Genomic DNA, 54,065 nt, shown 5'->3' with positions numbered 1-54,065 from the left:
GCGACAGGATGTCCCGCCGTACGTCGTCCGGCAGCAGCGGCCGGTTCATCCGCAACACCCGCGGCCCGGGCGGTCGTTCGACCGTCGCCAGCTGGTCCGACCAGGCCCGCCAGTAGTCGGCGTCGTCCGTCTCGCCGAGCATCAGGTGGTGCAGGTGCAGGCAGTAGGCGGCCGTCCCGCTGCCCGAGCCCGCCGCGAAGCGCCACCAGAACTCGGCGCCCTCCTCCTTGCCGGTGGCGTACAGCAGTGCGCCGAACACCTCGGCCCCCTCCGGCTCGATCCGGCGCGCGTTCACCAGCAGGTCGAGTCCGCGCGAGGCGTCCGGAGTACCCAGCACCAGGGCCACCACCAGGCCGAGTTCGAACGCCGCCTGCTCGTGCTCCGACGGCAGGTGGGCGGGCGCGGCGGTGAGCCTGGCCCGGCGCAGCGCAGCGATCCGCTCCGCGTGGGCGCGTTCGGGCCGGGGAACGCGGAAAACCGTCCGGCCGCCGTTCGCCGGTTCCGCGCCGGCTGGGGCGCTCTCCTCCGGTCTCCCCGTCACAGCTCGCCCTCGTCGTCCGGGAGTTCGCCCACCCCGAGCCGGCGGGCCAGCCGTTCCCGGGCGTGCCGGAGGTTGGAGTGCACCGTCGCCACCGGCCGCCCCAGGTACGCCGCGATCACCTTGACGTGCAGGCCGAGCAGGTACCGCAGGATCACCACGTCCCTTTGCCGGTCCGGCAGTTCGAGGATCGCCGCGTACAGCCGCACCTCGTCGGCCTCGCTGTGCAGCAGCCCCTTCGCCACCTGCTTGAAGGCCCCGATCACCGCCGCGAAGGTGACCGCCTCCACGTCCACCGGCTCCTCGGCGGCCACCCAGTCCGAGACGTGCCGGTTGGCCAACCGCCAGGCGTAGGCGGCCGGTTCCTCGAACCGCAGGACCTGCGGCCAGCAGCGGGCCAGGTCGGACTTCACCGCCCCGACGACCAGCTCCGCGTCGGACCGATTGCCTATCCGGGTCAACGCGAGCGCGTGCCAGGCGGGTTCGTGCGTCTCGCAGAAGGCGGCGTAGGCGAGGCCCAGGCGGAGTTCGGGGTCGGACCGGGGAGCGCGGTCGGAGCCGGCCGCCGGCGCCGTCTCCGCTCCGTGAATATGCGCCACGGCCGTTCCGCCCCGGAACCTGCGCGCCGGGGCACCCCTGTCGATCGTCATCGAGCCTGCTTTCCGTGGCCGTCGGCTGCTCACCCGGCCACCCGAGGGTCGGGCTGTCGGTGCCCATCCTCATTCCATCAGGCCCGTCACTCCAGGATGCAATCCGAATACAGATGGTCATCTCATGGGCGCCGTCGGTTGGTTGGAATGCTCCGAAGCTGTTCTGAACGCGACCGGTCCCGCCTATCGTGGTCAGGGGCATCGGTCGGGAATGATCGGTCGGGAGCAGAACCGGGGGAGAGCGCGATGGGTCTCTACGACGGGGTGGACCTGCGGCTGAACGTGCCGCACTCGGCCCGGATGTACGACTACTTCCTCGGCGGCTTCACCAACTTCGCCGCCGACCGCGAGGCCGCCGGGCAGGCGCTCGCCGTCGCGCCGTGGCTGCGCGCTGCCGCCCGGGTCAACCGCGCCTTCATGCAGCGCTCGACCCGGGCGCTCGCCGAGGCCGGCTTCGACCAGTTCATCGACATCGGCACCGGCATCCCCACCTCGCCCAACCTGCACGAGGTCGCCCAGAGCATCCGGCCGAACGCCCGCGTGGTCTACGCCGACAACGATCCGATCGTGCTCTCGCATGCCCAGGCCCTGCTCACCGGCACCCCCGAGGGCCGCACCGCGTACGTCGAGGCGGACGTCACCGACCCGCTCGGACTGCTCGCCGCCCCGGGCCTGCGGGAGGCCCTCGACCTGTCCCGCCCGGTCGCGCTCTCCCTCAACGCCCTGCTCCACTTCGTCCCCGACACCCACGGCGCGTACGAGCTGGTCGAGTGCCTCAAATCCGCCCTCGTCCCCGGCAGCGCCCTGGTGCTGACCCACGTCAGCCCCGAGTTCGCGCCCGAGGACATCGCCCGGCTGACCCGGATCTACGAGGCCGCCGGTACCGCCGCCCAGGCCCGCACCTGGTCGGAGATCGTCCGCTTCTTCGACGGCTGGACGCTCCTCGACCCGGGGCTCGTCCCCATCGCGCAGTGGCGGCCCGCGCCGGACGAGACGCCCGGGGCCGCCGAGGAGGTCTCGCTGTACGCCGCGGTGGCCGTCCGGCCGTGAACCACCGGACGAATGACGCTCCTGCGCCCGGCCCGGCCCCTGGTGGCCCGCGTCCGTCGGTGCGGGCCATCAGGTCCGTGGAGTCCTCCCGGTGCTGCCGCTCGCTTCCTTCGTCCCACCCGTGCGCCCCCGTTCCCCCGGGCACAGACTGGTGGGGGACCGAATGCTGCCCCGCGAGGCAGGGAGAGGCATGCTGCTGGGACTCACCACCGCGTTGGCCGCGACCGTCTGCTTCGGCTTCGGGGCGGTCTTCCAGGCGCGCGGCGCGCGGTCGGCCCCGCGCGCCGACCGGGTGCGGGCGGGCCTGCTGGCCGCGCTGGTGCGGTCCTGGCAGTTCGTCCTCGGCACGCTGCTGGACATCGTCGGTTTCGTGCTGAGCATCGTCGCCCTGCGCACCCTCCCGCTCTTCCTTGTCCAGGCCGTCACCAACGCCAGCCTGGCCGTCACCGCCCTGGCGGCGGTCCGGCTGCTGGGCGCCCGGCTGCGCCGGGGCGATCTCGCGGGCATCCTCGCGGTGGTCCTCGGCCTGACCCTGCTGGCGCTCGGCTCCGGACAGGAGGGCCGCGACCACGCCGCGACCGCCTTCCACTGGGCGCTGCTCGCCACCACCGCCGCCATGGTGCTCGCCACCGTTCTCCTGGTGCGCCGGGAGGGCAACGCGGCCGCGGCCGGCCTGGGCCTGCTGGCCGGGGTCGGCTTCGGCGTGACCAGCCTGGCCGTGCGGGTCCTGGACGTCTCCGGCCCGGTCGCGGTCCTCACCGATCCCGCCGCCTACGCCCTCGCCGTCGGTGGCCTCGGCGGCTACCTCGCCTACGCCCTGGCGCTGCAGCGCGGGACGGTGACGGCCGCGACCGCCGCCGGGACGGTGACCGAGACCTTCGGTCCGGCGCTGATCGGCGTGACGGTGCTCGGGGACGCAGCCCGGCCCGGCTTCGAGTGGTGCGCGCTGACCGGCTTCGTGGTCGCGGTGGGCGGCACCTTCGTGCTCTCCCGCTTCGGTGAGCTGGAGGGCGAGTCCGCCGAACTGGTGGCTCCGCACCGGGGCACCGAGGCGGAGCCCGCCGCCCCGCCCCGGTAGCCCGGACGGCTCCGCCATGCGAAGGTGACTTGCCGGACAAATCGGACGGCGACACGGCCACAGAGCGGACGGTGCCCGATGGCGGAGGAGTCCCACTTCCGACCCCGGCGGTCAGGCCCGAAGGCCCGCACGGACCCCTCGGACCCGGAGGCCCCGGAGGGCCGGACCGCCCCGGCCGACCGCCCGGTCGCGCTGATCACCGGCGCCTCCTCCGGGATCGGCCGCGCCACCGCCACCCGGCTGGCCGACGCCGGCTGGCACACCCTGCTCTCCGGCACCGACCGCGCCCGCCTCGACGAACTCGCCGACCGCACCGGCGGCCGCGCCCTGCCCGAGGACCTGAGCAAGCCGGACGGCCCGGCCCGCCTCGCGGAGGCCGCCCTGGCCGCGGCCGGCCGGGTGGACGCCCTGATCGCGAGCGCCGGCCTTGGCTGGCGCGGCCCGTACGCGCAGACGCCCTCCGACACCCTGGACCGGATGATCGAGGTCAATCTCGCCGCCCCGCTGCGCCTGGTCCGCCTGCTGCTGCCCGGCATGCTGGAACGCCGCCGCGGCCGGATCGTGCTGCTCGGCTCGATGGCCGGCCAGGTCGGCGTGCGGGACGAGTCGGGGTACGCCGCCACCAAGGGCGGGCTGACGATGTTCGCGGAGAGCCTCTGGTACGAGCTGCGCGGCACCGGGGTGGGGGTGCGCCTGGTGCTCCCGGGGGCCGTGGACACGCCGTTCTTCGACCGGCGCGGCACGCCGTACCAGCGCGAGCGCCCGCGCCCGGTCCCGGCGGAGCGGGTCGCGGACGTCGTGGTCGCGACCATCACCACCGAGCGCGACCGGCTCTACGTCCCGCACTGGCTCGGCTTCCCGGCCCGCGTCCACGGGGTGGCCCCGGGCGTGTTCCGCCGGATGGCCTCCCGCTTCGGGTGAGCGCCGCCGCCCGGCGCCCGGGGGCGCTCACCGCCGGGGCCCTCGCCGTCGCCGCCGGGGCCGAGTTCCTGCACCTCGCCCCGGCCGCCGTCCGGCTGTCGCCGCTGCGCCGCACCCTGGCACGCCGCACCGCCGGCCACGGCACCGCGCCCGGCCACGTCGCCCTGACCTTCGACGACGGTCCCGATCCGCGCAGCACCCCGTACGTCCTCGACGCGCTGGACGAACTCGGTGCGCGCGCCACCTTCTTCCTGCTCGGCGCGATGCTGGAGCGGGCCCCCGCGCTCGGCCGGGAGCTGGTGCTGCGCGGCCACGAGGTGGCCGTCCACGGCTGGCACCACCGGCGGCAGTGGTACCCGGCCCCCGTCCGCGACCTGCGCGAACTGCGCCGCGCCGCCGAGGCGGTGACCGGACTCTGCGGCGCCCGTCCGCTCTGGTACCGCCCGCCGTACGGCGTCCTGACCGCAGGCCCGGCCCTGGCCGCCCGCCGCCTCGGCCTGCGCAGCGTGCTGTGGACCGCCTGGGGTCGCGACTGGACGGCCGAGGCCACCGGCGCGTCCGTCTACGCGACCGCCCGCCCGGGCCTCACCGGCGGTGCCACCCTCCTGCTGCACGACTCCGACTGCACCTCCGCCCCCGGCTCCTGGCGCGCCACCCTCGCCGCCCTCCCCCTGATCGCCGCGCACTGCCGCACCCGCCGCCTCACCCTCGGCCCCCTCCGCGACCACCGGGTGCCGCCGCCCGCCGGCCGGAACCGCCCGGTGTGACCGACGCGCCGGCCGACCCCCGTTCCCGCCCCGGCGGCTACCCCAGCCCCATCCGCCGCAGCGCCGCCCCGAACCCCGCCTGCCACGCCTCCGGTGTGGCGCCGGCGGACGGCTCGGGCTCGGGGCGGCGGAGCGCGGCCAGGGCGTTGCGGACCACCTCGGCCGGGTGGGCGGTGGCGACGTCGGCGTGGCCGAGTTCCAGCTCGTGCTGGAGGTTGTCGCGCCCGTGCCCCTGCACCACGTCGAGGAGCAGCAGCCGCCGGCCCAGCGCCCGGGCCTCGCTGCAGGTGTCGCCCGAGCTGGTGACCACCAGGTCGGCGGCGGCCATCAGCGCGGGGACGCGGTCGGTGTAGCCGAAGGGGTGCAGCCGGGGCTCCCGGCGCGCGGCGGCCCGCAGCCGGCGCTCCAGTTCCCGGTTGCGCCCGGCCACCGCGAGGACGTGCGGCCCGGCGGCGGCCAGCGAGGCGGCGGTGCGGGCGAGCGGACCGAGCCCCCAGGAGCCGGACATCAGCAGGACGCACGCGGCGCCCGCCGGCACGCCCAGCTCCGCCCGCGCCCCGGCCCGTCGCGGCGGCCGGTAGAACGGCCGGCGCAACGGCGCCGGCACGACGGCGATGTCGGCATCCGGCCGGTACCGCCGGACCGCGCACGCGGCGACCTCGGAGGTGACCAGGAACAGGTCCGTCCCCTCCTGCACCCAGAGCCGGTGCGGCGTCACGTCGGTGCAGAACACGAAGTGCCGGAACTCCCGCTCCGGCGCCTGCCGCAGCAGCCGGTTGACGGCCGAGGTCGCGGTGGCGAACACCGAGACCACCAGTTGCGGCCGCTGCGCCTCGATCAGCTCCCGCAGCGCCGGGACCAGCCGGCCGCGGGCCGCCGCGTCGGCGAGCAGGGCGATCCGGGCGCCGGGCCGCAGCGCCGAGAAGTGGAAGGCGTCGTACACCCCGGGCAGGTCGAGCAGCCGGCGGAACACCGCCTCCCCGGCCGCGCCCGAGCGCGGCCCGAGCAGGGCCATGGCGTCGACGGTGCGGGTGGTCCAGCCGCGTTCCCGCAGGGTGTCGGCGCAGGCCTGGGCCATCACGTCGTGGCCCTGTCCGAGCGAGCCGGAGACCAGCAGGGCGTGCGGCATCGGGCGGCCCCGTCAGGTGCCGGCGGCGGTGCCGACGGTGGCCCGGTACCAGTCCGCGTACCGCCGCACGCCGTCGGTGAAGTTGGTGCTCGGCGACCAGCCCAGCAGCCGCTTGGCCTGCGCCGAGGAGATCCGCCGCCCCGCGTAGTCGGCCTTCCGCCCGTCGATGTGCTCGATGGTGACGGGTCCCAGCAGGCCGTCCACCGTGTCGGCGATGTCCCGCACCGAGACGGCCGTCGAGCCCTCCAGCGCGAAGGTCTGGTCCTCGGCGGCGGGGGACAGGGCCCGGACGTGGGCGTCGGCGAGGTCCTCGACGTAGACGAAGTTGCGGCTCTGCCGGCCGTCCCCGGCGATGGTGATCGGCCGGCCGGCCAGCGCGGCCTGGACGAACCGGGCGACGACCAGCTCGTCCCGCATCCGGGGGCCGTACGGGATGCCGTAGCGCAGGATGGTGAAGTGCTGCCCGTAGAGCTCGCGGTAGCTGTGCACCAGCATTTCGGCGGCTAGCTTGGTGGCCACGTACAGATGGCCGCTGTGCTCCAGCTCGATCGGTACGTGCTCGTCCAACTCCTGCTCGCTGCTGTCGAGTTGCTCGTCGGTGAGGGCGGCGCCGTAGACCCAGACGGTGCTTGCCAGCACCGTGCGGCTCAGGCCGCTGCGCCGGGCGGCCTCCAGGACGGCCTCGGTGCCGTCGATGTTGGTCCGCACCGCGCGGACCGGGTCGGCGCTGACCTGCTCGACGTCGGCCATGGCGGCCAGGTGGTAGACCACCTCGCTGCCGGCCAGCGCCGCGGTGAGGGCCTTGAGGTCGAGGACGTCGAGCCGCGCGTGCTCGGCGTCCGGGTTGAGGTACTTGTCGGTGGTGTCCACCGCGAGGACGTCGTGGCCGGCCGCGATCAGGTGGTCCACGACGTGTGAGCCGATGAACCCGCAGCCCCCGGTGACGGCTATCCGCACGATCTTGCTCCCTTCGCTCCGGCTACCCGGCCAGTCGCCGGTACACCGCGGAGACGGCGTCGACCACCTGCTCCGTCTCGTCCTCGGTCATGTCGGAGTGCACCGGCAGGCAGACCTGCCGGGCGCAGACGTCCTCGGCCACCGGCAGCGGCCCGCGCCGGTAGGGGGCGAACACCGGCTGGAGGTGCAGCGGCAGGTCGTAGACCTCGCCGGACAGCCGCACCGCGTGCTCCTCGGCCACCGCCCGCTTGAACCCGGCGCGGTCGACCCCGGCCGGCAGCAGCGCCACGTACTTGTAGTAGTTGCCGCGGCAGCCGGGAGGTTCGGGCACCGGGTCGAGCCCGTCCAGCCCGGCGAGCGCCATGTCGTAGCGGCGGGCGACGGCCCTGCGGGTCTCGATGAACTCCTTCAGCCGGCGCAGGTGCACCGCGCCGATCGCGGCGTGCGGCTCGCTCATCCGCCAGGAGTAGCCGGGCTTCACGTGGTGGTTGGTGGTGAAGGAGCCCTTGCCCTGGTCGCGGTAGATCCGGGCCCCGTCGCGCAGCTCGGGCGACTCGGTGAGGATCATCCCGCCCTCGCCGCTGGTGGTGACCTTGGTCGGGTAGAAGGAGAAGGCCCCGGCCAGGCCGAAGGTGCCGGCGGCGCGCCCGTTGAAGCTGCTGCCGTGGGCGTGGGCGGCGTCCTCGACCAGCGGGACGCCGCGCCGGTCGCACAGCGCCCGCAGGGCGCCGACCTGCGGGCCGACCAGCCCGCCGATGTGCACCAGGACGACGGCGGCGGTGTCCGGGGTGAGCGCCGCCTCCAGGGTCTCGGGGGAGAGCGCGAGGGTGGCCGGATCGACGTCGGCGAAGACCGGCCGCCCGCCCGCGTGCACCACCGCCCCGGCGGTCGCGTAGAACGTGACGGCGGGGACGACCACGTCGCGGCCCCGGACGCCGACGCTGCGCAGGATCACCTCCAGCGCCGCCGTGCCGCTGCTCACCGCGACGGCGTGCGAGGCGCCGTGCTCGGCGGCGAAGGCCTGCTCGAAGCGCTCGGTCCACGGGCCGAGGGTCAGCGCGCCGGTGGTGAGCATCTCGGTCACCGCTTCGGCGACGGCCGCGCGGTCGCTCTCGTCGAACACGATGCGGGCGGCTGGAACGCCCATGGGCACCTCCGGCGGCGGGCTGCCGAAGCAGCACCGATCGGGTCGAATCCTCCCGAACCGCACGTCAGCGGACGGGTCAGGCACATCACGCTACTTCGCCCACCGGTCCCCGGCCCGCCGTCGCCGACCGCACGGGTGACCGGATCTGCTGCCGTCGCAGGTCCGGGGGCTGCTTCCGGCGCAGGGCGTGCGCTCCTCCGTGCGGGGGACGGCACTACTGCGTCCGCAGTACGCAAACGGCCTGCACAGGGACGACGACGGAGCAGGGGTCGGCGATCAAGGATGGGTCATGCTGCGGGGGACCGCGTCCACCAGGACGTCCGGTCGGCCGCGGTGCTTCCTGTTCCCGAGAACCGCATCCGAAGGAGTCCGCTCTCCCGTGGCCACGTTCCTGTACCGCCTGGGCCGATGGACCTTCGTCCGGCGCCGGCTGGTGACCTTCCTCTGGGTCGCCGTGCTGGCCGCCGTCGGAGTCCTGGCGGCCAAGGCGCCCGCCGCACCCGACGACGGCTTCGCGATGCCCGGCACGGAAGCGCAGAAGGCGTTCGACCTGATGAACGAGCGCTTCCCCGGCGGCCACGCCGACGGGGCCTCGGCGCGCCTGGTGTTCGTCGCCCCCTCCGGCCAGAAGATCACCGCCGGGCCCAACCAGCAGGCGGTCGAGCGGACGGTCGGCGAGCTCGCCGGCTCCGAGCAGGTCACCGGCGCGGTGAGCCCGTTCAAGATGCCGGGCGCCGTCTCCTCGGACGGCACCACCGCCTACGCGACGGTGAGCTACTCCGCCAAGGCCGGCGAGGTGTCCAAAACCGCCACCGACACCCTGGAGCGGGCCGCCCAGCACGGCCGGGACGCCGGGCTCAAGGTCGAGATCGGCGGCACCGCGCTGATGGCCAAGGCCGACGCGGGGGGCAGCAGCGAGGCGATCGGCATGGCGCTGTCCGCCGTCGTGCTGGTGATCACCTTCGGCTCGCTGGTCGCGGCCGGCCTGCCGCTGCTCACCGCGGTCGTCGGCGTGGGCCTCGGCATGGCGCTGATCACCGCGCTCGGCAGCACGCTCGGGCTCTCCACCACCACCGGCACCCTCGCCATGATGCTCGGCCTCGCGGTCGGCATCGACTACGCGGTGTTCATCGTCTCCCGCTACCGCGCCGAGCTCGCCGAGGGCCGCGCGCCCCAGGAGGCGGCGGGCCGGGCGGTCGGCACCGCCGGGTCCGCGGTGGTCTTCGCGGGCCTCACCGTGGTGATCGCGCTCGCCGGCCTCTCCGTGGTCGGCATCCCGATCCTGGCCAAGATGGGCATGGCCGCCGCCGGGACGGTCGTCATCGCCGTGCTGGTCGCCCTCACCCTGGTGCCCGCCCTGCTCGGCTTCCTCGGCCGCAAGGTGCTGCCGCGCAAGGCCCGCAAGGCCCGCGGCGGGGCGGCCCCGGCCGCGAAGGAGAACGGCGGAGCCCGCTGGGCCCGCTTCATCCTGCGCCGCCCGCTCGCGGTGCTGCTCGGCGGTGTGATCGGCCTCGGCGTCCTCGCCGCCCCCGCGCTCGACCTGCGGCTCGGCCTGCCGGGTGACGAGTCGAAGCCCACCTCCACCACCCAGCGACGCGCGTACGACCTGCTCTCCGAGGGCTTCGGCCCCGGCTTCAACGGCCCGCTGACGGTCATGGTGGACGTCAAGGGCGTCGCCGACCCGAAGGCCGCCGCGAACGAGGTCGCCAAGAAGGTCTCCGGGCTGCCGGGGGTCGTCGCGGTGACGCCGCCGATGTTCAACCAGGCGGGCGACACGGCGCTGCTCAACGCCGTCCCTGCGACCGGTCCGAGCGAGGCCGAGACCAAGGACATCGTGCACGCCATCCGCCACGACGCGGCCGGCCTGAAGACGGCCACCGGGGCGACGGTCCTGGTCAGCGGCACCACGGCGATGAACATCGACGTCTCGCAGAAGATGTCCGACGCGCTGCTGCCCTACCTCGCCGTGGTCGTCGGCCTCGCCGTCGTCCTGCTGATGGTGGTCTTCCGCTCGATCCTCGTGCCGCTGAAGGCGGCCCTCGGCTTCCTGCTGTCGGTGGTCGCCGCGCTCGGCGCCGTGGTCGCGGTCTTCCAGTGGGGCTGGCTGGCCGATCTGATCGGCGTGGAACAGACCGGCCCGGTGATGAGCATGATGCCGATCTTCATGATCGGTGTGGTCTTCGGCCTCGCCATGGACTACGAGGTGTTCCTGGTCACCCGCATCCGCGAGGGCTACGTCCACGGTGAGGAGCCCGGCGAGGCGATCGTCACCGGCTTCCGGCACAACGCCCGGGTGGTCACCGCCGCCGCGTTCATCATGATCGCCGTCTTCGCCGGCTTCATCGGGATGAGCGAGTCGATGATCAAGATGATGGGTCTGGGCCTCGCCGCCGCCGTCGCCTTCGACGCCTTCATCGTCCGGATGACCGTCGTCCCGGCCGTCCTCGCCCTGCTCGGCCGCCGCGCCTGGTGGCTGCCGCGCTGGCTCGACCGCCTGATACCCGACGTGGACGTCGAGGGCAGCAAGCTGGAGACCCCCGCCCCCGAGCAGGCCCCGGCCCGGGAGTCGGTCACCGTCTAGGGCCCTGCCGCCCGGCCCCGCCCCGACACCGTACGGGGCCGGCCCGGCGCCCAACCGCTCGGACACCGGTTCGAGCTCAACCGTTACCGTTGCTGTCGGGGGCCACCGCGCGTGCGGAGGCCCCCGCCGCAGCCCGCCGCGCCCCCGATCGGGATCGGCGCGGCTCGAACCCAGGCTGCCCGGTCGCGGGCGTGGCCAGCGTCCCCCGACCGGAGAGCACGAGCATGAGCGACTTCTGGCAGCGCCTGCGCCGCGACCATCCGCGGCTGCTCGACGTCGCCGGTGGGACGGCCATGATCACGGTCACCGCCCTCGGCGCCACCATCGACCAGACCGGCGGCCACTTCACCCCGTTCGCCGCGCCCACCTTCGTCATCGCCCTGGTCTCCGCCGTCACCGTGCTCGCCCACCGCCGCCACCCGCGTGCGGTGGTCGCCGTCACGCTGCTCTGCACGATGCTGCTCGCCATGGTCAGCCCCCGGCTCACCCCGACCCTGGCCACCCCGCTGCTGCTCGCGCTCTACTTCCTCGCCATCCGCACCGACCGCGCCACCGCGCTGCGCGCCTCGGTCGCCGCCGCCGTCCTGCTCACCGGGATCGCTCTGCTGTTCGGCCCCGGCGGGCCGGTCAGCGAACGGCTCGGCGTGCTCGCCTGGGCCCTGCTGCCCGGCGCCCTCGGCGACTCGATCCGCAATCGCCGCGCCCACCTCGCCGCCATCGAGGAGCGCGCCGAACGCGCCGAGCGCACCCGCGAGGAGGAGGCCCGTCGGCGGGTCGCGGACGAGCGGATCAGGATCGCCCGCGACCTCCACGACGTCGTCGCCCACCACATCGCCCTCGCCAACGCCCAGGCCGCCATCGCCGTCCACCTCATGGACAACCACCCCGTCCAGGCCCGGGAGGTGCTCAGCCACATCACCGACGCCACCGGCTCGGCCCTCCAGGAACTGCGCGCCACCGTCGGCCTGCTGCGCCGCGCCGAGGACCGCGCCCCGCTCGAACCCGCCCCCGGCCTCGACCGGCTGCCCGAACTGATCACCACCTTCGAGCGGGCCGGCCTGCCGATCCGGCTCTCCGTCGAGGGCGAGGCCCGCCCGCTGTCGCCCGGCGTGGACCTCACCGCCTTCCGGATCGTCCAGGAGTCGCTGACCAACGTGGCCAAGCACGCCCACGGCGCCGACGCCGAGATCACCCTCGCCTACAGCGGCAGCCGGGTCGCGGTCAGTGTCGCCAACGGCCGACCGACCGCGACCGGCCGCCGTCGCGCGGTGTCGCTGCCCCAGCACCCGCCCAGCGAGGGCGGCTTCGGCCTGATCGGCATGCGCGAGCGGGCCGGGGCGGTCGGCGGCCGGCTCAGTGCCGACCGGCGGCCCGACGGGGGCTTCCTGGTCACCGCCGAACTGCCGCTGCGCACCGGCGCCCGCGACGACGGCCCCGAGTCCGCGGGCGCCTTCACCGCCGCCGACGTCGCCCGGGCCGCCCGGGCCGCGCGCACCACCCGTACCGATCGCCCGACACCGGCCGAACGACAGGAGCACGCCGCCCGAGCGGACGGCGCGCTCCGAGAGGACAGGGACAACGCATGACCATCCGGGTACTGCTCGCCGACGACCAGGCCCTGCTGCGCGGTGCCTTCCGCCTGCTGATCGAGGCGGAGGAGGACATGGAGGTGGTCGGCGAGGCCGCCGACGGCCGGGAGGCCGTCGCGCTCGCCCGGGCCACCAAGCCCGACATCGTGCTGATGGACATCCGGATGCCCGGCGTCGACGGTCTCGGTGCCACCGCCGAGATCTGCGGCGACGAGGAGCTGTCCGGCACCCGGGTGCTCATCCTCACCACCTTCGAGATCGACGAGTACGTGGCCCAGGCGCTGCGCGCGGGCGCCGGTGGATTCCTCGGCAAGGGCGCCGACCCCAAGGAACTGCTCGCCGCCGTGCGCACCGTCGCAGCGGGCGAGGCGCTGCTCTCGCCCGCCGCCACCCGGGCCGTGATCGACCAGTTCCTGGCCCAGCCCGAGCCGGCGTCCGCCACCCCCGCGAGCGAGCGGCTGGCCGTCCTCACCGCCCGTGAGCGGGAGGTGATGTCGATGGCCGCCACCGGCCTCACCAACGAGGAGATCGCCGAGCGGATGTTCGTCAGCCCGTTCACCGTCCGCACCCACGTCCACCGGGCGATGTCCAAGCTCGACGCCCGGGACCGGGCCCAGCTCGTCGCCATCGCCTACCAGACCGGCCTGGTCCCGCCCGGCCGTCCGGTCTGAGTGCTCGGTGGGCGCGGCCGGGTCCCGCCGGGCACTGGACCGAATTCCCGGACCGGCCGAGATCCCCGTCGACCTGGTGCGCCGGGCCGTCAAGGAGTTCCGGCTCCCGGGCGGCCGTCGCCCGACCCGCGTGACCCGGAAGGACCGGTACCCCGAGGAGTGACGGCCGACCGGCCCGGGCCTCAGGGCTTGCGGGCCACCGCGCCGTACATGCTGACGCGGTCGGCGCCGGGCTCGGGGGCGGTGTCGGGGCGCCAGAGGGGGACGGTGGTGACGCCGGGTTCGAGGAGGTCGAGCCCCTCGAAGAAGGTCCGGACCTCCTCGCGGGAGCGACCGACGAGTGGAGCGGTGGCCCTGTCGTAGACGCCGGTGACCCGGTCGCGCGTCGTGGACGGGATGAAGTCGGCGGTGCCGTGCGACAGGACCAGGTGGCTGCCGGAGGGCAGGGTGTCCAGCAGCGCTGCGAGCACCCGGTGCGGCTGGTCCTCGTCCCGCAGGAAGTGGAGGACCGCGGCGAGGACGAGCCCGACCGGGCGGGAGAAGTCGAGCAGCTCCGCCGCCCGGACAGCGTCCAGCAGATCGCCGGGCTCGCGCAGGTCGGCCTGGATGACGGTGGTGCGGCCGGCGCCCGAGCCGGCCATCAGGGCCCGGGCGTGGCTGAGCACGATCGGGTCGTTGTCCACGTAGACGACCCGGGCGCCGGGCCTGGCCGTCCGGGCGATCTCGTGGGTGTTGCCGGCCGTGGGGATGCCGGTGCCGATGTCGAGGAACTGGTCGATGCCGAGGTCGGCGACGCACCGCACCGCGCGGGTGAGGAAGGCGCGGTTGGCGCGGGCGGTGGAGCGGAACTCCGGGTTGGCGGCGAGCGCCTTCTCGGCGGCGGCGCGGTCGGCGGGGAAGTTGTCCTTGCCGCCGAGGTAGTAGTCGTACATCCGGGCCGGATGCGGCACGTCGGGCCGCAGGTCGGCCGCGATCCCGGCCCCGCCGGACTCCCACATGTTCTCGTACCCCACGGCTGCCGCCCCCTTCGCCCGGACACCACTGACACCACTGACGATCCACTCGCGGTCCTGCTGCCGGACAGCCTAAAGCCCAGGTCACGGCCCCCGTGGCGGTTGGCCGGGTCACCCCCGTATGTCCCTTTTCGTCGGGTCGGGGGCCGGTGGCCCCGCCGCGCGTCCCGGCCGCTCCCGGCGCAGGATGGGAGACCGGGGCGGGGGAACAGTCGGGGACGGAGGTCGGACCGTGGGCATCGCGATGGCGGACATCCGCGAGTGGCGCGGCCACGCCGTGGTCGACGAGAAGAGCCACCGCATCGGTTCGCTGGAGTCGGTCTACGTGGAGACGGCCAGCGACGAGCCGTTCTTCGCCACCGTCACGGTCGGGTTCGCCGGTCGGCGCCGCCTGGTGTTCGTCCCGCTGGAGGGTGCGGTGGCCGGCCCGGACTACCTCCGGGTGGCGTACCCGCGCAACCTCGTCAAGCAGGCGCCGGCGATCGGCACCGACGACGTGCTGCCCGCCGAGGACGAGCCCGCCGTGTTCGCGCACTACGAGCTTCCGTACGCGACCGGCACGGGCGGGGAACGCCGCCTGTCGCGCCGCTGAGCCGCGCCCCGGCCAGCCGCCGGCCCGTGCCCGCCCCCGCCGCAGGCCCTCCGCCGGCCCGTGCCCGCCCCCGCCGCCGACCCGGTTCCGGGACGGGCGGGTCGGGTACGACGTCCGCCACCCGGGAATGAATACCCCGCCGGGTACACTTGTCCATCGACAGTCGATGTGAAAGGCGGCCCGACATGCAGGTGGACGAGGAGGCGGTCGGCGCGGTCCTGAACCGGCTGCGTCGCGCGCAGGGCCAGTTGGCCGGGGTGATCGCGATGATCGAGGCGGGCCGGGACTGCAAGGACGTGGTCACCCAGCTCGCCGCCGTCTCGCGCGCGCTCGACCGGGCCGGGTTCAAGATCGTCGCGAGCGGCATGCGCCAGTGCATGGCCGCCGCGGACGAGGATGCCGCGCCGATGAGCGAGGCCGAGCTGGAGAAGCTCTTCCTCGCCCTGGCCTGACCGGCGCTCCGCGCCTCAGGAGCACGGCCCGACGGGGGCCGCGGTGGACCGGTCCACCGCGGCCCCCGTCGCATGTCCGCAGGTGCGCCCACCGAAGTTCCCGCACCGCCCGACGCCCCGTCATGCTTCGTTCATGCGCCGGTCGCCGGCCTTCGGGTGAATGAGGCCGCCCGCAGTTGTACAGCCAACTGTGCGAGCTCCCTTCTCCCAGCCTCCGTGACCAGCCGTACCCGGCCCCGGCGAACCGTCCCCCGGCGGGCCCGGTCCCGGACGGCGGACAGGACAACCGTGGCCGCAGGCAGCGCCCTGACGCTCAGTTCCTCCACCAACCCCACCGAAGGCGACCGGCTCACCTTCCACTGGACCACCGACGCCCCCGACGCCAAGAACTGGGTCGGCATCTACGACGGCGGCCGCCAGCCCGGCAACGGCAGCTCGCTGCTGTGGAAGTACACCCCGGGCACCGCGGGCGACGTCCAGCTCGACACCTCCGCGCTGACCGGCGGCCCGTACACCGCCTACCTGCTCGCCAAGGACGGCTACGGTATCCTCGCCAGGACCGAGCCGTTCTCCTTGCGCCCCAAGCCCGCCGTCGTGCGCCCGCACGCCGCCGTGGACGCGTTCACCGCCACGCCCGTCGCCCCGGGCGCCGCCGTGACGGTCCGGCTCGGCGGCCTCTGGTCCCGCCCGGCGGGCAACCCGGCCGGCTCCGCCACCTACCGCAAGGTCGGCGGCCCGGCCTGGGCCTCCGTCAGCGCCGACGGCACGCTCACCGGCACCGCCCCCGCGGCCGCAGGCAAGAACCCCGAGCCGGTGGTCGTCGGCGTCAAGGACAGCACTGGTGCCACCGACACCGTCACCGTCCTCGTCCCGGTGGCGGACCCGGCCGCACCGCTGCGCCTCAAGGCCGCCAGCTGGAACCTGCACGACGCGGGCTCGGCCCACACCGACGCGCTGGAGAAGCAGTTGCGCGTGGTCCTCGCCCAGGGCCTGGACGTGCTCGCCCTGCAGGAGACCGCGGGGGAGCGGGCCAGGACCCTGGCCGACGCCCTCGGCTGGTACGCCTACCAGAGCCCGGGCAGCGTCGGCATCCTCAGCCGCCACCCGCTCACCGACATCACCGCCCCGACCGCCGAACTGCCCGCCGCCGCGGCCACCCTGCGACTGCCCGGCGGCCGCAGCGTCCGCTTCTGGGCCGCCCACCTGGACGAGGCGGGCTACGGCCCGTACGCCGTCCAGGACGGGCGGAGCGCCGCCGAGGTGGAGGCCGCCGAGAACGGCTCGCTGCGGCTGCGGCAGGCCCGGGCGCTGGCCGCCGCCGTCCGCACCGACATCGCCCGGCGCACCCCGGTGGTGCTGGCCGGCGCGCTCTCCTCGCCCTCGCACCGCGACTGGACGGCCGCCACCGCCGCCGCCCACCAGGGCGTCGGCGCGCTCGCCTGGCCGGTCACCGTGGCCCTCCAGGGGGCCGGACTGACCGACACCTTCCGCGAGGAGTGCCCCGATCCGGTCAAGGCCCCCGGCAACACCTGGTCGCCCACCCGCAAGCGGCGCGGCGACCGTCCGGAGCCGCAGGACCGCGTCGACTACGTGCAGTACGCGGGCCCGTTGAAGCTGGTCGAGGCGCACACCCTGGTCGCCGACTGGCCGCAGCCCGAGCCCGGCACCGCCGCCAACGAGTGGCCCTCCGACACCGCCGCCGCGGTCGCCACCTTCCGGCTCTGAGCTCCCCGGCTCCCCATCCCCCAGCTCCGAGAGGCCAGTTCGTCATGCCCGAGCTCTCCCGCCGCACCTTCGTCGGCGCCACCGCGGCCGCCGGCGCCACTGCCCTGACCGGTCTGGCGGCCGCCCAGGCCGTCGCCGCCCCGGCCCCGGCCCCCGCCGCCGGTGCCAAGCCCGCCGCCCCGCTCACCGGGACCATCAAGGACGTCAGGCACGTCGTCGTCCTGATGCAGGAGAACCGTTCCTTCGACCACTACTTCGGCACCCTGGCCGGCGTCCGCGGCTTCGGCGACAAGCAGGCGCTCCAGTTCCCGGACGGCACCGACGTCTTCCGCCAGCCCGACAGCCGGCGCAGCGACGGCGGCGCGATGCTGCCCTACCGGATGGACACCGCCAAGTACAACGCCCAGAACGCCAGCGGCCTCCCGCACGACTGGGCCACCGGCCACCAGGCCATCAACAACGGTGCGATGAACAAGTGGATCGCCGCCAAGGGCGAGCGCACCATGGGCTACTTCACCCGCGACGACATCCCCTACCAGTACGCCCTGGCCGACGCGTTCACCGTCTGCGACGCCTACTTCACCTCGCTGGCCGGCCCCACCGACCCCAACCGCCTCTACCTGTGGACCGGTACCGCCGGCCCCGGCCGGGACGGCACCACCGGCCCGTGGATCGACAACACCCCGGTCACCGACAACCCCGTCGCCGACTGGACCACCTACGCCGAGCGCCTGGAGGCGGCCGGCGTCAGCTGGCGCGTCTACCACAACCCCAGCAAGGACGACCGCACCGGCGACTACGACGACAACGCGCTCTCCTACTTCAAGCAGTTCCACGAGTTCCCGCACGACGACCCGCGGTACGTCAACGCGATGACGAAGTTCGACCCCGCCGACTTCGACCGCCACTGCAAGGACGGCACCCTGCCGACCGTCTCCTGGCTGGTCGCGCCCTACCTGTTCTCCGAGCACCCGGAGGCCGGTCCGGCCTACGGCGCGCACTGGGTCGACCAGGCCCTGCAGTCGCTGATGTCCAACCCGGAGGTCTGGCAGCACACCGTCTTCCTGGTGATGTACGACGAGAACGACGGCTACTTCGACCACATGGTCCCGCCCACCCCCGAGCCGGGCACCCCCGAGGAGTTCACCCAGGGACGGGCCATCGGCCTCGGCAACCGGGTGCCGCTCTGGGTGGTCTCGCCCTGGTCGCGCGGCGGCTGGGTCAACTCCCAGGTCTTCGACCACACGTCGGTGCTGCGCTTCATGGAGCTGGTCACCGGGGTTGCCGAGCCCAACATCTCGGCCTGGCGCCGGGCCGTCTGCGGCGACCTCACCAGCTGCTTCGACTTCGCCGCCCCCGAGCACGCGATCCCGGCGCTGCCCGACACCAAGGCCCTGATGGCCAGGGCCGACGCGGGCACCAAGCTGCCCGGCGTCGCGCTGCCGGCGGTCGGCGACCAGGCGATGCCGGTCCAGGAGCGCGGCGAACGCCCGCACCGGCCGCTTCCGTACCAGCCGTGGGCCGACGTCGAGGTGGACCGGAAGACCGGCAGGGTCACCTGCACGATGAACAACGACGGCTCGGTGGCCTTCCCGTACACCGTCTACCCGAACATCCTGCTCCCCTTCGCCGGCACCCCGTACACCGTCGCACCGGGCGCCACCGCCCGGTACGTCTGGGACGCCGCCGCCACCGGCGGCCGCTACGACTTCACCGTGCACGGCCCGGACGGCTTCGTCCGACGCTTCGCCGGCACCGTGGTGCGCGACGGCCAGGACGGCCAGAACGACATCGGCGTGCCGATCGTCACCGCCGACCTGCGCGGCAACCGCAGGCTCACCCTCCAGGTGGCCAACGACGGGATGACGGACGTGGCCTTCACCGCCGCGCCCAACGACTTCGCGGGCACCGCGCAGACCGTCCAGGTCAAGCCCGGCAAGCAGGCCGACCTGGCCTGGCCGCTGGACAAGCAGGGCCGCTACGACGTCGTCGTGACCGCCCACACCGGTCAGCGCTTTGTCCAGCGCTACGCGGGCTGGGTGCACTGAGCCCCGGCCGGCCCGGCCGGGGGCGCCGATCCGGTGACCCCCGGCCGTGGCTCGGCCGCCGTGCCGGAGCCCGCCGTTACCGTCGGGCGCATGCAGAAGATCACCACCTTCCTCTGGTTCGACGACCGGGCCGAAGAGGCCGCCGCCTTCTACACCACCCTGTTCCCGGACTCCCGGGTCACCAGGACCACCCGGTACGGCGAGACCGGCCCCGGCCCGGCGGGCTCGGTGATGACCGTCGAGTTCGAGCTCGCCGGCCGCGAGTACACGGCCCTCAACGGCGGTCCGGCGTTCCACTTCACCGAGGCGATCTCACTCCAGGTGGAGTGCGAGGACCAGCAGGAGGTCGACCGGCTCTGGGCGGAGCTCAGCGCGGACGGCGGTGAGGAGGGACCGTGCGGCTGGCTCAAGGACCGCTACGGCCTCTCCTGGCAGATCACCCCCCGGGTGCTGCTCGACCTGGTCGCGGGCGAGGACCGGGCCACGGCGGACCGCGTCTTCGCGGCCATGCTGCGGATGCGGAAGATCGAGATCCAGCCGTTGCTCGACGCGGCGAAGGGGTGAGGCCGTGACCGCCTTCGGCCACCGCGGCATCACCTACCTGCGGGCCACCCCCGAGCGGGTCTGGCACGCGCTCACCAACGCCGACGAGTCCGGCCTCTACTGGGGCCACCGCAACGTCTCCACCTGGCTGCTCGGCGCGCCCTGGGAGCACCAGCGGACCGACGGCTCCGGGACCGCCGACGTCATCGGCACCGTCGAGGCGGTCGACCGCCCGCACCTGCTGGTCACCACCTGGGCCGGCCCGCAGGAGCAGCACGCCGCCTTCCCCTCCCGGGTCACCTTCGAGCTCCAGGGCTGGCAGGACCTCACCCGGCTCACCGTCACCCACGTGGACCTCGCCGACGAGGCCGCCCGGGCGGACGCCGAACAGGGCTGGTCGGCGGTGCTCGCCAACCTCAAGACCTACCTGGAGACCGGCCACCCGCTGCCGCAGCAGCCCTGGCTGATGCCCTGACCCCTGACCCCTGGCCCCTGGCCCCTGGCCCCCTGACCGCGGCCCGTGGCCCGTGGCCCGTGGCGAACAGCGCCCGGCGCCCGGCCAGGGCCTGTCCGCCACGGCGGAGCGCCCTACGCCGCCGGGCGCTCCGCCGTGGCGGACCGGCCGCCGCGGGCCCGCTCGCCGCGCAGCAGGCGGCGCAGCGCGGCGTAGCGGGAGAACCGCTCCCGGTTCGCCACCGAGGCCCGGTCCAGCTCCTCCATCAGCCGCCGGCTGCGGTGCTCCAGGTCCATCTCGTCCAGGATGCGGTCCACCTCGGCCAGTATCGAACCGTGCAACTGCCAGGCCTCCGGGTGCTCCTGGACCTTGCGCAGCAGCACCTGGGCGACGTTCTCCCGGCAGGCCCAGGCCGCCGCCAGCTCGGTGGTCAGCCTGTCCTCGGCCTCCTCGGCGTTGCGGCTCACCTGCGTGGTCACCAGCACCGCGTAGCTGACCATCGCATCGCCGACGTGCGCCAGCAGCTCCTCCAGCCCCGACGCGACGTCCGGCGGGAAGAGCCGTTCGCCGGGCGCGCGCCGCTTGGCCAGGTCGGTCAGCGAGCGGGCCAGCACCCGGATCACCACGACGCAGATCTCCAGCGTGTCCAGCCCGGTGCGCAGCACCAGCCGGGACAGCAGCCCCTCGCTGATCCGCGGGTTGAAGCGCAGGCTGTCCTCCGCCTGGCGCAGCGCCGCGTCCACGTCGGCGATCGCCTGGTCCAGCCGCCGGGCCTCGTGCAGCCGCTCGGCGGCCCGGGCCACCGGGGTGGGGCGGCCCAGTTCCTCGGAGATGTCCAGGAGCAGCTGGCGAGCCCGCCGGGCGAGGTCCTCGATCGACTCCCCGGCGGTGTCCACCCAGACCGGCGGCGCGAACAGCAGGTTGAACAGCAGGCCGACGGCGGCGCCGATGAGCGTCTCCAGCACCCGGTCCCAGGCCTGCGAGGCCAGCTTGGTCACGCCCAGGATCAGCATCGCGCTGATCGCGACCTCCTGGACGAACTCCTCGACCCGGACGAACCGGCCGACGACCAGCGAGGCCAGGATGATCAGCCCGAGGCTCCACCAGGAGAGCCCGACCACGGCGCTGAACCCGATCGCGATCAGCACCCCGACCACCACCGAGTTGACCCGGCGGATGCTGGTCTTCAGCGTCGAGTAGACGGTGACCTGGACGACCAGCAGCGCGGTCAGCGGCGCCGTCAGCGGGGCGGGCTCGCTGCTCAGCTGCGTCGCCACCGCGTAGGCGATGGTGGCCGCCACGGTGGCCCGGACGGTCTGGACCACGAAGGGTTCTCGGGCGCTGCGGCGGACCAGGTCCGCGAGGGACTCCGGGAGAAGGGCCATGTCGCCCTTCTTTCCCCGCATCAGCCGTTCACACCGCTCCCGGGGCGCTCCGGCACCCGTACGCCCGCATCGGGCCGGGTTCGCGCGCCCCGCCGCCGGGGCCCGCCGGCTCAGTTGTCGCGGTTGAAGCGCAGCTTCCAGGGGGCCAGCGCGGACTCGACCTGCACACCCATGCTCATCTTCGAGGCGCCCTCGATCCGCTCCTCGAAACGGATCGGCACCTCGCGGATCGACAGGCCCTGCTTGACGACCCGGTAGTTCATCTCGACCTGGAACGAGTAGCCGTTGCTCTGCACGGTCGGCAGGTCGATGGCGCGCAGGGCGCTCGCGCGCCAGGCCTTGAACCCGGCGGTGGCGTCCCTGACCCCGAGGCTCAGGATCGCGTTGACGTAGAAGTTCGCCCAGGCGGACAGCGCCTTGCGGTGCCAGGGCCACTCCTCGGCGGTCGAGCCGCCGGGGACGTAGCGCGAGCCCAGCACCACGGCGGTGTCGTCGGCGAGCAACGTCTCGACCATCACGGGTATCACCGAGGCCGGGTGGGACAGGTCGGCGTCCATCTGCACCACCACGTCGGCGCCCTCGTCCAGGGCCTTGGCCATGCCGGCCAGGTAGGCGCGGCCGAGGCCGTCCTTCTCGGTGCGGTGCAGCACGCCCACGGTGCCGCCGGAGTCCGCGGCCAGCTTGTCGGCGATCTCGCCGGTGCCGTCGGGGGAGTTGTCGTCGACCACCAGCAGGTGCAGGTTGGGCACCGGAAGCTCCGCGAGCATGCCCGCGAGGACCGGGAGGTTCTCCCGCTCGTTGTACGTGGGGACGACCACAACGACCTTGGGGGAGGCCTCGACCATGTTCTGTTTCCCTCGTGCCTGCTCCGGATGGGACCGTGCGAGTCTATCCGGCGTGTCGGCCGGCTCCTGCCCCGGCCGGGGGCGGAAACCCGTTCGACCGCGATGGGCCGATGTGGGAGGCTGCCGCCGCCCTTTCCGAACGCCGACCCGGAGCCCTCCTTGACGATCCGTCGCAGCACCGCCCTGCCCGTCACCGCCCTGGTCCTCGCACTGGCCACGCTGACCGGCTGCGGCGCCGACAGCGCCGCTCCGCCGAAGGCCGCCCCCACGACCGGAGCGTCCACCGGCGCCACCGGCGCACCGGCCGACGCGACCGGAGCACCCGCCGACGCGACCGGAGCATTCGACCCCGCGGTCGCGATCGCCCACCGCTCCCGGGAGCCGTACGCCGCGACGTTCGAGATGACCGTCGAGAGGGGCGAGGGCGACGAGAAGGAGCTGACCACCGTCACCGCCCGGTCGAACCACAACACTCCGGCCGAGGGATCCCGTACGGAGGCGAAGATGGTCCGCGGGTCCTCCGTGCTGGCCTGGGAGGAGACGGTGATCATCGACCAGGCCGTCTACCGGCGGAACAAGGAGAGCGGTGAGACCCGGTGGACGACTGATCAGAAGCCCCCGGCGAGCGTCGGGGTCGGCGCATACGACGGCGACGGCTACGCCAAGGTCCTGCTGGACGCCGGGCCCGCCGCCCGCAAGGGCATGGAGACCGAGGCGGGCGTGCCGGTGTTCCACCTGAGCGCCCGGCTCTCACCGGCCGAGCTGCGCCGCGCGGACCCGAGCTACGGGGTCGGGCGCCAGAACGAGGGCGCGGACGCGGCCGACTGCCAGCTGTGGATCGACCGGCTCGGCCGGACCGTCCGCAGTGAACGCTCGACGGTGGTCGCCGGCAAGCCGGTCGTGACGAAGGAACGCGTCTCGGACTTCGGCCCCGCGGAGACTTTCACCCCGCCGGCCACCGGCTGAGCCGCCCCCCGCTACGCCGCCCCCCGCTACGCCGTGCCGTAGACGGCGGCGAGGTTGTCCTGGGCCGGGCGGGCCCGGCCGGCCGGGCCGGCGGCGAAGGCGCGCAGGACGTTCTCGGTGACCTGGCGGACCAGGTCCCCGGCGTGCACGTCGATGCCGTGGTCGGCCCTGCCGCCGCCGGGGCCGCGGGCGTCCAGCGCCTCGACCCAGCGCATCGTCCCGGTGGCGAACACCCCGGCGCCGCCCGGCACGGTGCAGTAGGCGGTGTCGGAGTGGGAGCGGCGGCCGTCGCAGACCACGGGGGAGTGGGCGATCACCTCGATCGGGCGGGGGGTGGGGAAGCCGGTGTCCACCCGGTCGTACTCGACCCCGACCAGGTGCGGGAACGAGGCCCCGGCCGCGACGCCCGTCCCCTCGAAGGCCCAGTGCCCGGGCGAGGTGACCACGTACGGGGCGTCCACCGGGTAGCCGTCGTAGATGACGCCGAGCATCGAGCTCTCCGGGTCGGCGCCCGGGCCGGCCCGGAAGTCGGTGGTCGCCGGGGCGCCCGACAGGTGGCCCGGGTCCTGCGCCCAGGCGTCCTTGTAGCAGACCACCGCGCGGTCCGGCCCGAGGTCGGTCGGCTCGAACCGGACCCGGCGGAAGCAGCAGTTGGCGCCCAGGACCGCCAGGTTGGTCCCGGTGTCGCGGGCGGCGACCACGTTGGCCCGCTGCTCGGGCGACCAGTACTCGTCGTGGCCGAGCGACAGGACGGCGGCGGCCCCGGTCAGCAGGCCGGGCTCGCGGGCCACGTCGATGCCGGTGGTGTAGGCGAGCGGCAGGCCGAGCCGCTCGGCGAGGGCGACCAGGGGCGCCTCGTAGACCAGGAACAGCCCGGCGCCGTGGTCGTAGTCGTACGGTCGGTCGAAGACGGCCTTCAGCGAGCGGGTGGCCAGGCCGCCGGTCGGGCCGTTGTAGAGGCTGTAGCCGCCCCACTCGTTGTAGGCCTGCCAGGTCGCCGGGGCGCTCATGATCACGGTCCTGCCGGCGGTGCTCGCCGAGCGGACGGTGAGCGGGACGTAGCGCCGGCCGGAACCGTCCTCGGCGTCCAGGCGCAGCAGGTAGGCGCCCTCGGGCCAGCCGGCGGTGTCCACCGCGAGGGTGCGCTGCCAGCCGGTCAGCACGGTGCGGGTCACCGGGTCCACGTGCGGCGCGGCCTGCCGGCCGCCCGGGACGTGCTCGCGGCGCCAGACCAGCCGGGCGCGGGCGCCGTCGTACCAGCCCATCCGGTAGGCGGAGACGGTGAAGGCCGCGGCCGGGGTGGAGACGTGCAGGCCGAAGGGCTCGCCGGGCAGGACGCTGACCCGGTCGGCGAACCCCGCGATGGCGTCGTCCGGGCCGGGGTCGGTGATCTCCCAGTCGGGGTTGCCGGGGCGGGAGCGCTCGCTCGTCGGCCCGGTGTGCCCGTCGGCGGCCGGGCTGCCGGGGGCGCTCGGGGCGGAGGAGGCCGCGGTGGCCGCCGCGGCGGACGGCTGCGCGGCGGCGGCCGGGGCCGGGCGGGGGTGGCCGCAGGAGGTGACGGCGGCCGCCATCAGGCCCAGGCCCAGAATCCTGCGCCGGCTCGGCTCCGCCACCGCGACCTCCGTGTTTCCTCGTGCGTACCCGTACCCGCACCCGTGTCCGGGGCCGCGGGCGCGTCGACCGGGTCGGTGGCGGCGCGCTGGGGGCGCCGGCCCGGTGTGTCGGTCGCGCGGACATCCTCGCGTGTTTCGCGAGCCCCGCGCAGGCCGCCGCGCCGGGCCGCGGCCTTCGCCGGGCTCCGTGGGGGCGCCACGGGGGAGCTTCAGGGGCGCCGCAGGGGCGTCGGCGAAGGCGGCCGGGGACGGCCCGCGACCGGGCAGGGCCGTACGGGCGCACCCGGGCGTGTCGACCGGCGCGGTGGCCCGGCCCCGGCGGGCCGGTCCCCTAGCCTGACCAGGCGCGCCGCCCGGCGGCCGCAGGGGATCCGGAGCCGTCCGCGCCCGGCCGAGTCGTGGACAGGGGTGCACGTGGTTTCGTCGGGGTCGGCCGAAGCGGGGGCGGGGCCGGTCTCCCGGCGCGAGCGGTTCCGGGCCTGGATGCTGGAGGGCCTGGCCGACATGGCCAAGCAGCATCCCGGTCCGCACGCCGAGGTCCCGCACGAGGAGGGCCGGCGCTGGTGGCGGGTCATGTGCCTGACCGGCCTGGACTACTTCTCGACGCTCGGCTACCAGCCCGGCATCGCCGCGCTCGCGGCCGGGCTGGTCTCGCCGCTGGCGACCATCGTGCTGGTGGCCGTCACCCTGCTGGGCGCGCTGCCGGTCTACCGGAGGGTGGCTCAGGAGAGCCCGCACGGCCAGGGTTCGATCGCGATGCTGGAACGGCTGCTGTCCTTCTGGCAGGGCAAGCTCTTCGTGCTCACCCTGCTGGGTTTCGCGGCCACCGACTTCATGATCACCATCACCCTGTCCGCCGCCGACGCCAGCGCGCACCTGGTGGAGAACCCGCACCTGCACAGCGCGCTGACCGGCAAGCAGATCATGCTGACCATGATCATGATCGCGCTGCTCGGCGCGGTCTTCCTCAAGGGCTTCAGCGAGGCGATCGGCCTGGCCGTGGTGCTGGTCGCGGTGTACCTCTCGCTCAACGTCGTGGTGGTGGCCAACGGGCTGTGGCACGTGTTCAGCGAGCCGCAGCTGTTCACCGAGTGGACGGACGCGCTGACCGTGGAGCACGGCAACGCGATCGCGATGATCGGAGTCGCGCTGATCGTCTTCCCGAAGCTGGCGCTCGGCCTGTCCGGCTTCGAGACCGGCGTCGCCGTGATGCCGCACATCGAGGGCGACCCGGACGACACCGAGGAGAAGCCCACCGGCCGGATCCGCGGCGCCCGCAAGCTGCTGACCACCGCCGCCGCGATCATGAGCGTCTTCCTGATCACCACCAGCTTCATCACCACGCTGCTCATCCCGCCGGACCAGTTCGAGCCCGGCGGCCAGGCCAACGGGCGGGCGCTCGCCTACCTCGCCCACGAGTACCTGGGCAGCACCTTCGGCAGCGTCTACGACCTCTCCACGATCGCCATCCTCTGGTTCGCCGGGGCGTCCGCGATGGCCGGGCTGCTCAACCTGATGCCGCGCTACCTGCCCCGCTACGGCATGGCGCCGCACTGGGCCCGCGCGGTGCGGCCGACCGTCGTCGTGCTCACCCTGATCGCCTTCCTGGTGACGTGGATCTTCGACGCCAACGTGGACGCCCAGGGCGGCGCCTACGCGACCGGCGTACTGGTGCTGATCAGCTCCGCCGCCATCGCCGTCACCATCGCCGCCCACAAGGCCGGGCAGCGCCGCTGGCGGGCCGGCTTCGCGGTGATCGCCGCGGTGTTCCTCTACACCACGGCGGTGAACATCGCCGAGCGGCCGGACGGGGTCAAGATCGGCGCCTGCTTCATCGCGGGCATCATGCTGGTCTCGTTCCTCTCCCGGCTCAAGCGCGCCTTCGAACTGCGCGTCACCGACGTGGTGCTGGACGACGTCGCGGAGCGGTTCGTCCGGGACTACACCCACCGCCCGCTGCGGCTGATCGCCAACGAACCGAACAGCCGCGACCTCGCCGAGTACCGTGACAAGATCCGCCAGATCCGGCGGGACAACGACATCCCGGCCGAGGACGACCTGGTCTTCGTCGAGGTCACCGTGCTCGACCCGTCCGACTTCGAGGCCGAACTGACCGTGCGCGGCGAGGTGCTGCACGACCGCTACCGGGTGCTCTCCCTGGAGAGCTCCAGCGTGCCCAACGCCCTGGCGGCCCTGCTGCTCCGGGTGCGCGACCTCACCGGGCAGCAGCCGCACATCTACTTCGAATGGACCGAGGGCAACCCGTTCGCCCAGTTCCTGCGGTTCTTCCTGTTCGGACAGGGCGAGATCGCCCCGGTCACCCGCGAGGTGCTGCGCGAGGCCGAGCCGGACCGCTCACGCCGGCCGGCCGTCCACGTGGGCTGAGCGGGCCCGGCCGCCGACGCGGCCGAGGGCCCGGTGGCCGGAGGCCGGGTCCTCCCGGCTTCGGGACGGAACGGTGCGTCGGCCGGTCAGCGGTTCTGGTGGGATCTGCTCCACGCGGGGGCGACGAAGGCCACCAGGGCGACGGCGAAGACGATCTGCAGGATGTGGCGGATCCAGTCGATCCCCGAGGTGTGGCGGACACCGATCCAGCCGGAGACGGCGTTGCCGAGCCAGGCCCCGGCGGCGCCGAGCAGCATGGTCAGCCACCAGGGGATCGACTGCGGTCCGCGCAGGATGAGTTTGGCGATCACGCCCAGCACGAAGCCGATGAGCAGAATCCACAGGAGCTGGAACATCGCAGTCCACCTTCCGGGCGCACCCGGGCCGACGGCCCGGTGCGCCGAATCGCCGATGACGCGGTTCGTCCCATGATCACCCGGATCGGGCGAACGGGCACGTCGACCGGAGACCGCGCAGGTCGGCGGCGCGCCGACGGGCCGCTCCCGGCCGGGACGCGGGCGGTCCGGCACCCGTGAACGACCCGGCGCCCGTGAACAACCTGGCACCCGTGAACGACCCGGCGCCGGCGTACGACCCGACGGCGGCCGGGACCTCAGAGGTCCCGGACGGCCGTGACGGCCTCGCGGACCCGCGGGTGCGGATCCTCCGCCAGGCCGTCCAGCAGTTCGGCGACGCCCGGGGTGGACCAGCGGCCGACGGCCCAGACCAGGTCCCCGCGCACCTCCGGGGCCGGATGGGAGGCCAGCCGGGCGAGCCGGTCCACCGGGCCGCGCCGGCGCAGTCCGAACCAGTGCAGCGCCGAGCGCAGTTCGGCCGGGTCGCCCGGTTCGCCGGCCGCCGCGATCCGCGCGAGCAGCACGGGCACGGGCGGCGGCGGGCCGTCCAGCGGGTGCGGGTGGCGCTCGCGCAGCCGGCGGCCGCCGTACTCGCCGTAGATCCGGCAGCCCTGACAGGTGCAGGGCCGGGTGCCGTGGGCGCCCGGCACGTAGCGCCAGCCGGTGACCTGCGGCACGGCGCGGACCCGGTGCACCTCGCGGGCGCCCACCGCTCGCGGCAGGAACACCTCCCAGCCCCGCGGGTCGGCCAGTGCGCCGATCCGCCGGACCGCCTCGGCCGCGCGCAGCGGCTGCTGGACGCCCCGGGCCCGGTCGCGGTAGTGGCCGGCCAGGACCTCCTGCTCGTCGTCCAGCCGGAGGTGCACCGCGACCAGCGCGCCCTTGGGGCCGAACCGGGCCAGCTCGCGCAGCCACTGGTGGGTCAGCGTGTACGAGGGCAGCACGGGGAAGCAGTACACCCCGCGCGCGCCGCCCTGGCCCCGGCTGTCGGCGCGGATCCCGGCGCGGCGGATGCGCGGCGCGTTCGCCGCGGCGGTCAGGTGCACGAACATCGCCATGGGGCGCGATCCTAGCGAGCGACCGTCGGTGCTCCGAGCGATTTTCCGGGTGCCACCGCCGGGCGGGGAGGCGGCCGGGCGGTCCGGGGAGGCCCCGCGGGTCAGGCGGTGTCCGCGCGGCGCTCGATCAGGGCGGCCAGTCCGTCCAGGATGCGTTCCAGGCCGAACTCCAGCGCCTGGTCGCGGCCGCCCGGGTCGGCCATGGCGGCGGCGACCGCGGGGAAGCGGTCGGCGTGCTCCTGGACCACGGCGCCGAGGGCGGCGAGGAGTTCGGCCTCGGGGGTGGCGGCCGGTCCGGCGGCGCGGGACTGCGCGGCGATCCCGCGCACGTGCCCGGTGAGCAGGACGGCGGCGTCCATCCGTTCGGGGCCGGTCAGCCCGTGGCCGTCGAGTGCCGTCACCACCCTTTCCAGCCAGTCGAGTTCCTTCGGGCCGATGACCCGCGCGCCGACGGTGGCGTCCAGCAGCCACGGGTGGCGGGCGAAGGAATCAGCCAAGTGGTGGGCCCAGGCGGTGAGTTGATCCCGCCAGTCGGTGCCCTCCGAGGTGTCAGGGGGTGCGTCGACGGCCGACTCGACCATCAGGGCGATCAGTTCGGCCTTGCCGGGGACGTAGCGGTAGAGCGACATCTTGGTGAAGTCGAGCAGCCCGGCCACCTTCTGCATGGAGACCGCGGCGAGCCCCTCCGCGTCGGCGACCTCGACCCCGGCCGCGGCGATCCGCTCCAGGCTCAGGGCCGGCTTCGGCCCCCGGGTGGGTCTGGCCGGCGGCCCCCAGAGCAGTCGCACCGTGTCGTTCGCCGCCTCGGCCATCATCCGCTCCGTCCTGGGTCGCGGCCTGGGGGGTTGTCCTTCCAGGCCAACTGTGTCTACCGTACACAGCAGCGAACAGTGTCCGCGAGACACAGTTTTCTGATTCCCGGACGGAGTGGTTTCCATGAGCACCAAGGTCCTGATCTCGGGCGCGAGCATCGCCGGCCCCGCGCTGGCCCACTGGCTGGGCCGGTACGGCTTCGAGGTGACCGTGGTCGAGCTGGCCCCCGCACTGCGCGACGGCGGCCAGGACGTCGACTTCCGCGGCCGCACCCACCTGACCGTGCTGGAGCGGATGGGAGTCCTGGAGGAACTGCGCACGCTCGGCACCGGCGGCAGCCCGATGACCTTCGTGGGCCCCGACGGGCGCCGGCTGCTGCACCTGCCCGCCGAATTCGCCGGCGGCGACCTGGAGGTCCCGCGCGGAGAGCTCGCCCAACTGCTCCACCGGCACAGCAGCGCCCGCGCCGAGTACGTCTTCGGCGACTCGGTCACCGCGCTGGAGGAGACCCCGAGCGGAGTCCGGGTCACCTTCCGGCACGCGGCACCAAGCGAGTTCGACCTGGTGATCGGCGCCGACGGGCTGCACTCCACCGTCCGCCGGCTCGCCTTCGGCCCCGAGCGGCGCTACGTCCGCCACCTCGGGTACTACACGGCCACCTGGCAGCTGCCCAACGACCTCGGGCTGCCGACGGGCGCGGTCGGCCTCAACGTCCCCGGTCGGCTGATGTCCGTCGGTGCCGCCCACCGCGACCCGGGCCGGGCCGGCGCGTTCTGCCTCTTCGCCTCGCCCGAGCTGCGCCACGACCGCCACGACCCGGCGCGGCAGAAGGAGCTGGTCCGGGCCGCCTTCACGGGCCTCGGCTGGCGGGTGCCGCAGCTCCTGGAGAGCCTGGACGCCGCCCCCGAGCTGTACTTCGACTCGATCAGCCGCGCCGACGTGCCCGTCTGGTCGACCGGCCGGATCGCCCTGATCGGCGATGCCGCCTGCGGCGCGACCATCGGCGGCATGGGCACCGGCACAGCGGTGGTGGCCGCGTACGTCCTGGCGGGCGAGCTGGCCCGGGCGCGCGGCGACCACCGGGCCGCCTTCGGGCGGTACGAGCAGCTGCTGCGCGGCTACGCGCAGGGCTGCCAGAAGGGCGGGGACCGGACCGGGCCGTTCCTCGCCCCGCGCACGGCCGCGGGCCTGCGGTTCCGCAACGCGCTGCTCAACCGGCGCTGGGCGCTGCAGCGGATGCTGGAGCTGGGAAAGCAGGTCAGCAGCGTCGAACTGCCGGACTACGAGCGCGACTCACGGCGTCGGCGGGAACTCGCCGACTGACCGGGGACACCCGGTGCGGCACCAGGGGCCCTGGACGGTCCCGCGAGTCGATCGTGCGACGGCCGCGCCCTCCCGGGTGGCCGGCGGACATACGACGGACATTCGGCGGGCCACCGCTGGAAGAACGTTCCACGAGCGGCGGCCGCCCTTCCGCCGCCGACCCTCCGGCGCCGGTCAGCGCCGACCTGGTCGGCATGGGCGCCCCCGCCGCCGACGCGCTCCTCAACAAGCTCGCGGCCGACTACAACGCCTCGCTCTCGGCGGCCGGGGACACCACCTCACCCCGGCTGTACAGCTGGGACGCCCGGGGATCCGGCACGATCACGTCCAAGGCGGGGGCCACCACCGTCTTCCGGCCGACCAACACCAAGCAGGCCCTGAGCACTCTGGTGGCCAACACCGGCGCCACGGTCGACTTCGTCCGGCTGAGCCGGCCGCCGCAGCAGACCGACCCGATCTCGATCGACTTCATCCCGTTCGTGAAGGACGCGGTGACCTGGGCGGCCCCGGCGGGTGGCAATGCGCCGAACAACCTGACGAGCTTCCAGCTGCGGTCGATCTACGCCTGCGACATCACCAACTGGCGGCAGATCGACTCCCGGCTGCCGGACGCCACGATCAGGCCGGTGGTGCCCGGCTCCTTCTCCTCGAGTTCCAGCTACCGCCATTCGACCTACACCTCCGACGAGATGATCGCCTTCGCGTCCGGCGCTGTGAACGGCGGCGATCCGGGTGCCTTCTACGCGGGCCCGTGCGTGACCTCCGGTGTCGCGGACGACCAGGGCGAGGACGCGGTCCTGCACGATCCGAACGCGATCGTCCCGTACTCGGTCGGCCGCTGGCTCGGCCAGGTGACCGGCGGGCACCGGAAGCCGGGCGACGACCCCGGGGTGCTGATGCCGAAGAACCTGGACGGAGTGGCCCCGACGGACGGCGGCGAGATCAGCGAGTACCTCCTCCAGAGCTGGTACGGCCGGGTCCTCTACCTCGGGGTGCGGGACGGCGACTGGAGGGGCGTCGGCACGCAGGGCCAGGCGCTGCGGAACGTGTTCGGGCAGGAGGGCTGGTTCTGCACCTCCCCGGTCGCCGAGGCGGACGTCCGGAGCTACGGCTTCCTGCCGATGGTCTCCTTCGCCTGCGGGGCGACCGTGCACGCGTGATCCTGTCGGGGCGTGGTGCCGGGGGATGTGCGGCCGGGGGTGCGGTCCGGCGGACCCGGTGTCGGGAACGCGTTCGCGGGCCGGGGTGTCGGGAACGCGTTCGCGGGCCGGGGCCCAAGGTCCCACCCGTTCGGCCCCTTGGCCCCTGGCGATCGGCGCCGCCGCGAGCGATGCTGCCGGTACCGGCCGGGACGATCCGCGTCCGGTCGGAGCAGGATTGTTGGACGAGGTGAACCGGCGTGCGGCATGCCACCGTCGAATCCGTGATGACCAGCCCCGTCGTCCTGGTCTCCCCCGAGACCGGATTCCGGGAGATCGTGACGCTGCTGAGCGAGTACGACATCACCGGCGTGCCGGTGGTGGACCCGGAGGCGCGCCCGCTCGGCGTGGTCTCGGAGGCCGACCTGCTGCGGACCCTGGCCGCTCAGGAGGACCCGGCCAGCCTGCTGCCCGCGCCCGAGTCGGCGCAGGCCGGCCCGAACGGCGAGGTGACCGCGGCCGATCTGATGACGGCGCAACCGGTCTGCACCACACCGGACACCAGCATCGTCGCGGCGGCGCGGCTGATGAGCCGGCACGGCCTGAAGCGGCTGCCGGTGCTGGACGAGGAGGGGCGGGTCATCGGCATGGTCAGCCGCGGCGACCTGCTGCGGGTGTTCCTGCGCGAGGACGTGGTGATCCGGCGCGAGATCGTCGAGGAGGTGCTCGGCCGGATCGACGGGGTCAGTCCGGCGCAGGTCGGGGTGGAGGTCAACCAGGGGCGGGTGGTGCTCAGCGGCACCGTGCCCGAGCAGCACCTGGTGCCGATCGTGCTCAACCTGTGCCGCTCGGTGGACGGGGTGATCTCGGTGACCGACCGGCTCGGGGCCGAAGGGGCGGCGCCGGTCGGCTGACCGGCCGCGCCGTCCCCGATTCGCACGTTCGTCCCGGACCCGAACGATCCACTTCGCATACTGCGGAGGGTATCGGGTAACTCACCCTGTGTGCCCGTCAGTGCGGACTGCCGGGACGGCGGAGCTTCGGGGAGGCGGCCGTGGCAGTCGTGTTCGACGCGGACTTCACTTCGACCAGTCAGTGGATCGCCGGGCGCAGCAGCGCCTATCCCCGGATGGGGCCGACCAATCGGAGCGACCACAAACTCGACTACCTCAACCGCGACTACTGCCCCGACGGGGTGTTCGCGGCGGTCCGGCGGCACAGCGGCGGGCTGTGGAGCTGCAACCTGCTGACCACCGAGGGCAGTCCGGACGGTTTCCAGCTCCGTGCCGGGGACGTGCTGTCGGCCAGCGTGACACTGCCCGTCGAACTGGGCGCCTGGCCGGCGATCTGGACCTGGCGGGACGGCGGCAACGAGGTGGACGTCTTCGAGTACCACCCGGACAACCCAGACCTGCTGGAGATCTCCAATCACGTTCGGGGCGGCTACCGGTACTGGCACGGCGCGGGTTCCGGGATCGGGCCGGGGGCGACCTTCGATCTGCGGGTGGTGCTCGGCGCGAACTCGGTGGACTGGTACGTGGAGGACGAGCTGGTCTACGCGGACCTGCACGGCGTCGGGTCCGGGTGGCACGCGTACCTGATCGTCAACATGTCGGTGGCGGACGGGACGTACCACGACCGGCCGCCCTACGGTGGGCCGGACCGGCTCAGCTGGGTCTGCCGCGGCCTCCGGGTCGAGCGCTGAGCGGGCGGGCGGGCGGACGGGCTCACGGGTGCCCGAGGTGACGGCGGTCCGTGGGGCTCCTGCGGCTCGTGGGGTGCCTACGGTTCGCGGGGTGCCTACGGTTGGCGGGGTGCGAAGGCGGCGGTGATCGGGCCGCGCGGGGCGTACCCGCCGCGCGGGTCGAGCGGAGTGAGCAGGGTGTGCGGATCGCGTGGGCCGTAGAGGCCGTTCGCGCCCGGTGGGCCGGGCCGGCCGGAACGCTGGAACCAGACCGCCCGGCGTTGCGGGCCGATGTGGGCGGGGTCGGTCACGTACAGGTCGTCGCGCGGGGCGCGCTCGTTGCCCGGGGCGAGCGCCGCGTCCACGGCGCGGTCGGCGAGCGCGCGCAGCAGCGCGGCGGCGGTGGTCTCGGCGGCGGCCGGCGCGATGGCGAGGGCGGTGAGCTCGGCCCAGAGCGCGGTGGTGACGTAGCCGATCGGGGAGTGGCCGAGCGCCGGGACGGGGCGGGCGTCCGGGTGGCGCCGCAGCACCCCGGCGGCGACGAGCTGCTCGGGGGAGCGGTCGTCGTCCGGCGGTCGGAAGGCCGTGGGTGGCTGGTGAGCCGTGGGCCACTGGGGGTGGGACACGGGCGGCGGATGGTGGGTCACGAGCGGCACGCTACCCCGGTGGGCGCCGCGCCGGGCACCGGACCGTTTTCTCAGGCTTCCCTCATGCCGCTTTCACCGGTGGCGGGCGCACGATGGTGGTAGGCGCTGCTCACCTCGGCGGGCCCCGACGGGGCCGGAGGAGGAGGTCCTGATGAGGTACTGGCACGGACACGGCCACGTCGTGGGTGGCTGGGGCATGGGGCTGATGGCGTTCGGGACGCTGCTGCTCCTGGTGATCGTCGTGCTCCTGGCCGTGGCCCTGTTCCGCTATTTCTCGCGCTCGCGGCAGCCGATCCCGCCCGGCCGGGCGGCTCCGGGCGCGGGTGGATCCGGGGCGGGAGGCCCGCAGGGCTGGGGCCAGGCGGGGCAGGGGAGCCAAGGGGGCGGAGGGACGCCACCGGAGCGGGTGCTCGCGGAGCGGTTCGCGCGGGGTGAGATCGACGCGGAGGAGTACCGGCACCGACTGGAGACGCTGCGTTCGGTGAACGGGCCGGGCGGCGATTGACCCCGGTGGCGATCGGTCCGGTGCCGATCGGTCCGGCGGAGATCGACCCCGGGACGACACGGAGCGGGCCAGCCGCACTTCGGGTGCGGCGGGCCCGTTCCGTCGCCGGGGGCGGGGCCGTGGTCGGCCGGTCGGGGGGTCTCGGTGACCGGCCGATGGCCGGGTGCCTACTCGACGACCAGCTCGACCGGGATGTTGCCCCGGGTGGCGCGGGAGTACGGGCAGACCTCGTGCGCCTGCTTGACCAGCAGCTCGCCGGTCTCGCCCGCGAGGGACTCGGGCAGCTCGACGCGCAGCACGACGGCGAGGCCGAAGCCGGCCCCGTCCTTGCCGATGGACACCTCGGCGGTCACCGAGACCTCGCTGGTGTCCACCCGGGCCTGCCGGCCGACCAGGCCGAGGGCGCTGGCGAAGCAGGCGGCGTAGCCGGCGGCGAAGAGCTGCTCGGGGTTGGTGCCCTGGCCGCTGCCACCGAGCGCGGGCGGCATGGCGAGGGCGAGGTCCAGCTGGCCGTCGGAGCTGACGGCGCGGCCCTCCCGGCCGTTGGCGGTGGCGGCTGCGGTGTAGAGCGCGTCCATGATGGCGTCCCTTCGGGTCCTGGGTGTTCCTGCGGCCGGTGGTCCGGGCGGTTGCCGGTCCGGCGTGCTTCGCGGCGGCCGCTGGGTCGTCGCTGCGCTGCGACCAGTAGAGCACGCAATTCAATTGTGCACAACTCAATGGCGCGATGGTGATCGGTACCATGGGTCCATGACCACCCATTCCGGCATGGCCGACGAGGAGCTGCTCCGCCTCGACCGGCAGATCTGCTTCTCGCTCAACGCGGCCTCCCGTGCCTTCGGAGGCGTGTACCGGGTGCTGCTGCGGGACCTCGGGCTGACCTACCCGCAGTACCTGGTGATGCTGGTGCTGTGGGAGGAGGGCGAGCTTCCCGTCAAGCGGATCGGCGAGCGGCTGCGGCTGGACTCCGGGACGCTCTCCCCGCTGCTCAAGCGACTGGAGGCGGCCGGACTGGTGCGCCGCGAGCGGAGTGCGGAGGACGAGCGGTCGGTCACCGTCCGGCCGACCCCCGAGGGGTCGGCGCTGCGCGAGCGGGCCGGGCAGGTCCCGCGCCGGCTGCTCGCGGCGACCGGACTGCCGGTCGAGGACCTGGCCGCGCTGCGCGGACTGCTGGACCGGGTGACCGCCGCGCTGGACGCGGCGGAGGTGGAGCCCGCTCCGTAGGGGGGTGGAGTGGTCCGTGCTCGTGCGCCGGGGCGGCGCGGCGGCTCGCCGGGTGGGCCGGTGGGTCGGTGGGTCGGCGTGGCGGGCCAGTGGGGCGTGGGGGTCGGGGGTGCGGTCGTGGGGCTTGTCAAGCCACCCCTCCACACCCTGTGATCTGGGTCACATTGTTGCCCCTCGGGCCGGGCTCGTGAGGGCGAAGCGCCAGGTCAGCCACGCTGTTCGGAAGTGAACGGAAACATTCGGCAATTGTCCGCCCGATCCGGTCAACAACCCGGAGCTCCCGGACGGTTACACCACGAGCCCCCAAAGGGCCGTCGGCGTGCCACCCGGTGGGCCGGCCAGCCGACCGATGAAAGGGGGGCCGCGTGAGCACTCCCGGGCCGGGCGAGGAGCGGGGCCTGCGAGCCGACCCGCTCGGCGACCTGCCGAACGACTTCGAGGCCTTCTTCACTCGCGAGAACTCCGGGTACCTCCGTTACGCCCAGCAGCGCCTGCGGCACCGTGAGGACGCCCAGGACGCCGTCCAGAACGCGGGCACCACGCTCTACAAGAACTGGCGCCGGGCCCTGGCCAGCCCCGATCCGCAGGCCTTCGCCTTCAAGATCGTCAAGGACGCGGTCGTGGACGTGCTGCGCGAGCGCCGCCGCACCGAACGCAAGCGACTGCGGGTGATCGCCCAGCGCCGTCCCGACACCAGCCAGGACGAGCTGAACGAGCTCGCCGAACTGGACGCCCTGGACTGGGCGATGGAGGAGCTCGCGCGGGCCGCCCCGGTCCAGGCCGACGTGGTCCGGCTGCGCCAGGCGGGACTGTCCTACCACGACATCGGACGGTCCCTCGGCATCGCGCACACCACCGCCCGCACCTACTACAGCCTCGGACGGCGCCACCTGGAGTACCTGTTGGAGCACCCGGACGACGACGGGGCGCGGACATGAAGGTCGTGGACCTGCTGCGCGTGCACGCCGGTGAGCTGGCCCGGGAGTTCGACGACCACGATCCGGTGGACTTCACGCGCCGGCTGGCCGAGCGGCTCGCCGCCGCTCGACGGCCCGCCCCGGCCGTGCGCGAACGCCCCGCCAGGCCGCCCGCCGGTGCCCGGCCGCCGCACGCGCCGGCCTCGGGGCCGAGCCCGGGACCGGCGGCGGGGACGGGGACGGGGACGGGCGCCGGGCCGGCCACGGGTGCCGGGGCGGGTGCCGGCTCCGGTCCGGGGGCGGGACCCGGTCCCGGGGCGCTCCCCGGGCAGGCCCGGTGGGCCGGAGGGCGGGCGGAGCTGCGGCGTGACCTGCGGCACCTGTGCGCGGGGGTGGCGGGCGCGGTGGAGCCGGGCGAGCTGGCCCTGGACCTCGAACTCGCCGAGAAGACCGCCTTCCGAACCCTGGGCTGCCTGCTGTACGGCATGGGCCGCACGGCGGACGGCGTCTTCTGGTGGCGGATAGCAGCCCAGTACGGGGACCAGCTGGCCGTGCACTGCCTGGCGGTGCACTACACGGCTGAGGGCGAGCGGTGCGACGCGGCCCACTGGGCGGCCCAGGCCCAGGACCTCAGCGCCCCGGGCCGGCTGCCGGAGCTGGCGCCGGACGTCCGGCCGGGCGGGGCGGCGGAGCTGGCGCGGGTGCTGGCGGAGCGCTACGACGGCGAGATCCTGCTGACCGTGCGGGAGGCGGTCGCGGCGCGGCCGAGGGCCGACCCCGGGCGGTTGGCGGTCCGGGCGGTACGGGGGCGGGGAGTGGTGCGGATCCGGTGACCGGGTGCGGCTGCCGGGGCGGCCGGGGTTGGGGGCGGAGCGTGTCCGGGGGAGCGCGCGGGCCGAGGCCGTCGCCGGGGGCCGAGGGCAGGGGGTCAGGTGAGCCCGGAAACGGCGGCGCCCAGGTACTCCGCGCCGAGCAGCAGCGGGACGACGACCATGATCGCCGCGTTGTGGGCGGCCGTCCAGGCCCGCAACTCGCCGAGGGAGCGCCGCACGCGGCCGTCGGCCCGCAGGTGGACCGCGAAGGGCACCAGGGTGCCCAGCGAACCGAGCAGCACCAGCACGGCGGCCGCCATCGCCGCCTCCCAGCCACCGGTCGGGGTGGCGACGATGGAGGCGGCCCCGCCGACGGCCGGGACGAGGGTGTTCGGACGGGTCACGACCAGGACCACGGCGAGACCGGCGGACCGGGCGGCGGACAGCCGGTCGATCGAGAGCAGCCAGACCGGCGGCGCGGTGACCCGGCCGGGGCGCGGTCGCTCGCGCCACTGCCGGGCGGCCAGCATGAGGAGCACGACGCCGAGGGCGAGCTTCAGCCAGGACGGCCAGGTCGGCGTGGTGCGGGTGGGGTTCCACGCGGTTCCCGCCGCCACGACGGCGGCCACCACCGCGGTCAGGCCGAGCAGCCAGCCGGCCGTGAAGGCGATCCCGTTGGCCCGGCCGCGCGGTGAGGCGAGGATCAGCAGGAGGGCGATCAGCGGCAGCGGGGAGAGCGCGACCGCCACCGCGGAGGCCAGCATCGGGCCGATCGCCTCGCCCATCCCCGCACCTGCCCTTCCCGCCGCCGGGCGCCGTCCGCCATTCAGCTACCGACGGGCGGGCGGCGCACGGCCGGTGCCGCCGTTCGGGTGAGGGCGGAGCGGAGCGCGGGTTCGGGCGGGTGCGGGGGTGGGCGCCGAAGGGTGCCGACGGGCGGGTGCGGGCGGAGGGTGAGGCGGAGAGCGACGGAGGGCCGCCGCACCACCGGGGTGCGACGGCCCTCCGCGGGCACGGGCTGCGTCAGTCGGTGCCGGACTCGATCGCCGCGAGGTCGAGCGCGGTGGGGTCCTTCTCGTCACCGCTGCCGGCGGCGATGGGAGCCGCACCGCCCGGGGCGAGCTCGCCGATCAGTCCGCTCCACGGCGCCAGCTGGCCGTTCACCGCGTACTGCTCCAGCTTGCTGCGCGAGTCGGCGATGTCGAGGTTGCGCATGGTCAGCTGGCCGATGCGGTCGTCCGGGACGAAGGCGGCGTCGACGCTGCGCTCCATCGACAGCTTCTCCGGGTGGTAGCTGAAGTTGGGGCCCTGGGTGTCGAGGACCGAGTAGTCCTGGCCGCGCCGCAGCCGCAGGGTGACGCTGCCGGTGACCGGGTGGCCGATCCAGCGCTGGATGCTGTCCCGGAGCATCAGCGACTGCGGGTCGAACCAGCGGCCCTCGTACAGCAGCCGGCCGAGCCGCCGACCCTGGGTGTGGTACGTGGCGATGGTGTCCTCGTTGTGGATGGCGTTGAGCAGCCGCTCGTAGGCGATGTGCAGCAGCGCCATGCCGGGGGCCTCGTAGATGCCCCGGCTCTTTGCCTCGATGATGCGGTTCTCGATCTGGTCCGACATGCCCAGACCGTGCCGGCCGCCGATGGTGTTGGCCTCGTGGACCAGGTCGACGGCGCTGGCGAACTCCTGGCCGTTGATCCGGACCGGGCGGCCGAACTCGAACTCGACGGTGACGTCCTCGGTCAGGATCTCGACCTCGGGGTCCCAGAAGGCCACGCCCATGATCGGGCTGACGATCTCAAGGGAGGTGTCCAGGTACTCCAGCCGCTTGGCCTCGTGGGTGGCGCCCCAGATGTTGGCGTCGGTGGAGTAGGCCTTCTCGGCGGAGTCCCGGTACGGCAGGTCGCGCTCGGCGAGCCACTCGGACATCTCCTTGCGGCCGCCGAGCTGGTCGACGAACGCCTGGTCCAGCCACGGCTTGTAGATCCGCAGGCTGGGGTTGGCCAGCAGGCCGTAGCGGTAGAACCGCTCGATGTCGTTGCCCTTGTAGGTGGAGCCGTCGCCCCAGATGGAGACGCCGTCCTCCTGCATGGCGCGCACCAGCAGGGTGCCGGTCACCGCGCGGCCGAGCGGGGTGGTGTTGAAGTACGTCTGCCCGGCGGAGCGGATGTGGAAGGCGCCGCAGGCGAGGGCGGCCAGGCCCTCCTCGACCAGCGCGGCCCGGCAGTCGACCAGTCGGGCCTGCTCGGCGCCGTACGCGCGGCCACGGGCCGGGACGTCGGCGAGGTTCGGCTCGTCGTACTGGCCGATGTCGGCCGTGTAGGCGTAGGGGAACGCACCGTGCTCGCGCATCCACGCGACGGCGACGGAGGTGTCCAACCCACCGGAGAATGCGATGCCGATCCGTTCACCGACCGGCAGCTTGCTCAAGACCTTCGACATGGATGCACCCTTGACCCGCGTAGCGGGCCCCTGATCTAGCGATGTGTGACGGGAATCGGCGTAATCGATCCGATGCCCGAACTCTGGCATAGATTTGCAGAGCAATGCAAGAGCATACGAAAGCCTGGGTGGCTGCAGAGGGCTGCCCGGCCGCCGCGCGTCGGGCGGTGATCCGGCCGACTCGCTTGGCCGGAGGGACAGTTGGGGCCGATCAGCGGGTCGGGGCGGGTGCCCGGGTGCGCAGCCAGACGGTACGGGAGGCGAGCGCGCCCAGCCCAAGGGCGACCAGGTGGCCGGCGTCGGCCAGCTGCTGATCCAGCGCCCAGGCGGCGGCCAGGGCCAGGGCGAGCGCCGGCAGTCCGTAGCGACGCAGCGGACGCGGGCCGAGCGCGAGGAGGCAGGCACCGGTCGCGACCAGGCCGTAACTGATGCCCACGTCCCGGGCGCGGGAGAGCGCGCCCGGGATGCGGGCCGTCACCATCACCCACATGGCGCCCTCGGTGAGCAGGGTGGCGCCCAGGTGCCCGAAGACGAAGACCGCACCGGCCCGGGCCGGACCCCAGCGCCACTCGGCCAGGCCCAGGACGACGGCGACCGCCGCGATTCCCGCCCAGGACGGGACCCCGTCGACCACGAGGCCGCTGGTGAACAGGGTCCACCACTTGCCCACTTCCATGTGATGGACGTTGCTGCTGTTGTGCCGCACGAACCGGGCCCGCTCGGCATGGCCCTGGCTCGCCAGCCAGGAGGCCGTCACGGTCAGCAGCAAGACGTACGCCGTGGTGAGGCGCAGCCGGACGGCGGCTCTCAGCGCCGGGTGCCGGGAAGCCGCGGGGCCGGTCGGTGTCCTCGTGGCGAGGCGATCGCTCATCGTGCCTGGTGCCCTTGTTCGGCGGTTCCCGGAACCGGCTCGCCCGGTGCGCGGCGGGGAAGGCCGCGGCCGGGACGGTCCGAGCGCCAGCGTACGCGAACGGCCGGAAGGCTCCGGGGCCGGAGGTGGGGGCGGGAGGCGCGGATCTCTCGTGCGGCTACGTCGTGGTGGCAGGACGTTGCGGGTGGCGGGCGACCCGGCGACCCGGCGACCGGTGGCGGCGGGGCCGGGCGGGGGTGAGGGTGAGGGGGATGCTGAGGAGTGTCGCGAGGAGGCGTCGATGGCCGGCAGCACCGTCAAGGGCCCCGAGGCACACCGGCGGCCCCGGTGGGCGCGCGCCGCCCACGCGGTGTGGGCCTACATCCGGCGCGCGCCGGGGACCTACATCTGGCTGGCGATCCTGCTCGTCACCACGCAGGTGATCCGGCACGTCGATCCGGCGACCGCCGACCGCATCCTGGAGCGGCGTTCGACCAACCTCCACCACCTCCAGGTCTCGCCGGTCCGTGTCCTGGTGACCAGTGCCCTGTGGATCGCGGGCGGCGGCTGGCTGTCCTACTTCCTGCTGTACAACCTCTTCCACGTGCCCGCCGAACGATGGCTCGGCACGCTGCGCTGGATCTCGGTGGCAGCGCTCGCGCACGTCGGCGCCACGTACCTCAGCGAGGGCGTGCTCGGCTGGGCGATCCACCACGGGCTGGCCTCGCCGAGCGCCGTCTACACCCTGGACTACGGCGTCAGCTATGCGCTGGCCGGAGTGGTCGCGGTACTCACCTATCTGATCGTCCGGCCCTGGCGGTACCTGTACGCGGCCGGGGTGTTGGTGGTCTACGGGCTGGGCGTGCTGCAGAGCCGGGACTACACCAGCATCGGCCACTTCAGCGCGGCCCTGATCGGCTTCGCCTGCTACCCGCTGACCCGGGACCGCCCGGGTTCCTTCGACCCGGTCGCCTCGGCCCGCACGGTCTGGCGGCGGGCGCGCCGACGGTGACCCACGGCCGCGACGGTGACCCATGGCCGCCGATGGGACGGGTCGGCGGCCGGGTTTGCGGGGCCGTCCGCCGACCGGGCGGGTGGCGGGACGACTACCGGCCGATTCGCTGGGACACGCAGAGGATGTTGCCTTCGCAGTCCTTGAACCAGGCCGCGCGCATGCCCTCGCCCTCGGCGACGCCGTTGACGGTCTTCAGGCCGGGGAAGTCGTACTCCTCGAAGGTGATGCCGCGGTCGCGGAGGCCGGCCATCTCGGTGTCGAGGTCGGCGACCTTGAAGCTGGCCAGGGTGTGGGCGGCCTGACCCCCGCTGGGGGTGTGGTAGACGGTGACCTGGGTGCCGCCGGTGTCGCAGACGAACTCCTCCTCACTCTCCTCGGCGAGCTTGAGACCGAGGGTGTCGGTGTAGAAGGCCTTGGCGCGGGTGAGATCGGCGGCGGGGATGACTGCTTGCAGCGGAGCGTCTCCAAGCATGGTGTTTCGCCTCCTCCCTGTCACCAGGCCAGGGATGTGCGGGTGGTACCGCCCGGTGGGCGCGGAACGGCTTCGGGCTGTGCGCGGGAGATCGCCGGACGTCATGCGGGGCCGGCCTCCGGAGCGAGGTGACCTCGGCGGCGCGGGCGAAGTGAGGCCTTCACCCGGGGTGGCCGGCCGGCCGCGGAGGTGTCACCGGCCGCGTGGCCAGCCGTGCGGCACACGTTCCAGTACTCCCGCACCGAACAGCTCGTACAGCGGCAGGGCCTCCAGGTGGACGTAGCCGATGTGACAGTCGCAGACCGGCAACGGACAGGCCCGCGCCCGCAGTCGGGTGCGGTAGCTGCCGTCGTACAGGTTGCCGAGGACGTCCCGGACGAAGTGGCAGCGGCGCACCGTGCCGTCGCCGTCCACCGACAGCACGGACTCGCCGGTGCGGCACGGCAGCCCGGCGCTGGGATGGGCGTGCCGGCTGTAGCCGAAGTGCGGGTCGAGAGCGGCCCATCGGGCGGCCTCGGCGTCGGTGTAGTCGAGGCCCTCGGCGGCGTTGACCCACAGGTAGACGTCCTCGGAGAGCTCGGCGCGCAGCCGGCGGGCCTCGTCGAGGTGCTCGGGCCGGCCGACGACGCCGACGCTGTACCGCACACCGAGTGCGTCCAGCTCGCGGCACTTGGCGAGGAAGCGGTCACGGGTGACCTGGCCGGGATGGAAGGTGACCCAGAGGGCGAGGGCGTCGAGGTCGGCCTCGGCGAGCCAGCCCGTGCGACAGCTGAGGTTGGTCTGGATCGCGACGCGGCGCACGTGCGGCAGGCGGCTCAGCTCGACCAGCGCACGGCGGTACCAGGACCGCACCAGCCCCTCGCCCCAGGGCGTGAACAGCAGCGACAGGGTGTCGCCGGTTCCCGCGCGCCCGGCGGCCCAGCCGGTGAAGCGCTCCAACGCGGCCCGGTCGGCGCGCAGTTGTCCGGGGTTGTCGCGCCGCTTGGCGAACGGACAGTACGGGCAGTCGTAGTCGCAGGAGGAGAGCGGACCGCGGTAGAGCAGGGTGAGGTCCCGCGCGCCGTCCTCCTCCGGCGGCCGCGAGGCGGAGGGCATGCCGAGGAAGGTCATTTCGCCTCGTACGCCGCCATCAGGGCCCGGACCCCGGGCGAGAACAGCATCGGCCCGACGGCGTCCGAGTGCGCCAGGCCCTCCGGGCTGAGCCGCAGGAACGCCGGGTCGCCGTCGGCGAGCCAGCCGCGCTCGGCGAACCGGGCCAGCTCCGCCGGGAAGTCCTCGGCCGGGGACCCGCCGAACCGGGCACGGTAGTCCGCCAGCGGCATGCCCTCGGCCTGGAGCAGCGACTGCACCAGGTGCCGCCGGCGCGGCTCCGCACCGCCCATCCAGTGGCCCACCTCGGCACGGTGGAAGTCCTCGGTGGCGACGTAGTCGTCGATGATGCCGCGCACCTCGGTGGCGTTCACCGCGTAGTCGAAGGAGTAGTGCAGCCGCGAGGTGTAGGAGCGGGCGCCGCAGCCCAGGCCGACCATGCCGTCGGTCTGGCAGGCGTACTCGCCCGCCCCGGCCTGCGGGGAGGCGGCCCGGCGGAACATCCGCATCGACACCTGCTGGTAGCCGTGGGCGAGCAGGTGGTCGCGGCCGGCCCGGTAGAGCGCGAGGCGCCGGGTGTCCCAGGCGGACCGGCTCTCCTGCTCCCCGCGCCGGGCCAGGCCGGTCAGCGGGCGGACGTACAGCGGGTAGAGGTACAGCTCCTCGGGCCGCCAGGCGAGCGCGGTGTCCAGCGAGCGGAGCCAGCTCGCCTCGGTCTGGCCGTCGATGCCGTAGATGAGGTCGATGTTGAGCACCGGGAACCCGGCCGCGCGGATCCGGCCGAGCGCGGCCTCCACCTCGGCCCGCTTCTGCGGGCGGACGGCGGAGCGTGCCTCGGCGTCGTCGAAGGACTGCACGCCCAGGCTCAGCCGGGTGGTGCCCCGGGCGGCCAGCACCTCCAGCCGGTCGGCGGTCGCGGTGGCGGGCGAGGCCTCCACCGAGAGCGGTACCGCCCGCAGGTCGGCGCCCATCCGCCGCTCCGCGATGTCGCACAGCCGTTCCAGCTCGCCGGCCGTCAGGTAGGTGGGAGTGCCGCCGCCGAACGCGGCCAGCGCGAACCGGGCCCCGTCGTCCAGCGCGGCGCGCACCGCCGCGGCCTGGCGCTCCAGGGCGTCCAGGTAGGCCGTGGTCAGGCCCTCCGGGCTGCCGATCCGGGTGAACAGGTTGCAGAAGCCGCAGCGGACCTCGCAGAACGGGATGTGCAGGTAGAGCGAGAGCGCGTGCTGCGGCTCGCCGGCCCACAGCTCGCGCAGCGGCGGGCGTTCGGGCAGCGGGCGGTAGGCCGTCTTGTGCGGGTACGCGTAGACGTACGACTGGTACGGCGAGTCCGGGTGCGGGGGCGCGGTGGTCATGCGGGGTCCTCGGAGGTCGCGGCGGCGCCCGCCGGTCGGGCGGGGAGGGTGAAGTGCGCGTACGGGACCGTCCAGACCACCTCGTGGCCGATCCGGTGCCCGGTGTAGCCGTCCTCGCCGTAGGCGGTGCCGTGATCGGAGCAGACGATCGCGAAGCAGGGGCGGCGGGCGCTCATGGCGGCGAACAGCCGGCCGATGTGCGCGTCGACGTACTCCAGGGCGGCGGCGTGGCTGGCCCGCGAGTCCCCGTGCTCGCGGGTGGCGCCGGGCAGGTGGAACCAGTTCGGCTGGTGCAGCGCCGAGACGTTCAGGAAGAGGAACAGGGGCTGGTCGGCGGGCTGTTCGGCGGCGACCCGCTCGGCCCGGGCGACCTGCACCTCGAAGGACGTCGGCGAGGCCACGCCGGACTCGGGTGCCCAGTGGCTCTCCTGGAAGAGGCCTGGGAGCACCGAGCCCAGGGGGCCCTGCTTGTTGAAGAACCCCACGCCGCCGATGCACACCGTGCGGTACCCCGCCGCGGCCAGGGCCGTCGGCAGGTCGGGGGCGTCGAAGACCCAGGTGCGCGGGGCGGTGCTCTCGGATCCGGCGAAGCGGGCCGCGAACAGGCGCGGGTGCGGTCCGTCCGGGGAGGCCGGGGTCGGCAGGAAGCCGGCCAGGATCGCCTGGTGGGACGCGTAGGTGAAGCTGCCGGGCGCGTGCCGGCGCTCCCAGCGGCCGCCGGGGAGGACGGCGGCGAGGTGCGGGATGCGGCCGGCGGCGGCCAGTTCCTCGGCGACGTCGAAACGGAGCGTGTCTAGGGTGACGAGCAGCAGGTCGTGGCTGCCGACGACGGCGTTCATGTCGGGGGTGGGAGCGGGGGTGGGAGCGGGGGTCGGGGTGTGGGCCGGGGTGGGAGCAGGGGCCGGGGAGTGGGCCGGTGTGGTGGTCAGGTGGTTCATCGAGCGGGTTCCGTGATCTGGTGGTCCGTCGTCGCGGGCGACGACGGGGAGGGGGCGGTAAGGGCGGCCAGCTGGGCGCTGTAGGTGTCCAGGCCCTCGGCGGGGCCGCCGGGCAGGCCGGTGAGGCGGGGGAGCAGGTCGCCGAAGGCGTTCACCTCGCCGACCAGGGCGCGCCGCCAGCCGGCCGTGGGCAGCACGTCGACGCCGACCATCGGCGAGCCGGGGAAGCAGGCCGCCGCGCGCTCGGCCGTCTCCAGCAGGGCCGGCCAGGCAGGCCCCGCGGCCTCCCGGACCTGGTCGATGCTGCCCCGGGCGCCGCCGAGGTGCAGGTTGGTCATCGGCTGGGTGCTGGTGCGCACCACGGCGTGGGTGGCCCGGCCGGCGACCACCACGACCCGCAGGTCCGCCGAGGCCCCCGACTGCGAGGCCTTCGGGATCCACTGCTCGACGTGCAGGCCGTCCGGTGCCAGGCCGTCGACGATCGCGGCGACCTCCCGCTCGCCGCGGTAGCGGCGCACCCGCAGCGAGTTGTGCAGGCCGCCGTCGGTGAGCTCCACCGAGGTGGTGGCCTGCACTTGCCCGCGCGGCCCGAACTCCAGGGCCATCACCCCGGAGGCGGAGGAGCCGTGCGCCGGCTTGACGAAGACCCGGTGCAGGCCGGCCGCGGCGAGGCGCTCGCGCAGGTGCTCCCAGCCGGTGACCTCGCCGCCGAGAGCCCTGGGCACCGGCACCCCGGCCATGGTGAGCAGCGCGTGCGCCCGGCGCTTGTCGAACATCACGGCGATCTCCTCCGGATCGCCGAGCAGCCGTACGCCGGGCCGGGCGGCCAGCCCGCGCAGCGCGGCCATGACCCCCGCGTACCAGACGGCCGTGCCCTCGACCCTGGTCGGCGCGTAGCCGGGGCCGAGCGCCGGGCCGCGCAGCAGCAGGTCGACCTCGGGCTCCTCGCCGGGCGACTCGATGCGCAGCATGCCGCCCTCGGGCAGCCGGTACCGGCCGCGCAGCACGTCCAGCCAGGGCAGGACGGCGGGCTCGGGCAGTCCGGCGGCCCGGGCGGCGTCCGCGAACAGCGTCACCCGTCGGTGCCCCGGGTTGCCGAGGACGGTCAGTCGCACGGTCATCGCCTCCGTGTCCGGCTACTCGGAGACCGAGACGTAGCGGTCGTCCTCGTCGTCCATCTCGTCCGCCTCGGCGTCGCCGAGGTCGAGCTCGACCCCGGGCAGGGCCTCGTGCAGACGCTCCTGCATCGCGTCGCTCAGGTAGTGGTGGTGCAGGTCGAGGGAGCGCAGGTGGGTGAGCGGCTGGCCCTCCAGCAGGGCGGTGGCGCCCTCGTCGGAGAGCACGCCCATCGAGATGTCGAGCGACTCCAGCCGGGCCACCACGGGGGCGTGGGCGAGGGCGGCGGCGATCTCGTCCTGGAGTTCGCTGTTGGCCAGCCCGAGGTGGCGCAGCTTCGGCAGCCGGGAACCGTCCAGGAACGGTGCCAGGTCGTCCATCGTCGCGTCACCGCCGTACTCGTCCACGCCGAGCCAGAGGGTCAGGCGCTCCAGCGCGGGCAGTTCGGAGCCGGCCACCGCGCGCACCACGGTGGCCGGAAGGCCGCCGGACTCGAAGCGCAGGCTGGTCAGCCGGTCGTGCCGCACCGGCTCCAGGGCGAGGTCTGTGCCGCCGCGCACGGCCAGCGACCGCAGCCCGGGGAAGGCGTTCAGCAAGGGGGTGACGTCGTCCATCTCCAGCCAGGAGATCTCGCACTCGTCGAAGGTCGCCTCGCCGAGGAACAGCGCCTCCAGGGCGGGCAGGCGCCGCGCCTCGGCCGTGACGGCCTCGACGGCGGAGCGCACGGACGTGTAGCCGTCCTGCCACCAGGCGCCGATCACCACGGCGCGGACGCCCGCCGGGTCGACCTCCTCCAGGAAGGACTGCCAGAGCTGGACGAAGTCCAGCTTGGAGCCGTACTCGAGGGACAGCCGCCAGGCGACGGCGCCCGCGGCGGGCCGCGGCCGGGCGTCGTCGGACGTGAACTCGTGGACCGGCAGCTCGTGGAAGCGTTCGATGTGGCGGGAGACGGTCATGGAGGATCCTGGTGGGTCGAGTGGTCGAGTGGTCGAGTGGTCGAGTGGTCGAGTGGTCGGTCGGGCGGGTACGTGCGTACGGGAGGTGACGGTTACTCGGCCACGGCCACGTAGCGCCACCGGTCGTCGGGCTTGCCGGGCTCGGAGAGGTCGACCTCGACCCCGGTGAGGGCCTGGCGCAGGCGCTGCTGCATCTCCTCGGTCAGGTAGTGGTGGTGCAGGTCGAGGGAGCGCAGGTGGGTGAGGGGCTGGCCCTCCAGCAGGGCGGTGGCGCCCTGATCGGTCAGCACGCCCATGGAGAGGTTGAGCGACTCCAGCCTGGCGACGACGGGCGCGTGCGCCACGGCGGCCGCGATGTCGTCCTGGAACTCGCTGTTCTGGAGGCCGAGGTGGCGCAGCGAGGGGAAGCGGGTGCCGTCCAGGAACAGCGCGACGTCGGCCATCGTCGCGTCGCCGCCGTAGTTGTCCACGCCCAGCCAGAGCTCCAGCCGCTCCAGGGCCGGGAAGTCGCAGCCGGCCACCGAGCGCACGACCGAGCCCGGCAGGCCGCCGGCCTCGAAGCGCAGCGCCTTGAGCGCCTCGTGCCGCAGCGGCCGCAGGGCCAGACCGCCCTTGCCGTCCCAGTCCTGCGAGGCGCCGCGCACCACCAGCTCGGCCAGCCGCGGGAAGGCCGTCAGCAGCGGTGTGATGTCGCACTGCTGGATCCAGGAGATCTCGCACTCCTCGTAGGTGATGTCGCCGACGAACAGCGCGCGCAGGGCGGGCAGCCGGCCGGCGGCGGCGACGATCGCCTCCATCGGCTCCTGGAAGCCGTCCGGCTCGTCCGGGGCCCACTGGCCGATCACCAGGGCGGTGACCCGCTCGGTGTCGACGGCGCCGAGGAACTGCTCCCAGCGCTCGGCGAACGTCGCCTCGGACTCGTAGTCGAGCTTGACCCTCCAGGCGGCCGAGGCCGCGTCCGGCAGCTCGACGGCGCCGGATCCGCCCTTCTCCTCGGCCTCCTCCAAGGCCTCCACGAAGTCGAAGACGGGGAGACCGTGGAACCGCTCGATGTGGTCGTTGACAGTCATGCGCTGCTCCTCCGGGATCTGGGCCGAACAACTGTCTACCAGCCGGGACTGACAATCCGGCGGCCGGGTCGCCGCCCGGGCGCGTTGTCAGACCCTTGCTCTATGTTCGGGTCCTGGCTCCGGAGAGTGACCGCGGCAGACGCGGCGGAGCCGTGGGTTCCGGCGTCCGCCGGGGTCCGGCCGTACGGCGAGGGAGGACTGATGTACCGCCAGGGCGATGTGCTGATCGTGCCGGTCGAGGAGAGCGCGGTGCCGCCACGGGTGGCGGGGCTGGCCGTGCAGCCCCGGGACGCGCGGGGCCGGATGGTGCTGGCGCTCGGCGAGGTCACCGGGCACGCCCACGCCGTGGTCGGCCCCGGCGAGCTGCGCCGTGAGACCGGGCCGTTCGGCGCGGGCTGGCTGCACCTGCCCGAGGGCGGCCGGGTGGTGCACGAGGAGCACGCGGCGATACCGCTGCCCAAGAGCTGGTACCGGGTGGTCCGCCAACGCGAGTACGCGCCCGGCGCGGTGCGGGTGGTCGCGGACTGACGACCGCTCCGCCCGCCGTACGGGGGCGGCACGCGGGTGGGGCACGAGGGCAGGGCGCGGCCGGGGCCGCGGAACGGGAACGGGAACGGACGGCCGGGCGGGGAGCCCGGCCAGGAACGGAGCAGGGATGGAAACGGTGATCCACGACGAGGCCCACGGCGATCGGGCGCAGGCGCGGGAGCTGCCCGGGCCGGCCGAGGCGACGGCCCGTTGGCGGGCGGCCGGGGCGGCCACCGGGCCGGCGGACAGGGCGGCGGCCGAGCGTGCCGTCCGGGCCGCCTACCGGGCGGCCGGACTGCCCGAGCCCGCGGCCGTCCGCTGGTTCGGCTCGCCGCTCGCCGCGACCGAGGCGGCCCTGGAGCTGCGGGCCGCCGGCGCGCAGAGCGTGCGTGAGGCCGTGCGCACCCGGCCCTGGGAGGAGGCCCGTCGACGGGCCGTCGAGCAGGTCGGCACCAGCGGGTGGGCGGGCCACTGGGCGCTCACCGGTGGCGAGCTCGGACCGGTCACCACCCCGCTCGCCGACCGACTGCGCAACGCCGTGCTCGACCGGCTCGCCCCCGAGGCCGACCGGGAGGCCGACGCCGCCGTGGCCGAGGAGGCGCGGGACCGCCGCACCACCGTCCGGCTCGCCCTGCTGGACGCCGTGCGCGGTCAGCACGACGCGCCGTGGTTCGCCGCCTTCGAGGCCGCCGGGGCGAGTGCCGACGCCGTCGCACCGCTCGCCGAACTGGCCCGGGAGGCCGGCTGGTGGTGGCCGTACCGGGAGGTGGTCCTGCTCAGCGAGCGGCCGGCCGTCCTGCACCGCGACGAGGCCGGACGGCTCGACCGGGCGGACGGGCCCGCCCTGGAGTACGCCGACGGCTTCGCCCTGCACGCCTGGCGCGGCATGCCCGTCCCGCCGGAGTTCCTGGCCGGCCTGGCCGAGGTGACCGTCGAGCGGATCCGCACCGAGGAGAACGCCGAGCTGCGCCGGGTCCTGCTGGAGCACTACGGCTACGAGCGCTACCTGGCCGACTCCGGCGCCGAGCCCGTCCACCGGGACGAGACCGGGGTGCTCTGGCGGATCGTCCTGCCCGACGACGAGCCGGTGGTGATGGTCGAGGTGGTCAACTCCACCCCCGAACCGGACGGCGCCCACCGCACCTACTGGCTGCGCGTCCCCCCGAGCACCCGCACCGCGCGAGCCGGGGTCGCCTGGACCTTCGGCATACCCGAGAGCGCCTACCACCCGCAGCGCGAGACCTGATCCAGGGTGCCTCCAGCCATCCGGAGCGGGCCCCTGAGCTGCGCGTGTTGACCCTCACCCCACGTCAGGCCGCACGGTGGGGCGCAGCGAACGAACGGATGATCGGAGGGACGCATGAGCTGGTCGGTGGGCCAGGTCTCCGGCTTCGCCGGGGTCACGATCCGGACCTTGCACTACTACGACCGGTCCGGGCTGCTCGCGCCCAGTGAGCGCAGCCCGGCCGGCTACCGGCTCTACAGCGGCGCGGACCTCGCCAGGCTCCAGCAGATCCTCTTCTACCGGGAGCTCGGCTTCCCGCTCGACGAGATCGCCGACATCCTGGCGGACCCGCAGGCCAACGCGCTCGGTCACCTGCTGGCGAGGCGGCAGGCCCTCACCGAGCAGATCGGACGCCTGCAGAAGCTGGTCGACGTCGCCGAGCGGGCCATCGAGGTCCGGCGCACCGGGGTCGAGCTGACGCCGCAGGAGCGCTTCGAGGTCTTCGGGGACGTGGTCTTCGACCTCAGCTACGCGGCCGACGCCCACCTCAAGTGGGGCGAGCGGGACAGCCACCAGGAGGCCCTGGCCCGCGCCGCCACCCACTCCAAGGAGGACTGGCAGCAGCTGATGGCGGAGGCCGCCGAGTGGCGCGGCAGGCTGCTGGAGGCCTTCGACGCGGGGCTGCCGGTCGACCACCGGACGGTGCTGGACCTCGCGGAGCGGCACCGGCAGCACATCACCCGGTGGTTCACGCCCTGCCCGCCGGAGATGCACTGCCGGATCGCCGACGACTACGAGGCGGACGCCCGGGCCTTCGCCCTGGTCGTCCCGCCGGCCGAGCAGCGCCCGGGCCTGGCCGGTTACCTCCGTGCGGCCATCGGCGCCAACGCCGAGCGGCGCGACGCGAACGACTTCGACGGCGACGACCTCGACGGCGACGACGTCGACGGGGCGGCCCGATGAGGATCCTCGTCATGGCCGCCGGATCGCACGGCGACGTCGCCCCCTACACCGGGCTCGGGGCGTATCTGCGCGGTGCGGGGCACGAGGTCGCACTCGCGGCGCCCGAGGCCTTCCGCGAGCTGGTGGCCGGCAGCGGCCTCGACTTCCGGCCGCTCCCGGTCGATCCACGCGGCGCGGGTGCCGCGCCCGCACGCGGGCGCTCCGAACTGCTCGCGCGGGCCGCGGCGTTCATCGGGCAGCTGGGCGACGGGCTCGCGGACGCCACCGCACCCGGCGCCGATCTGCTCCTGCTGAGCACCACCACCGCGCCGCTGGGCTGGCACCTCGCGGAGGCGATGGACGTTCCCAGCCTGGGGGTCTACCTGCAACCCACGCTGCCGACACGGGAGTTCCCTCCGGTCGTCGGGGGCGGCCGCTCGCTGGGGAGCTGGGGCAACCGGGCGGCGGGGGCGCTCGGCCAGCGGGTCGTCGATCGTCTGCACGCCGAGGCCGCCCGCCGGATGCGGTCGCGGCTCGGACTCCCGGCGCTCTCCCAGACCGCGCGCCGGCGGGCCGTGGAACGGGCGCGCTGGCCGGTGTTCCACGGCTTCAGCCCGACCGTCGTACCGCGCCCGGCCGACTGGCGGGAGGCGCTGCGGGTGGTCGGCAACTGGTGGCCGTACGTGCCGGAGGACCACCGCCTCCCGGCCGAGGTCGAGGACTTCCTGCGGGAGGGACCGCCACCGGTGTTCATCGGCTTCGGCAGCATGGCGGCCGGGCAGGGCGAGCGGCTGAGCACCCTCGCGGTGGAGGCCCTGCGGCGGGCGGGCGTCCGGGGCGTGGTGCAGGCCGGCCGGGCCGGGATCGCGGGGGAGGGCGACGACGTGCTGACCGTCGGCGAGCTCCCGCACGCCCGGCTGTTCCCGCACATGGCGGCGGTCGTGCACCATGCGGGCGCGGGCACGGCGGCCGCGGCTCTGCGCGCGGGCGTGCCGAGCGTCCCCGTCCCGGTGATGGCGGACCAGCCGTTCTGGGCCGGTCGGCTCGCCCGGCTCGGTGCCGCCACCACGCCGGTGCGGTTCGCCGACCTGACCGCCGACCGGCTGGCGGAGGCCGTCCGGCAGGCCGTCGAGGAGCAGCGGCTGAGGGAAGGGGCGCAGGAGGCGGCCCGCGCGATGGCGGAGGAGGACGGCGCGGCCCGGGTCGCGGAGGCGGTGGCGGCATTGGACCGGTAGGGGAGGAGCGGACGGGCCGTCGCGGGGGCTCGGTCCAGGCCCGCTCCAGTCGGTCGAGCACCACGGTGGTGCGCAGCTGCGGCGCCACGGGGGCGCAGTGGTCCCCGGCGCCCCGGACCGGCGCTCGGACCTGCGGCCACTGCCGTGAGACGGGGTTCGAGGCCCGAGCGGCGCGGATGTTCGGGATGCCGCTCGTGCTGCGGCCGCGGGGACCGTGCCGGAGTCTTTTCGGGAGGTCAGGTTGCCCGGGCGATCAGGACGGGCTGGAAGAAGCCGGTGTCGACGGGCTGCTCCCAGCGGATGCCGGACAGGCCCGCCTCGGCGGCGAAGGCGCTCAGCTGGTCCTGGGTGAGCGCCCAGTAGGTGGAGCGGCGAACCGCGACCTGCCACTCGCCGGCGTCGTCCGGAAGGAGGCGGAAGAGCTCCAGGTCGTACCGCTCGCCGTCCTCGCGCCACTGCCAGAGCTGGAAGAGGACCGACCGTCGGCCGTCGTAGTCGGCGGTCTGCGGCGACGTGGAGGCGGGCCGGGTGCGGCGCAGTTCGTCGTACGGGCGGGTGGTGACCAGCAGCAGTCCGCCGGGACGCAGGACCCGTCGCATCTCACCGAGTGCGGCGCGGACGTCCTCGGCCGTGAGCAGGTGGGGCAGCGCGTTGTCGGCGCAGACGACGACGTCGAACCGTTCGTCCGGGAAGGGGAGTTTCCGCATGTCGGCGGCGGAGGTGGGAAGCCGGACACCGCGCTCGGCGGCCTCGGCGGTGGCGCGGGCGGCGGAGACCGGGCTGAGGTCGCTGCCGGTGACGTGGTGGCCGAGCATGGCCAGGCCGATCGCCTGGGTTCCGATGCCGCAGGCGCAGTCCAGCACCTCGGCCGGGCGGTCACCGAGGTGCCGGCGGATCAGGGCGTCCAGCGCGGCGCCCTGGCGGGCGACGGAGGCGTTCCAGTCGGCGTAGAGGAGGTGGTAGTCGTCGGCGAACGCGTCGTAGAAGCGGCCGAGGGCGGAGTCGGTCATGGCGTCAGGGTCTCCATAAGAGGCGGGAGGCGGGAGGCGGGAGGCGCGCGGGCGCGGCGACCGGCACGTCCGCCACGGCGCTATCCTCGCCCGGGCACGCCGGTACGGAGTACCGGTTTTCCGGAGCCACCGAGGGGCGGGCAGGGTACGGACACCGGACGGTGACGCCCGGTCGGACGGACCGCCGCCGGTCCCGCTGGTCCCGCTGGTCCCGCGGGTCCCGCCGCTCCGCCGCGACGGCGGCGACCGGCCCGGCC

The 54,065-nt window shown here is 74.4% G+C and carries 54 protein-coding genes (1 of these 54 running past the window's edge); 29 read left to right on the top strand and 25 right to left on the bottom strand.

What is annotated here, in order from left to right; genetic code table 11:
- On the bottom strand, positions 1 to 541 hold the 5' portion of the coding sequence (locus ACWGJO_RS18005; protein WP_452184857.1) for a hypothetical protein. It extends 191 nt beyond the left edge of the window; only the first 541 of its 732 coding nucleotides appear in the window; its start codon is at positions 539 to 541; its stop codon lies off the left edge, out of view.
- Positions 538 to 1,188 (bottom strand): RNA polymerase sigma factor, encoded by a 651-nt coding sequence (locus tag ACWGJO_RS18000; protein ID WP_452184855.1) that lies wholly within the window; start codon positions 1,186 to 1,188, stop codon positions 538 to 540. The genes ACWGJO_RS18005 and ACWGJO_RS18000 overlap by 4 nt, the downstream gene beginning before the upstream one ends.
- A gap of 246 nt (positions 1,189 to 1,434) precedes the next feature.
- Here ACWGJO_RS18000 and ACWGJO_RS17995 point away from each other — a divergent pair, with 246 nt between their 5' ends.
- The 4 genes from ACWGJO_RS17995 (at position 1,435) to ACWGJO_RS17980 (ending at position 5,004) form a co-directional block, all read left to right on the top strand.
- Positions 1,435 to 2,238, top strand: coding sequence for an SAM-dependent methyltransferase (locus ACWGJO_RS17995; RefSeq protein ID WP_452184853.1), 804 nt, complete (start codon positions 1,435 to 1,437; stop codon positions 2,236 to 2,238).
- 190 nt (positions 2,239 to 2,428) lie between these two features.
- On the top strand, positions 2,429 to 3,316 hold the full coding sequence (locus ACWGJO_RS17990) for a DMT family transporter (protein ID WP_452184851.1): 888 nt from the start codon (positions 2,429 to 2,431) through the stop codon (positions 3,314 to 3,316).
- Positions 3,317 to 3,394: 78 nt separating this feature from the next.
- Complete coding sequence (locus ACWGJO_RS17985; protein ID WP_452184849.1) at positions 3,395 to 4,237, top strand: SDR family NAD(P)-dependent oxidoreductase; 843 nt, start codon at positions 3,395 to 3,397, stop codon at positions 4,235 to 4,237.
- Positions 4,234 to 5,004 (top strand): polysaccharide deacetylase family protein, encoded by a 771-nt coding sequence (locus ACWGJO_RS17980; RefSeq protein ID WP_452184848.1) that lies wholly within the window; start codon positions 4,234 to 4,236, stop codon positions 5,002 to 5,004. The genes ACWGJO_RS17985 and ACWGJO_RS17980 overlap by 4 nt, the downstream gene beginning before the upstream one ends.
- Positions 5,005 to 5,041: 37 nt before the next feature.
- Here ACWGJO_RS17980 and ACWGJO_RS17975 read toward each other — a convergent pair whose 3' ends face one another.
- Genes ACWGJO_RS17975 through ACWGJO_RS17965 form a run of 3 tightly spaced genes read right to left on the bottom strand, consistent with a single transcriptional unit; the run spans position 5,042 to position 8,237 of the window.
- The gene (locus ACWGJO_RS17975) at positions 5,042 to 6,133 is read right to left on the bottom strand and encodes an MGDG synthase family glycosyltransferase (protein ID WP_452184846.1); all 1,092 of its coding nucleotides are present in this window, start codon (positions 6,131 to 6,133) and stop codon (positions 5,042 to 5,044) included.
- A 12-nt stretch (positions 6,134 to 6,145) separates the two neighbouring features.
- A complete protein-coding gene (locus ACWGJO_RS17970) occupies positions 6,146 to 7,090 on the bottom strand; it encodes an NAD-dependent epimerase/dehydratase family protein (RefSeq protein WP_452184844.1) in 945 nt (314 codons plus the stop codon).
- Positions 7,091 to 7,112: 22 nt separating this feature from the next.
- Positions 7,113 to 8,237: a DegT/DnrJ/EryC1/StrS family aminotransferase gene (locus ACWGJO_RS17965; RefSeq protein WP_452184843.1), complete on the bottom strand. Its 1,125-nt coding sequence runs from the start codon at positions 8,235 to 8,237 to the stop codon at positions 7,113 to 7,115.
- A gap of 379 nt (positions 8,238 to 8,616) precedes the next feature.
- Between ACWGJO_RS17965 and ACWGJO_RS17960 the strand changes: the two genes are divergently transcribed.
- The 4 genes from ACWGJO_RS17960 to ACWGJO_RS17945 all read left to right on the top strand — a co-directional run bounded on the left by ACWGJO_RS17960 (position 8,617) and on the right by ACWGJO_RS17945 (position 13,241).
- Positions 8,617 to 10,818, top strand: coding sequence for an MMPL family transporter (locus ACWGJO_RS17960; RefSeq protein ID WP_452184841.1), 2,202 nt, complete (start codon positions 8,617 to 8,619; stop codon positions 10,816 to 10,818).
- A gap of 224 nt (positions 10,819 to 11,042) precedes the next feature.
- A complete protein-coding gene (locus tag ACWGJO_RS17955) occupies positions 11,043 to 12,404 on the top strand; it encodes a sensor histidine kinase (protein ID WP_452184839.1) in 1,362 nt (453 codons plus the stop codon).
- Positions 12,401 to 13,078 carry a response regulator transcription factor gene (locus ACWGJO_RS17950; RefSeq protein WP_359914739.1) on the top strand — a complete coding sequence of 226 codons (678 nt, stop codon included), beginning with the start codon at positions 12,401 to 12,403 and terminating at the stop codon, positions 13,076 to 13,078. The genes ACWGJO_RS17955 and ACWGJO_RS17950 overlap by 4 nt, the downstream gene beginning before the upstream one ends.
- A 7-nt stretch (positions 13,079 to 13,085) precedes the next feature.
- Positions 13,086 to 13,241 carry an Imm1 family immunity protein gene (locus ACWGJO_RS17945; RefSeq protein WP_452184837.1) on the top strand — a complete coding sequence of 52 codons (156 nt, stop codon included), beginning with the start codon at positions 13,086 to 13,088 and terminating at the stop codon, positions 13,239 to 13,241.
- Between the two features lie 19 nt (positions 13,242 to 13,260).
- Here ACWGJO_RS17945 and ACWGJO_RS17940 read toward each other — a convergent pair whose 3' ends face one another.
- On the bottom strand, positions 13,261 to 14,076 hold the full coding sequence (locus ACWGJO_RS17940; protein ID WP_452184878.1) for an SAM-dependent methyltransferase: 816 nt from the start codon (positions 14,074 to 14,076) through the stop codon (positions 13,261 to 13,263).
- A 259-nt stretch (positions 14,077 to 14,335) separates the two neighbouring features.
- On the opposite strand from ACWGJO_RS17940, the gene ACWGJO_RS17935 reads away from it, so the two are divergent.
- From ACWGJO_RS17935 to ACWGJO_RS17910, 6 genes are all read left to right on the top strand, one after another.
- Positions 14,336 to 14,683, top strand: a complete 348-nt coding sequence (locus ACWGJO_RS17935; RefSeq protein ID WP_452184876.1) for a PRC-barrel domain-containing protein — start codon at positions 14,336 to 14,338, stop codon at positions 14,681 to 14,683.
- A gap of 185 nt (positions 14,684 to 14,868) precedes the next feature.
- Positions 14,869 to 15,135: a metal-sensitive transcriptional regulator gene (locus ACWGJO_RS17930; protein ID WP_188303232.1), complete on the top strand. Its 267-nt coding sequence runs from the start codon at positions 14,869 to 14,871 to the stop codon at positions 15,133 to 15,135.
- A 288-nt stretch (positions 15,136 to 15,423) separates the two neighbouring features.
- Entirely contained in the window at positions 15,424 to 16,860 is a 1,437-nt protein-coding gene (locus ACWGJO_RS17925) for an endonuclease/exonuclease/phosphatase family protein (RefSeq protein ID WP_452184835.1), read from the top strand.
- Between the two features lie 44 nt (positions 16,861 to 16,904).
- Positions 16,905 to 18,908: a phosphocholine-specific phospholipase C gene (locus ACWGJO_RS17920; RefSeq protein WP_452184833.1), complete on the top strand. Its 2,004-nt coding sequence runs from the start codon at positions 16,905 to 16,907 to the stop codon at positions 18,906 to 18,908.
- 90 nt (positions 18,909 to 18,998) lie between these two features.
- The gene (locus tag ACWGJO_RS17915; protein ID WP_452184831.1) at positions 18,999 to 19,472 is read left to right on the top strand and encodes a VOC family protein; all 474 of its coding nucleotides are present in this window, start codon (positions 18,999 to 19,001) and stop codon (positions 19,470 to 19,472) included.
- A gap of 4 nt (positions 19,473 to 19,476) precedes the next feature.
- The gene (locus ACWGJO_RS17910) at positions 19,477 to 19,926 is read left to right on the top strand and encodes an SRPBCC domain-containing protein (protein WP_380351600.1); all 450 of its coding nucleotides are present in this window, start codon (positions 19,477 to 19,479) and stop codon (positions 19,924 to 19,926) included.
- Between the two features lie 113 nt (positions 19,927 to 20,039).
- Here ACWGJO_RS17910 and ACWGJO_RS17905 read toward each other — a convergent pair whose 3' ends face one another.
- On the bottom strand, positions 20,040 to 21,290 hold the full coding sequence (locus ACWGJO_RS17905; protein ID WP_452184829.1) for an FUSC family protein: 1,251 nt from the start codon (positions 21,288 to 21,290) through the stop codon (positions 20,040 to 20,042).
- A 110-nt stretch (positions 21,291 to 21,400) separates the two neighbouring features.
- On the bottom strand, positions 21,401 to 22,135 hold the full coding sequence (locus ACWGJO_RS17900) for a polyprenol monophosphomannose synthase (protein WP_380544782.1): 735 nt from the start codon (positions 22,133 to 22,135) through the stop codon (positions 21,401 to 21,403).
- 159 nt (positions 22,136 to 22,294) lie between these two features.
- Here ACWGJO_RS17900 and ACWGJO_RS17895 point away from each other — a divergent pair, with 159 nt between their 5' ends.
- On the top strand, positions 22,295 to 23,101 hold the full coding sequence (locus ACWGJO_RS17895) for a hypothetical protein (protein WP_452184827.1): 807 nt from the start codon (positions 22,295 to 22,297) through the stop codon (positions 23,099 to 23,101).
- Positions 23,102 to 23,127: 26 nt separating this feature from the next.
- Here ACWGJO_RS17895 and ACWGJO_RS17890 read toward each other — a convergent pair whose 3' ends face one another.
- A complete protein-coding gene (locus tag ACWGJO_RS17890; protein ID WP_452184826.1) occupies positions 23,128 to 24,714 on the bottom strand; it encodes a N,N-dimethylformamidase beta subunit family domain-containing protein in 1,587 nt (528 codons plus the stop codon).
- A 483-nt stretch (positions 24,715 to 25,197) separates the two neighbouring features.
- On the opposite strand from ACWGJO_RS17890, the gene ACWGJO_RS17885 reads away from it, so the two are divergent.
- Positions 25,198 to 27,099: an amino acid transporter gene (locus ACWGJO_RS17885; RefSeq protein WP_452184874.1), complete on the top strand. Its 1,902-nt coding sequence runs from the start codon at positions 25,198 to 25,200 to the stop codon at positions 27,097 to 27,099.
- Between the two features lie 86 nt (positions 27,100 to 27,185).
- Here ACWGJO_RS17885 and ACWGJO_RS17880 read toward each other — a convergent pair whose 3' ends face one another.
- The 3 genes from ACWGJO_RS17880 to ACWGJO_RS17870 all read right to left on the bottom strand — a co-directional run bounded on the left by ACWGJO_RS17880 (position 27,186) and on the right by ACWGJO_RS17870 (position 29,328).
- Positions 27,186 to 27,455 (bottom strand): GlsB/YeaQ/YmgE family stress response membrane protein, encoded by a 270-nt coding sequence (locus tag ACWGJO_RS17880; protein WP_359903939.1) that lies wholly within the window; start codon positions 27,453 to 27,455, stop codon positions 27,186 to 27,188.
- Between the two features lie 257 nt (positions 27,456 to 27,712).
- Positions 27,713 to 28,513 carry a HEAT repeat domain-containing protein gene (locus ACWGJO_RS17875; RefSeq protein WP_452184824.1) on the bottom strand — a complete coding sequence of 267 codons (801 nt, stop codon included), beginning with the start codon at positions 28,511 to 28,513 and terminating at the stop codon, positions 27,713 to 27,715.
- Between the two features lie 101 nt (positions 28,514 to 28,614).
- On the bottom strand, positions 28,615 to 29,328 hold the full coding sequence (locus tag ACWGJO_RS17870) for a TetR/AcrR family transcriptional regulator (protein ID WP_452184822.1): 714 nt from the start codon (positions 29,326 to 29,328) through the stop codon (positions 28,615 to 28,617).
- A 121-nt stretch (positions 29,329 to 29,449) separates the two neighbouring features.
- Here ACWGJO_RS17870 and ACWGJO_RS17865 point away from each other — a divergent pair, with 121 nt between their 5' ends.
- The 4 genes from ACWGJO_RS17865 to ACWGJO_RS17850 all read left to right on the top strand — a co-directional run bounded on the left by ACWGJO_RS17865 (position 29,450) and on the right by ACWGJO_RS17850 (position 33,493).
- The gene (locus ACWGJO_RS17865) at positions 29,450 to 30,649 is read left to right on the top strand and encodes an FAD-dependent monooxygenase (protein WP_452184820.1); all 1,200 of its coding nucleotides are present in this window, start codon (positions 29,450 to 29,452) and stop codon (positions 30,647 to 30,649) included.
- Positions 30,650 to 30,843: 194 nt separating this feature from the next.
- Positions 30,844 to 31,809, top strand: coding sequence for a substrate-binding domain-containing protein (locus tag ACWGJO_RS17860; protein ID WP_452184818.1), 966 nt, complete (start codon positions 30,844 to 30,846; stop codon positions 31,807 to 31,809).
- Between the two features lie 239 nt (positions 31,810 to 32,048).
- Positions 32,049 to 32,702, top strand: a complete 654-nt coding sequence (locus ACWGJO_RS17855; RefSeq protein ID WP_452184816.1) for a CBS domain-containing protein — start codon at positions 32,049 to 32,051, stop codon at positions 32,700 to 32,702.
- Positions 32,703 to 32,842: 140 nt separating this feature from the next.
- The gene (locus ACWGJO_RS17850) at positions 32,843 to 33,493 is read left to right on the top strand and encodes a LamG domain-containing protein (RefSeq protein ID WP_359903956.1); all 651 of its coding nucleotides are present in this window, start codon (positions 32,843 to 32,845) and stop codon (positions 33,491 to 33,493) included.
- 95 nt (positions 33,494 to 33,588) lie between these two features.
- Here ACWGJO_RS17850 and ACWGJO_RS17845 read toward each other — a convergent pair whose 3' ends face one another.
- Positions 33,589 to 34,098, bottom strand: a complete 510-nt coding sequence (locus ACWGJO_RS17845; protein ID WP_452184814.1) for a hypothetical protein — start codon at positions 34,096 to 34,098, stop codon at positions 33,589 to 33,591.
- Positions 34,099 to 34,270: 172 nt separating this feature from the next.
- Between ACWGJO_RS17845 and ACWGJO_RS17840 the strand changes: the two genes are divergently transcribed.
- Positions 34,271 to 34,624, top strand: coding sequence for an SHOCT domain-containing protein (locus tag ACWGJO_RS17840; RefSeq protein ID WP_452184812.1), 354 nt, complete (start codon positions 34,271 to 34,273; stop codon positions 34,622 to 34,624).
- Positions 34,625 to 34,791: 167 nt separating this feature from the next.
- Here ACWGJO_RS17840 and ACWGJO_RS17835 read toward each other — a convergent pair whose 3' ends face one another.
- A complete protein-coding gene (locus tag ACWGJO_RS17835; protein WP_355266881.1) occupies positions 34,792 to 35,202 on the bottom strand; it encodes an organic hydroperoxide resistance protein in 411 nt (136 codons plus the stop codon).
- A gap of 169 nt (positions 35,203 to 35,371) precedes the next feature.
- Here ACWGJO_RS17835 and ACWGJO_RS17830 point away from each other — a divergent pair, with 169 nt between their 5' ends.
- From ACWGJO_RS17830 to ACWGJO_RS17820, 3 genes are all read left to right on the top strand, one after another.
- Positions 35,372 to 35,845: a MarR family winged helix-turn-helix transcriptional regulator gene (locus tag ACWGJO_RS17830; protein ID WP_359903964.1), complete on the top strand. Its 474-nt coding sequence runs from the start codon at positions 35,372 to 35,374 to the stop codon at positions 35,843 to 35,845.
- Positions 35,846 to 36,210: 365 nt separating this feature from the next.
- Positions 36,211 to 36,783 (top strand): RNA polymerase sigma factor, encoded by a 573-nt coding sequence (locus ACWGJO_RS17825; RefSeq protein WP_359903967.1) that lies wholly within the window; start codon positions 36,211 to 36,213, stop codon positions 36,781 to 36,783.
- Positions 36,780 to 37,595 carry a hypothetical protein gene (locus ACWGJO_RS17820; protein WP_452184810.1) on the top strand — a complete coding sequence of 272 codons (816 nt, stop codon included), beginning with the start codon at positions 36,780 to 36,782 and terminating at the stop codon, positions 37,593 to 37,595. The genes ACWGJO_RS17825 and ACWGJO_RS17820 overlap by 4 nt, the downstream gene beginning before the upstream one ends.
- 95 nt (positions 37,596 to 37,690) lie before the next feature.
- Here the strand turns inward: ACWGJO_RS17820 and ACWGJO_RS17815 are convergent, their stop codons facing one another.
- The 3 genes from ACWGJO_RS17815 to ACWGJO_RS17805 form a co-directional block, all read right to left on the bottom strand.
- Positions 37,691 to 38,359, bottom strand: coding sequence for a GAP family protein (locus tag ACWGJO_RS17815; RefSeq protein WP_452184808.1), 669 nt, complete (start codon positions 38,357 to 38,359; stop codon positions 37,691 to 37,693).
- Positions 38,360 to 38,597: 238 nt separating this feature from the next.
- The gene (gene argG, locus ACWGJO_RS17810; protein WP_452184807.1) at positions 38,598 to 40,010 is read right to left on the bottom strand and encodes an argininosuccinate synthase; all 1,413 of its coding nucleotides are present in this window, start codon (positions 40,008 to 40,010) and stop codon (positions 38,598 to 38,600) included.
- Positions 40,011 to 40,221: 211 nt separating this feature from the next.
- Positions 40,222 to 40,881, bottom strand: coding sequence for a rhomboid-like protein (locus ACWGJO_RS17805; protein ID WP_452184805.1), 660 nt, complete (start codon positions 40,879 to 40,881; stop codon positions 40,222 to 40,224).
- 280 nt (positions 40,882 to 41,161) lie between these two features.
- On the opposite strand from ACWGJO_RS17805, the gene ACWGJO_RS17800 reads away from it, so the two are divergent.
- Positions 41,162 to 41,872 (top strand): rhomboid-like protein, encoded by a 711-nt coding sequence (locus tag ACWGJO_RS17800; protein WP_452184803.1) that lies wholly within the window; start codon positions 41,162 to 41,164, stop codon positions 41,870 to 41,872.
- A gap of 94 nt (positions 41,873 to 41,966) precedes the next feature.
- Here ACWGJO_RS17800 and ACWGJO_RS17795 read toward each other — a convergent pair whose 3' ends face one another.
- From ACWGJO_RS17795 to ACWGJO_RS17765, 7 genes are all read right to left on the bottom strand, one after another.
- Positions 41,967 to 42,347, bottom strand: a complete 381-nt coding sequence (locus ACWGJO_RS17795) for a VOC family protein (RefSeq protein ID WP_452184802.1) — start codon at positions 42,345 to 42,347, stop codon at positions 41,967 to 41,969.
- Between the two features lie 192 nt (positions 42,348 to 42,539).
- Positions 42,540 to 43,442 carry an STM4011 family radical SAM protein gene (locus tag ACWGJO_RS17790; protein WP_452184800.1) on the bottom strand — a complete coding sequence of 301 codons (903 nt, stop codon included), beginning with the start codon at positions 43,440 to 43,442 and terminating at the stop codon, positions 42,540 to 42,542.
- Between the two features lie 11 nt (positions 43,443 to 43,453).
- Positions 43,454 to 44,788 (bottom strand): STM4012 family radical SAM protein, encoded by a 1,335-nt coding sequence (locus tag ACWGJO_RS17785; RefSeq protein WP_452184798.1) that lies wholly within the window; start codon positions 44,786 to 44,788, stop codon positions 43,454 to 43,456.
- The gene (locus ACWGJO_RS17780; protein WP_452184872.1) at positions 44,785 to 45,627 is read right to left on the bottom strand and encodes an STM4013/SEN3800 family hydrolase; all 843 of its coding nucleotides are present in this window, start codon (positions 45,625 to 45,627) and stop codon (positions 44,785 to 44,787) included. Before ACWGJO_RS17780 ends, ACWGJO_RS17785 begins: the two co-directional genes overlap by 4 nt.
- A 95-nt stretch (positions 45,628 to 45,722) precedes the next feature.
- Positions 45,723 to 46,847, bottom strand: coding sequence for an STM4014 family protein (locus ACWGJO_RS17775; protein ID WP_452184796.1), 1,125 nt, complete (start codon positions 46,845 to 46,847; stop codon positions 45,723 to 45,725).
- 15 nt (positions 46,848 to 46,862) lie between these two features.
- Positions 46,863 to 47,798 carry an STM4015 family protein gene (locus tag ACWGJO_RS17770; RefSeq protein WP_452184794.1) on the bottom strand — a complete coding sequence of 312 codons (936 nt, stop codon included), beginning with the start codon at positions 47,796 to 47,798 and terminating at the stop codon, positions 46,863 to 46,865.
- Positions 47,799 to 47,890: 92 nt separating this feature from the next.
- Positions 47,891 to 48,868 carry an STM4015 family protein gene (locus ACWGJO_RS17765; protein WP_452184792.1) on the bottom strand — a complete coding sequence of 326 codons (978 nt, stop codon included), beginning with the start codon at positions 48,866 to 48,868 and terminating at the stop codon, positions 47,891 to 47,893.
- A gap of 201 nt (positions 48,869 to 49,069) precedes the next feature.
- Here ACWGJO_RS17765 and ACWGJO_RS17760 point away from each other — a divergent pair, with 201 nt between their 5' ends.
- The 4 genes from ACWGJO_RS17760 (at position 49,070) to ACWGJO_RS17745 (ending at position 52,798) form a co-directional block, all read left to right on the top strand.
- A complete protein-coding gene (locus tag ACWGJO_RS17760) occupies positions 49,070 to 49,396 on the top strand; it encodes a hypothetical protein (protein WP_359904002.1) in 327 nt (108 codons plus the stop codon).
- A gap of 127 nt (positions 49,397 to 49,523) precedes the next feature.
- Positions 49,524 to 50,642, top strand: coding sequence for a DUF6745 domain-containing protein (locus ACWGJO_RS17755; protein ID WP_452184790.1), 1,119 nt, complete (start codon positions 49,524 to 49,526; stop codon positions 50,640 to 50,642).
- A gap of 114 nt (positions 50,643 to 50,756) precedes the next feature.
- Positions 50,757 to 51,584 (top strand): MerR family transcriptional regulator, encoded by an 828-nt coding sequence (locus ACWGJO_RS17750; protein WP_452184788.1) that lies wholly within the window; start codon positions 50,757 to 50,759, stop codon positions 51,582 to 51,584.
- Entirely contained in the window at positions 51,581 to 52,798 is a 1,218-nt protein-coding gene (locus tag ACWGJO_RS17745) for a glycosyltransferase (protein WP_452184786.1), read from the top strand. The genes ACWGJO_RS17750 and ACWGJO_RS17745 overlap by 4 nt, the downstream gene beginning before the upstream one ends.
- A gap of 236 nt (positions 52,799 to 53,034) precedes the next feature.
- Here the strand turns inward: ACWGJO_RS17745 and ACWGJO_RS17740 are convergent, their stop codons facing one another.
- Positions 53,035 to 53,808, bottom strand: coding sequence for a methyltransferase domain-containing protein (locus tag ACWGJO_RS17740; protein ID WP_452184784.1), 774 nt, complete (start codon positions 53,806 to 53,808; stop codon positions 53,035 to 53,037).
- Positions 53,809 to 54,065 lie beyond the last annotated feature (257 nt).

The organism is Kitasatospora sp. NPDC054795 (assembly GCF_053611565.1).
The sequence above is the reverse complement of the archived record's forward strand: the minus strand, read 5'-3'. Positions and strand labels throughout refer to the sequence as shown.

Excerpts from the sequence above, each read along its gene's own strand:
- ACWGJO_RS18000 (WP_452184855.1), bottom strand. The coding sequence starts at position 1,188 with ATGACGATCGACAGGGGTGCCCCGGCGCGCAGGTTCCGGGGCGGAACG.
- ACWGJO_RS17995 (WP_452184853.1), top strand. The coding sequence starts at position 1,435 with ATGGGTCTCTACGACGGGGTGGACCTGCGGCTGAACGTGCCGCACTCG.
- ACWGJO_RS17990 (WP_452184851.1), top strand. The coding sequence starts at position 2,429 with ATGCTGCTGGGACTCACCACCGCGTTGGCCGCGACCGTCTGCTTCGGC.
- ACWGJO_RS17985 (WP_452184849.1), top strand. The coding sequence starts at position 3,395 with ATGGCGGAGGAGTCCCACTTCCGACCCCGGCGGTCAGGCCCGAAGGCC.
- ACWGJO_RS17975 (WP_452184846.1), bottom strand. The coding sequence starts at position 6,133 with ATGCCGCACGCCCTGCTGGTCTCCGGCTCGCTCGGACAGGGCCACGAC.
- ACWGJO_RS17965 (WP_452184843.1), bottom strand. The coding sequence starts at position 8,237 with ATGGGCGTTCCAGCCGCCCGCATCGTGTTCGACGAGAGCGACCGCGCG.
- ACWGJO_RS17955 (WP_452184839.1), top strand. The coding sequence starts at position 11,043 with ATGAGCGACTTCTGGCAGCGCCTGCGCCGCGACCATCCGCGGCTGCTC.
- ACWGJO_RS17950 (WP_359914739.1), top strand. The coding sequence starts at position 12,401 with ATGACCATCCGGGTACTGCTCGCCGACGACCAGGCCCTGCTGCGCGGT.
- ACWGJO_RS17940 (WP_452184878.1), bottom strand. The coding sequence starts at position 14,076 with ATGTGGGAGTCCGGCGGGGCCGGGATCGCGGCCGACCTGCGGCCCGAC.
- ACWGJO_RS17935 (WP_452184876.1), top strand. The coding sequence starts at position 14,336 with ATGGCGGACATCCGCGAGTGGCGCGGCCACGCCGTGGTCGACGAGAAG.
- ACWGJO_RS17930 (WP_188303232.1), top strand. The coding sequence starts at position 14,869 with ATGCAGGTGGACGAGGAGGCGGTCGGCGCGGTCCTGAACCGGCTGCGT.
- ACWGJO_RS17920 (WP_452184833.1), top strand. The coding sequence starts at position 16,905 with ATGCCCGAGCTCTCCCGCCGCACCTTCGTCGGCGCCACCGCGGCCGCC.
- ACWGJO_RS17915 (WP_452184831.1), top strand. The coding sequence starts at position 18,999 with ATGCAGAAGATCACCACCTTCCTCTGGTTCGACGACCGGGCCGAAGAG.
- ACWGJO_RS17905 (WP_452184829.1), bottom strand. The coding sequence starts at position 21,290 with ATGGCCCTTCTCCCGGAGTCCCTCGCGGACCTGGTCCGCCGCAGCGCC.
- ACWGJO_RS17900 (WP_380544782.1), bottom strand. The coding sequence starts at position 22,135 with ATGGTCGAGGCCTCCCCCAAGGTCGTTGTGGTCGTCCCCACGTACAAC.
- ACWGJO_RS17885 (WP_452184874.1), top strand. The coding sequence starts at position 25,198 with ATGCTGGAGGGCCTGGCCGACATGGCCAAGCAGCATCCCGGTCCGCAC.
- ACWGJO_RS17880 (WP_359903939.1), bottom strand. The coding sequence starts at position 27,455 with ATGTTCCAGCTCCTGTGGATTCTGCTCATCGGCTTCGTGCTGGGCGTG.
- ACWGJO_RS17875 (WP_452184824.1), bottom strand. The coding sequence starts at position 28,513 with ATGGCGATGTTCGTGCACCTGACCGCCGCGGCGAACGCGCCGCGCATC.
- ACWGJO_RS17870 (WP_452184822.1), bottom strand. The coding sequence starts at position 29,328 with ATGATGGCCGAGGCGGCGAACGACACGGTGCGACTGCTCTGGGGGCCG.
- ACWGJO_RS17865 (WP_452184820.1), top strand. The coding sequence starts at position 29,450 with ATGAGCACCAAGGTCCTGATCTCGGGCGCGAGCATCGCCGGCCCCGCG.
- ACWGJO_RS17860 (WP_452184818.1), top strand. The coding sequence starts at position 30,844 with ATGGGCGCCCCCGCCGCCGACGCGCTCCTCAACAAGCTCGCGGCCGAC.
- ACWGJO_RS17840 (WP_452184812.1), top strand. The coding sequence starts at position 34,271 with ATGAGGTACTGGCACGGACACGGCCACGTCGTGGGTGGCTGGGGCATG.
- ACWGJO_RS17835 (WP_355266881.1), bottom strand. The coding sequence starts at position 35,202 with ATGGACGCGCTCTACACCGCAGCCGCCACCGCCAACGGCCGGGAGGGC.
- ACWGJO_RS17830 (WP_359903964.1), top strand. The coding sequence starts at position 35,372 with ATGACCACCCATTCCGGCATGGCCGACGAGGAGCTGCTCCGCCTCGAC.
- ACWGJO_RS17820 (WP_452184810.1), top strand. The coding sequence starts at position 36,780 with ATGAAGGTCGTGGACCTGCTGCGCGTGCACGCCGGTGAGCTGGCCCGG.
- ACWGJO_RS17815 (WP_452184808.1), bottom strand. The coding sequence starts at position 38,359 with ATGGGCGAGGCGATCGGCCCGATGCTGGCCTCCGCGGTGGCGGTCGCG.
- argG (WP_452184807.1), bottom strand. The coding sequence starts at position 40,010 with ATGTCGAAGGTCTTGAGCAAGCTGCCGGTCGGTGAACGGATCGGCATC.
- ACWGJO_RS17805 (WP_452184805.1), bottom strand. The coding sequence starts at position 40,881 with ATGAGCGATCGCCTCGCCACGAGGACACCGACCGGCCCCGCGGCTTCC.
- ACWGJO_RS17800 (WP_452184803.1), top strand. The coding sequence starts at position 41,162 with ATGGCCGGCAGCACCGTCAAGGGCCCCGAGGCACACCGGCGGCCCCGG.
- ACWGJO_RS17795 (WP_452184802.1), bottom strand. The coding sequence starts at position 42,347 with ATGCTTGGAGACGCTCCGCTGCAAGCAGTCATCCCCGCCGCCGATCTC.
- ACWGJO_RS17790 (WP_452184800.1), bottom strand. The coding sequence starts at position 43,442 with ATGCCCTCCGCCTCGCGGCCGCCGGAGGAGGACGGCGCGCGGGACCTC.
- ACWGJO_RS17785 (WP_452184798.1), bottom strand. The coding sequence starts at position 44,788 with ATGACCACCGCGCCCCCGCACCCGGACTCGCCGTACCAGTCGTACGTC.
- ACWGJO_RS17780 (WP_452184872.1), bottom strand. The coding sequence starts at position 45,627 with ATGAACGCCGTCGTCGGCAGCCACGACCTGCTGCTCGTCACCCTAGAC.
- ACWGJO_RS17775 (WP_452184796.1), bottom strand. The coding sequence starts at position 46,847 with ATGACCGTGCGACTGACCGTCCTCGGCAACCCGGGGCACCGACGGGTG.
- ACWGJO_RS17770 (WP_452184794.1), bottom strand. The coding sequence starts at position 47,798 with ATGACCGTCTCCCGCCACATCGAACGCTTCCACGAGCTGCCGGTCCAC.
- ACWGJO_RS17765 (WP_452184792.1), bottom strand. The coding sequence starts at position 48,868 with ATGACTGTCAACGACCACATCGAGCGGTTCCACGGTCTCCCCGTCTTC.
- ACWGJO_RS17760 (WP_359904002.1), top strand. The coding sequence starts at position 49,070 with ATGTACCGCCAGGGCGATGTGCTGATCGTGCCGGTCGAGGAGAGCGCG.
- ACWGJO_RS17755 (WP_452184790.1), top strand. The coding sequence starts at position 49,524 with ATGGAAACGGTGATCCACGACGAGGCCCACGGCGATCGGGCGCAGGCG.
- ACWGJO_RS17750 (WP_452184788.1), top strand. The coding sequence starts at position 50,757 with ATGAGCTGGTCGGTGGGCCAGGTCTCCGGCTTCGCCGGGGTCACGATC.
- ACWGJO_RS17745 (WP_452184786.1), top strand. The coding sequence starts at position 51,581 with ATGAGGATCCTCGTCATGGCCGCCGGATCGCACGGCGACGTCGCCCCC.
- ACWGJO_RS17740 (WP_452184784.1), bottom strand. The coding sequence starts at position 53,808 with ATGACCGACTCCGCCCTCGGCCGCTTCTACGACGCGTTCGCCGACGAC.